The sequence below is a fragment of the Glycomyces amatae genome (assembly GCF_020991375.1).
Lineage (GTDB): Bacteria > Actinomycetota > Actinomycetes > Mycobacteriales > Micromonosporaceae > Glycomyces > Glycomyces amatae.
Genome location: NZ_JAJLQZ010000005.1, coordinates 114556 through 171550 on the forward strand (window position 1 = coordinate 114556; position 56995 = coordinate 171550).

Annotated in this window: 52 protein-coding genes, 1 tRNA gene and 1 other RNA gene (2 of these 54 running past the window's edge); 40 read left to right on the plus strand and 14 right to left on the minus strand. The window is 71.4% G+C overall.

What is annotated here, in order from left to right; all coding sequences use genetic code 11:
- Positions 1–813, plus strand: partial view of a Vgb family protein gene (locus tag LO763_RS09770; protein ID WP_230601787.1) — the 3' portion only. Its footprint begins 75 nt before the window's first position; 813 of the gene's 888 nt are visible here — the last part of the coding sequence; its start codon lies beyond the left edge, outside the window; it ends in the stop codon at positions 811–813.
- Positions 814–864: 51 nt separating this feature from the next.
- Here the strand turns inward: LO763_RS09770 and LO763_RS09775 are convergent, their stop codons facing one another.
- Positions 865–1473, minus strand: coding sequence for a superoxide dismutase (locus tag LO763_RS09775; protein ID WP_230601788.1), 609 nt, complete (start codon positions 1471–1473; stop codon positions 865–867).
- Positions 1474–1636: 163 nt separating this feature from the next.
- The gene (locus LO763_RS09780; protein ID WP_230601789.1) at positions 1637–2752 is read right to left on the minus strand and encodes a cysteine desulfurase family protein; all 1116 of its coding nucleotides are present in this window, start codon (positions 2750–2752) and stop codon (positions 1637–1639) included.
- Between the two features lie 141 nt (positions 2753–2893).
- On the opposite strand from LO763_RS09780, the gene ctaC reads away from it, so the two are divergent.
- The 3 genes from ctaC to LO763_RS09795 all read left to right on the plus strand — a co-directional run bounded on the left by ctaC (position 2894) and on the right by LO763_RS09795 (position 4905).
- Entirely contained in the window at positions 2894–3814 is a 921-nt protein-coding gene (ctaC, locus tag LO763_RS29720; protein ID WP_369431954.1) for an aa3-type cytochrome oxidase subunit II, read from the plus strand.
- Positions 3815–3823: 9 nt separating this feature from the next.
- On the plus strand, positions 3824–4270 hold the full coding sequence (locus LO763_RS09790; protein WP_230601791.1) for a cytochrome c oxidase subunit 4: 447 nt from the start codon (positions 3824–3826) through the stop codon (positions 4268–4270).
- 176 nt (positions 4271–4446) lie between these two features.
- Entirely contained in the window at positions 4447–4905 is a 459-nt protein-coding gene (locus LO763_RS09795; protein ID WP_255672181.1) for an NUDIX hydrolase, read from the plus strand.
- Positions 4906–5058: 153 nt separating this feature from the next.
- Here the strand turns inward: LO763_RS09795 and rnpB are convergent.
- Positions 5059–5489, minus strand: an RNA gene (gene rnpB / locus LO763_RS09800) — RNase P RNA component class A.
- A 31-nt stretch (positions 5490–5520) separates the two neighbouring features.
- On the opposite strand from rnpB, the gene LO763_RS09805 reads away from it, so the two are divergent.
- The 4 genes from LO763_RS09805 to LO763_RS09820 all read left to right on the plus strand — a co-directional run bounded on the left by LO763_RS09805 (position 5521) and on the right by LO763_RS09820 (position 9891).
- The gene (locus tag LO763_RS09805; RefSeq protein ID WP_230601793.1) at positions 5521–6279 is read left to right on the plus strand and encodes a sulfite exporter TauE/SafE family protein; all 759 of its coding nucleotides are present in this window, start codon (positions 5521–5523) and stop codon (positions 6277–6279) included.
- 57 nt (positions 6280–6336) lie between these two features.
- Entirely contained in the window at positions 6337–8085 is a 1749-nt protein-coding gene (locus LO763_RS09810) for an NAD+ synthase (RefSeq protein ID WP_230601794.1), read from the plus strand.
- 180 nt (positions 8086–8265) lie between these two features.
- Complete coding sequence (gene panB, locus LO763_RS09815) at positions 8266–9129, plus strand: 3-methyl-2-oxobutanoate hydroxymethyltransferase (RefSeq protein WP_230601795.1); 864 nt, start codon at positions 8266–8268, stop codon at positions 9127–9129.
- Between the two features lie 75 nt (positions 9130–9204).
- Positions 9205–9891, plus strand: a complete 687-nt coding sequence (locus tag LO763_RS09820; RefSeq protein WP_230601796.1) for an HAD family hydrolase — start codon at positions 9205–9207, stop codon at positions 9889–9891.
- 108 nt (positions 9892–9999) lie between these two features.
- On the opposite strand, the gene LO763_RS29725 is transcribed toward LO763_RS09820, so the two are convergent.
- Positions 10000–10701, minus strand: a complete 702-nt coding sequence (locus tag LO763_RS29725; protein WP_230601797.1) for an MOSC domain-containing protein — start codon at positions 10699–10701, stop codon at positions 10000–10002.
- Between the two features lie 173 nt (positions 10702–10874).
- Between LO763_RS29725 and glnA the strand changes: the two genes are divergently transcribed.
- The 5 genes from glnA (at position 10875) to LO763_RS09850 (ending at position 18336) form a co-directional block, all read left to right on the plus strand.
- Positions 10875–12227, plus strand: a complete 1353-nt coding sequence (gene glnA / locus LO763_RS09830; RefSeq protein WP_230601798.1) for a type I glutamate--ammonia ligase — start codon at positions 10875–10877, stop codon at positions 12225–12227.
- A gap of 17 nt (positions 12228–12244) precedes the next feature.
- Positions 12245–12931: a type 1 glutamine amidotransferase gene (locus LO763_RS09835; RefSeq protein ID WP_230601799.1), complete on the plus strand. Its 687-nt coding sequence runs from the start codon at positions 12245–12247 to the stop codon at positions 12929–12931.
- Positions 12932–12936: 5 nt separating this feature from the next.
- Positions 12937–15561, plus strand: a complete 2625-nt coding sequence (locus LO763_RS09840) for a bifunctional [glutamine synthetase] adenylyltransferase/[glutamine synthetase]-adenylyl-L-tyrosine phosphorylase (RefSeq protein ID WP_230601800.1) — start codon at positions 12937–12939, stop codon at positions 15559–15561.
- 52 nt (positions 15562–15613) lie between these two features.
- Positions 15614–16681, plus strand: coding sequence for a magnesium and cobalt transport protein CorA (locus tag LO763_RS09845; RefSeq protein WP_230601801.1), 1068 nt, complete (start codon positions 15614–15616; stop codon positions 16679–16681).
- Between the two features lie 194 nt (positions 16682–16875).
- Complete coding sequence (locus LO763_RS09850) at positions 16876–18336, plus strand: glycosyl hydrolase family 18 protein (RefSeq protein WP_230601802.1); 1461 nt, start codon at positions 16876–16878, stop codon at positions 18334–18336.
- 28 nt (positions 18337–18364) lie between these two features.
- Here the strand turns inward: LO763_RS09850 and LO763_RS09855 are convergent, their stop codons facing one another.
- Positions 18365–18712, minus strand: a complete 348-nt coding sequence (locus tag LO763_RS09855) for a DoxX family protein (protein WP_230601803.1) — start codon at positions 18710–18712, stop codon at positions 18365–18367.
- A 96-nt stretch (positions 18713–18808) separates the two neighbouring features.
- On the opposite strand from LO763_RS09855, the gene LO763_RS09860 reads away from it, so the two are divergent.
- The 3 genes from LO763_RS09860 to LO763_RS09870 are packed head-to-tail and all read left to right on the plus strand — an operon-like array spanning position 18809 to position 20579.
- A complete protein-coding gene (locus tag LO763_RS09860) occupies positions 18809–19708 on the plus strand; it encodes a LysR family transcriptional regulator (RefSeq protein ID WP_230601804.1) in 900 nt (299 codons plus the stop codon).
- A 41-nt stretch (positions 19709–19749) separates the two neighbouring features.
- Complete coding sequence (locus LO763_RS09865) at positions 19750–20223, plus strand: hypothetical protein (RefSeq protein WP_230601805.1); 474 nt, start codon at positions 19750–19752, stop codon at positions 20221–20223.
- Positions 20220–20579 (plus strand): type II toxin-antitoxin system RelE family toxin, encoded by a 360-nt coding sequence (locus LO763_RS09870; RefSeq protein WP_230601806.1) that lies wholly within the window; start codon positions 20220–20222, stop codon positions 20577–20579. Before LO763_RS09865 ends, LO763_RS09870 begins: the two co-directional genes overlap by 4 nt.
- Before the next feature lie 66 nt (positions 20580–20645).
- On the opposite strand, the gene LO763_RS09875 is transcribed toward LO763_RS09870, so the two are convergent.
- The gene (locus tag LO763_RS09875; protein ID WP_230601807.1) at positions 20646–21065 is read right to left on the minus strand and encodes a VOC family protein; all 420 of its coding nucleotides are present in this window, start codon (positions 21063–21065) and stop codon (positions 20646–20648) included.
- Between the two features lie 222 nt (positions 21066–21287).
- Here LO763_RS09875 and LO763_RS09880 point away from each other — a divergent pair, with 222 nt between their 5' ends.
- The 19 genes from LO763_RS09880 (at position 21288) to LO763_RS09970 (ending at position 43548) form a co-directional block, all read left to right on the plus strand.
- Entirely contained in the window at positions 21288–21767 is a 480-nt protein-coding gene (locus LO763_RS09880) for a pyridoxamine 5'-phosphate oxidase family protein (RefSeq protein WP_230601808.1), read from the plus strand.
- Positions 21768–22092: 325 nt separating this feature from the next.
- Complete coding sequence (locus tag LO763_RS09885) at positions 22093–23784, plus strand: ABC transporter substrate-binding protein (protein WP_230601809.1); 1692 nt, start codon at positions 22093–22095, stop codon at positions 23782–23784.
- Positions 23785–23789: 5 nt separating this feature from the next.
- On the plus strand, positions 23790–24764 hold the full coding sequence (locus tag LO763_RS09890; protein WP_230601810.1) for an ABC transporter permease: 975 nt from the start codon (positions 23790–23792) through the stop codon (positions 24762–24764).
- Positions 24761–25759 carry an ABC transporter permease gene (locus LO763_RS09895; protein WP_230601811.1) on the plus strand — a complete coding sequence of 333 codons (999 nt, stop codon included), beginning with the start codon at positions 24761–24763 and terminating at the stop codon, positions 25757–25759. The genes LO763_RS09890 and LO763_RS09895 overlap by 4 nt, the downstream gene beginning before the upstream one ends.
- A complete protein-coding gene (locus LO763_RS09900; protein ID WP_230601812.1) occupies positions 25756–26610 on the plus strand; it encodes an ABC transporter ATP-binding protein in 855 nt (284 codons plus the stop codon). Before LO763_RS09895 ends, LO763_RS09900 begins: the two co-directional genes overlap by 4 nt.
- A complete protein-coding gene (locus LO763_RS09905; RefSeq protein ID WP_230601813.1) occupies positions 26607–27479 on the plus strand; it encodes an ATP-binding cassette domain-containing protein in 873 nt (290 codons plus the stop codon). Before LO763_RS09900 ends, LO763_RS09905 begins: the two co-directional genes overlap by 4 nt.
- Positions 27476–28759 (plus strand): alpha/beta fold hydrolase, encoded by a 1284-nt coding sequence (locus tag LO763_RS09910; RefSeq protein WP_230601814.1) that lies wholly within the window; start codon positions 27476–27478, stop codon positions 28757–28759. Before LO763_RS09905 ends, LO763_RS09910 begins: the two co-directional genes overlap by 4 nt.
- The gene (locus LO763_RS09915) at positions 28756–30195 is read left to right on the plus strand and encodes an aminopeptidase P family protein (RefSeq protein ID WP_230601815.1); all 1440 of its coding nucleotides are present in this window, start codon (positions 28756–28758) and stop codon (positions 30193–30195) included. The genes LO763_RS09910 and LO763_RS09915 overlap by 4 nt, the downstream gene beginning before the upstream one ends.
- Entirely contained in the window at positions 30192–33122 is a 2931-nt protein-coding gene (locus LO763_RS09920; protein WP_230601816.1) for a beta-L-arabinofuranosidase domain-containing protein, read from the plus strand. Before LO763_RS09915 ends, LO763_RS09920 begins: the two co-directional genes overlap by 4 nt.
- Positions 33123–33228: 106 nt before the next feature.
- Positions 33229–33909, plus strand: coding sequence for a GntR family transcriptional regulator (locus tag LO763_RS09925; RefSeq protein WP_369431955.1), 681 nt, complete (start codon positions 33229–33231; stop codon positions 33907–33909).
- Between the two features lie 78 nt (positions 33910–33987).
- Entirely contained in the window at positions 33988–35181 is a 1194-nt protein-coding gene (locus LO763_RS09930) for an NAD(P)/FAD-dependent oxidoreductase (protein WP_230601818.1), read from the plus strand.
- Positions 35178–35516: a (2Fe-2S)-binding protein gene (locus LO763_RS09935; RefSeq protein ID WP_230601819.1), complete on the plus strand. Its 339-nt coding sequence runs from the start codon at positions 35178–35180 to the stop codon at positions 35514–35516. Before LO763_RS09930 ends, LO763_RS09935 begins: the two co-directional genes overlap by 4 nt.
- A 76-nt stretch (positions 35517–35592) precedes the next feature.
- On the plus strand, positions 35593–37020 hold the full coding sequence (locus tag LO763_RS09940) for an FAD-dependent oxidoreductase (protein ID WP_230601820.1): 1428 nt from the start codon (positions 35593–35595) through the stop codon (positions 37018–37020).
- A 13-nt stretch (positions 37021–37033) separates the two neighbouring features.
- Entirely contained in the window at positions 37034–37981 is a 948-nt protein-coding gene (locus LO763_RS09945; protein ID WP_230601821.1) for a dihydrodipicolinate synthase family protein, read from the plus strand.
- 54 nt (positions 37982–38035) lie between these two features.
- Positions 38036–39037 (plus strand): proline racemase family protein, encoded by a 1002-nt coding sequence (locus tag LO763_RS09950; protein WP_230601822.1) that lies wholly within the window; start codon positions 38036–38038, stop codon positions 39035–39037.
- 160 nt (positions 39038–39197) lie between these two features.
- Complete coding sequence (locus tag LO763_RS09955) at positions 39198–40688, plus strand: aldehyde dehydrogenase (NADP(+)) (protein WP_230601823.1); 1491 nt, start codon at positions 39198–39200, stop codon at positions 40686–40688.
- Positions 40689–40889: 201 nt separating this feature from the next.
- Positions 40890–41519 carry an acyl-CoA-like ligand-binding transcription factor gene (locus tag LO763_RS09960; RefSeq protein WP_230601824.1) on the plus strand — a complete coding sequence of 210 codons (630 nt, stop codon included), beginning with the start codon at positions 40890–40892 and terminating at the stop codon, positions 41517–41519.
- Positions 41516–42703: an FAD-dependent monooxygenase gene (locus LO763_RS09965; protein WP_230601825.1), complete on the plus strand. Its 1188-nt coding sequence runs from the start codon at positions 41516–41518 to the stop codon at positions 42701–42703. Before LO763_RS09960 ends, LO763_RS09965 begins: the two co-directional genes overlap by 4 nt.
- A gap of 89 nt (positions 42704–42792) precedes the next feature.
- Complete coding sequence (locus tag LO763_RS09970; protein ID WP_230601826.1) at positions 42793–43548, plus strand: hypothetical protein; 756 nt, start codon at positions 42793–42795, stop codon at positions 43546–43548.
- A 42-nt stretch (positions 43549–43590) separates the two neighbouring features.
- On the opposite strand, the gene LO763_RS09975 is transcribed toward LO763_RS09970, so the two are convergent.
- On the minus strand, positions 43591–44028 hold the full coding sequence (locus tag LO763_RS09975; protein ID WP_230601827.1) for a MarR family winged helix-turn-helix transcriptional regulator: 438 nt from the start codon (positions 44026–44028) through the stop codon (positions 43591–43593).
- 112 nt (positions 44029–44140) lie between these two features.
- Between LO763_RS09975 and LO763_RS09980 the strand changes: the two genes are divergently transcribed.
- Positions 44141–44851 (plus strand): alpha/beta fold hydrolase, encoded by a 711-nt coding sequence (locus LO763_RS09980; protein ID WP_230601828.1) that lies wholly within the window; start codon positions 44141–44143, stop codon positions 44849–44851.
- Between the two features lie 121 nt (positions 44852–44972).
- Positions 44973–45046: transfer RNA gene (locus LO763_RS09985), tRNA-Pro, on the plus strand.
- Positions 45047–45395: 349 nt separating this feature from the next.
- On the opposite strand, the gene LO763_RS09990 is transcribed toward LO763_RS09985, so the two are convergent.
- The 6 genes from LO763_RS09990 to LO763_RS10015 form a co-directional block, all read right to left on the minus strand.
- Positions 45396–45989 (minus strand): hypothetical protein, encoded by a 594-nt coding sequence (locus tag LO763_RS09990; RefSeq protein WP_230601829.1) that lies wholly within the window; start codon positions 45987–45989, stop codon positions 45396–45398.
- Positions 45990–46019: 30 nt separating this feature from the next.
- Positions 46020–46445 (minus strand): type II CBASS E2 protein, encoded by a 426-nt coding sequence (locus LO763_RS09995; protein WP_230601830.1) that lies wholly within the window; start codon positions 46443–46445, stop codon positions 46020–46022.
- Complete coding sequence (locus LO763_RS10000; RefSeq protein ID WP_230601831.1) at positions 46445–47461, minus strand: hypothetical protein; 1017 nt, start codon at positions 47459–47461, stop codon at positions 46445–46447. The genes LO763_RS09995 and LO763_RS10000 overlap by 1 nt, the downstream gene beginning before the upstream one ends.
- A gap of 86 nt (positions 47462–47547) precedes the next feature.
- Positions 47548–48558, minus strand: a complete 1011-nt coding sequence (locus LO763_RS10005) for an ImmA/IrrE family metallo-endopeptidase (protein ID WP_230601832.1) — start codon at positions 48556–48558, stop codon at positions 47548–47550.
- Between the two features lie 53 nt (positions 48559–48611).
- Positions 48612–49580, minus strand: a complete 969-nt coding sequence (locus tag LO763_RS10010) for a hypothetical protein (RefSeq protein ID WP_230601833.1) — start codon at positions 49578–49580, stop codon at positions 48612–48614.
- Positions 49581–49585: 5 nt separating this feature from the next.
- Positions 49586–50569 (minus strand): hypothetical protein, encoded by a 984-nt coding sequence (locus LO763_RS10015; protein WP_230601834.1) that lies wholly within the window; start codon positions 50567–50569, stop codon positions 49586–49588.
- A gap of 584 nt (positions 50570–51153) precedes the next feature.
- Between LO763_RS10015 and LO763_RS10020 the strand changes: the two genes are divergently transcribed.
- From LO763_RS10020 to LO763_RS10030, 3 genes are all read left to right on the plus strand, one after another.
- The gene (locus LO763_RS10020; RefSeq protein WP_230601835.1) at positions 51154–52569 is read left to right on the plus strand and encodes an ATP-binding protein; all 1416 of its coding nucleotides are present in this window, start codon (positions 51154–51156) and stop codon (positions 52567–52569) included.
- Positions 52570–52580: 11 nt separating this feature from the next.
- Positions 52581–55511: a Z1 domain-containing protein gene (locus LO763_RS29730; RefSeq protein ID WP_230601836.1), complete on the plus strand. Its 2931-nt coding sequence runs from the start codon at positions 52581–52583 to the stop codon at positions 55509–55511.
- Between the two features lie 632 nt (positions 55512–56143).
- Complete coding sequence (locus tag LO763_RS10030) at positions 56144–56482, plus strand: hypothetical protein (RefSeq protein ID WP_230601837.1); 339 nt, start codon at positions 56144–56146, stop codon at positions 56480–56482.
- Between the two features lie 250 nt (positions 56483–56732).
- On the opposite strand, the gene LO763_RS10035 is transcribed toward LO763_RS10030, so the two are convergent.
- Positions 56733–56995, minus strand: the final stretch of a protein-coding gene (locus tag LO763_RS10035; RefSeq protein WP_230601838.1) for a hypothetical protein. It continues 370 nt past the right edge of the window; 263 of the gene's 633 nt are visible here — the last part of the coding sequence; its start codon lies beyond the right edge, outside the window — the gene reads right to left on this strand; its stop codon occupies positions 56733–56735.

The following is a 56995-nucleotide window of genomic DNA, read 5'->3' on the forward strand; positions in this document are numbered from 1 at the left end:
GACGGCGCGCTGTGGTACACCCTCGTCCACTCGGGACGGATCGGGCGCCTCGTCCCCGGCGAGGAGCCCGAGGCGTTCGACCTCGACCCCGACTGCGGGCCCGCGATCATCGTGCCCGGCCCCGACGGCGCGCTCTGGTTCACCGAGCACCGGGGCCACCGCATCGGCCGGATCACCACCGCGGGCGAGATCGCCGAGTTCGACCCGCCGACCCCCGGGTCCGGCACCTACGGCCTCGCCGCCGGACCGGACGGCGCGCTGTGGTTCACCGAGACCACCGCGAACCGGATCGGCCGCATCACCACCGGCGGCGACGTCACCGAGCACCCGCTGCCGGTCGAGGGCGCGTTCCCCTCGGCGATCACCGCCGGGCCCGACGAGGCCCTGTGGTTCACCATGAACGCGGCCAACGCGGTCGGCCGCATCGACCTCGAGGGGGACGTCACCGTCCACGCCCTCCCGACCGAGGCCGCCGGCCCGGTCGGCATCACGGCGGGCCCCGACGGCGCGCTCTGGTTCGTCGAGATCGGCGCCGGGCAGATCGGGCGCATCACCACCGGCGGCGACGTCACCGAGTACCCGCTGCCCGACCGGGAGGCGCGGCCGCACGCGATCGTCACCGGCCCGGACGGGAACCTGTGGTTCACCGAGTGGGGCGTCAGCCGCCTCGCCGCCATCGGCCCCGACGGGACCGTCACCGAGCACGACCTGCCGGAGGGCCACACTGAGCCGCACGGGCTCGTCGTCGGCCCCGACGGCGCGGTCTGGACCGCCATGGAGACCGGCGCGCTCGCCCGCTGCGCCCTGAGCTGACGCACGGAAAAGGACCGGCCGCGAATCCGCGGCCGGTCCTCCGCGCTTTCCTCAGGCGGCCTTCGCCGTGGCCGCGGCGTACCGGGCGGCCACGTCCTGCCAGTTCACGACCTCCCACATCGCCTTCACGAAGTCGGGGCGGACGTTCTTGTACTGGAGGTAGTAGGCGTGCTCCCACGCGTCGAACGCCAGCAGCGGCACCGACGTCTGGGCGACGTTGCCGTGGTGGTCGTAGACCTGCTCGACGATGAGGCGCTTGGAGGTCGGCTCGTAGGAGAGCACGCCCCAGCCGGAGCCCTGGACGAGCGTGGTCGCGGCCGAGAGCTGCCCGTGGAAGCCCTCGAACGAGCCGAAGTACTCGTTGATGGCCTCGGCCAGGTCGCCCTCGGGGCGCCCGCCGCCGTCCGGGCTCATGTTCTGCCAGTACAGCGAGTGCAGGACGTGCCCGGAGACGTTGAACGCGAGGGTCTTCTCCAGGCCCACGATCGAGGAGAAGTCGCCCTTGTCGCGCGCCTCGTCGATGCGCTCGATCGTGTCGTTGGCGCCCTTGACATAGGCCGCGTGGTGCTTGTCGTGGTGCAGTTCGAGGATGTGCCCGTTGATGTGCGGCTCCAGCGAACCGTAGTCGTAGGGCAGGTCGGGAAGGCTGTAGACGGTCATCGTCGCCTCTCTGGTTCCGTGGCAGTACGAATGCTGTCGCCACTCTTGCACAGTTGCAAATGCTGTGCAATAGCAACAGGCCAGCGCCAGGCGTGATTCCCGTCGTCTTAGGACCTCCGGATGAGGAGCCCTCGAATACCCAGGCGCGCAACGCCATCGCGGCTCAGCGCGACAGGCGCCTGATCCCCTCCACGATCCCCGGCAGCGCCTCCAGGAACCGGTCGACCTCCTCCTCGGTGGTCTCCCGGTGCAGCGACACCCGCACGTTCCCGTGGCTGAGGACGCCCATCGCCTGGAGCACGTGCGAGGGCCGCAGCCGCGTCGAGGCGCACGCCGAGCCCGACGACACCGCGAACCCCGCCCGGTTCAGCTCCGTCAGCAGCACCTCGCCGTCCACGCCCAGGCACGAGAACGTCACGATGTGCGGCAGCCGGTCCACCGGGTCGCCCGGCAGCTCCACCTCCGGCACCGTCGCGGCGATGTGCTCCCTGATCCGCTCGGTCAGCGCCCGCGCCCGCTTCGACAGCTCCTCGCGCTCGGCGACCACCGCCCGCAGCGACGCCGCCGCGGCCACCGCCGCCGGCACGTCGACCTCCCCGATCGCCTCCCGGACCGAGGCGTCCTCGCCGGGGAACGGGTTGCGCCACCGCACGCCCTTGCGCACCACGAGCAGGCCCGCGCCGGACAGCCCGCCCCACTTGCGGGCGCTCGCCGCCAGCACCGACCATCCCTCGGGCACCGGCTCCCACGGCAGACTCGCCGCCGCGTCGCACACCAGCGGCACCCCGTCCAGGCCCGCCGCGATCGCCGCGATCGGCTGCCGCGTCCCCACCTCGTGGTTCGCGGACTGGACCGCCAGCACCGAGGCGCCCTCGACCTCCGCCAGCGGGTCGGCGTCCACGCGACCGGACCGGTCCACCGGCACGCTCGCCACGGCGCCCCCGCGCGCCTCGTGCCACTGGGCCGCGTGCAGCACCGAGGAGTGCTCGACCGCGCCGTGCACGAGCGGCCCCGGCTCGCTCCGCCCCGCGATCACGCCCAGTATCCCGGCGTGCACCGCCTGTGTCCCGCTCGATGTGAAAGTGACCTCATCAGGGCTCACATCCAGGGACGCGGCCGCCGACTGCCGGGCGGCCTCCAGGAGCATCCGCGAGCGGCGTCCCAATGTGTACAGTCTCCCCGGGCCGGCCCAGCCCTCCGACAAAGCCGCAGCATAGGCCTCGCGGGCCGCCGGATGGGGCGGCTGCGCGGTCGCGCCGTCGAAGTAGGTCTCGCTCACCCCTCCAATCTAGAAGACGCACGGCACCGAACCCAACCCCTTGCACCCGCGGTCGGGGGCCAAGCAGTAGGCTCTTGCCGTCAAGATCTGCGCCTTGCCGCCCGCCCGGCGGCGGACGCGGAGCCGAGCGCTGAGAAAGGCATGAGACAGGTGGTCGGAAAACCGTCCCGAGAACGTCGCGGCCGAGCCCGCCGCGCGATAGGTCTCACCGGGATCGCCGCGCTGCTCCCCATCGTGCTCGCAGGGTGCAGCCTTGACGACGCCTTTTACCTGGGCTGGCCGCGCACGCGCCCCACGACGCAGTCCGAGCAGATGTTCGACCTGTGGATCGGCTCGACGATCGCGGCCCTCGCGGTCGGCCTCATCGTCTGGGGCCTGACGTTCTGGTGCATCGTCGCCTTCAAGAAGAAGGACACCGACACCGAGCTGCCCCGCCAGACCAAGTACAACCTCCCCGCGGAGCTCACCTTCACGGCGCTGCCGTTCGTGCTCATCGGCGTGCTGTTCTACTACACCGTCGTGGTGCAGGACAACGTCACCGAGATGAGCGACGAGCCGAACGCCTGCACCCAGGTCACCGCGTTCAAGTGGAACTGGCAGTTCACCTACACCGACGAGAACTGCGAGCCGCTCACCGGCGCCGACGGCCAGGCCGTCGTGGAGACCGGCGACTCCGACTACATCCCGATCATCGTCGTCCCCAACGAGGACGACGTGCGCTTCGAGGCCCACGCCGAGGACGTCATCCACTCCTTCTGGGTCCCCGACATGCTGTTCAAGCGCGACGTGTTCCCCGGCGGCGACAACCAGATCACCCGCTGGGAGGTCGACTTCAACTCCGAGGGCGCCTTCGTGGGCCGGTGCGCCGAGCTCTGCGGCGCCTACCACGCCTTCATGAACTTCGAGATGCGCGTGGTCTCGCCGGAGGACTACGAGACCTTCGTGGACGCCCGCGTCGACGGCGCCTCGACCCCCGAGGCGCTCGAGATGATCGGCCAGGAGCCGTACGCGTTCACCACCACCCCGTTCGACACGGACCCGGCCTCGGGCGAAGCGAGCTAGGAGAGCGACATGAAAACCGAGCACCGTCTCTTCGCCATCGTCATGGTCTTCATGTTCATCTTCGCCGCCGGCTACGGGTACTGGACCTCGATCAACGACAACCCGGCCTACGGGCGCCCGGGCCACGTGGAGTGGGTCGGCACGATCGGCCTGATCTTCTCGGGCCTGCTGACCGGCATGATCTGGCTCGTGTTCTGGGTGATCTCGCGCCGCATCGACCTGCGCCCGGAGGACCGCCCCGACGGGGAGATCGCCGACGTCTCGGGCGAGGTCGGCTTCTTCAGCCCCGGCTCGTACTGGCCGCTGGGCCTGGCCCTGACCGCCGTCCTGTCGGGCCTGGGCGTCGTGTTCTGGCTCCCGTGGCTCATGGTGGCGGGCGTCGTGGCGGTCCTGTTCGCCGTCGGCGGCATGACCTTCGAGTACTACACGGGCACCCGCAAGCTCGGCCCGCAGTAACCGCGCGGACGAGGCCCGGAGCGAACGCTCCGGGCCTTTCCCGTGCCCCCCGCGGGCCGTAGGGGGCCCCGCGGGCCCTTGGGTAGGGTGTGGCGGTGACTCCCTCTGTGCAGCGCCGGAAGGCGCCGCTGCTGCGGCGCCTGATCGGTACGGTCTTCTACAACCTGCCGCACCCGATGCGCCGGCGCATCGTCCGGATCGCGACGCCCACGTACACGCTCGGCTCGGTCGTGCTCGTCATGGACGAGGACCGCGGGCACCTGCTCATGCTGCGCCAGCCGCCGGGGCGGCGCTGGACGCTCCCGGCGGGGCTGCTCAACCGCAACGAGACGCCGATCCACGGCGCCCGGCGCGAGCTGAACGAGGAGACGGGCATCGAGGCCGGCCTCGAGGAGCTGGCCCCCGCGGACCCGTGCGCGGTGGTCCACACCCGCGGCAGGTGGGTCGACAACGTCTTCCGCCTGGTCCGCGACCCGGAGACGACGCAGGTCATCGTGGACGGGCACGAGGTGTGGGACGCGGCGTGGCACCCGGTGGACGACCTGCCGGAGATGACCCGGGCGACCGCCAAGCTCCTCGCCCACTACGACCTGGGCCCCCTGGCCGGCGGGGACGGGACCCCGGCCGCCCCCTGAACGCGAACGGCCGCCCGGGAACGCGCGGACGTGACGGCTCCTCGACGAGGCGCGGAGCGCCCTCAGCGCGCCCCGAGACCGAGGATTGATCCGATATGGAGAGTGCTTGCCTGTGTTCTAGCAGGTGGCCGCCCTCTCGTGGTGTCGAGAGTGGGAACGAGATGGCCGATACGCCGGATCCTGTCGTTGAGCGGCCATCCATCTAGGCGCACCGTCGCCGGTGCGCTCGAGCGGTCTACCCGCGAAGGCACCCTCTCGGGTTCGGGCGGGCCGCCCTCGGACCTTCGCGCAGCGCCTCGCGGCGCCTCTTGACCTTGCTCCGGGTGGGGTTTACCGAGCCGCCGCCGTCACCGGCGGCGCTGGTGGTCTCTTACACCACCGTTTCACCCTTACCGGCCGCAGGACGGTAAGGGTGAACCAAAAGGTCCGAAACCCTTACCGGCCGAGACCGGCGGTCTGCTTTCTGTGGCACTGTCCCGCGGGTCGCCCCGGGTTGCCGTTAGCAACCACCCTGCCCTGTGGAGTCCGGACGTTCCTCGGCACTGACGGTCTCCCGTCACTGCCGCGGCCGCCTGGCCATCTCGTTCCAGCGGTCAAGCGTACGCTGGCCCGGCCATGAATCTGCTCCAGGTCTCCCTCCTGCTCGCCGCCGGCCTCCTCGGCGGCGGCCTCAACGCCGTCGCGGGCGGCGGCTCGCTCATCACCTACCCCACGTTGATGGCCGTCGGCGTCCCGCCCCTGTACGCGAACGCCACCAACGGCATCGCCGTCGCCCCCGCGTACGCCGCCGCCGCGTTCGGCTCCCGCGAGAACCTGCGGCCCCAGAAGCGCCGGATGCTCCAGCTCATCCCCACCGCCCTGGTCGCCTCGGTGTGCGGCGCCCTCCTGCTGCTGAACACGCCCCACTCGGTGTTCGAGGCCATCGTGCCGTTCCTGGTGCTCGCCGCGACCGTGCTCATGGCGATCGGTCCGTGGGTCAACCGCAAGGTCACGGCCCTGAACGGCGGCCGGGACCTCCACCCGGCGGCCCTGCACGCGGGCGTGTTCGCCGGGTGCCTCTACGGCTCCTACTTCAACGCCGCGCTCGGACTCATCCTCATGGCCGTGATCGCGATGGGCGTCTCGGAGAAGCTCGCCCGGGTCGGGGCGCTGAAGAACTTCTGCACGATGCTCGTCGGCGTCGTCACCTGCGTCATGTACGGCGTCTGGGCCGAGGTCGACTGGCTCGCGATCGGCGTGCTCGTGCCCGCGACGTTCCTCGGCGGCTACCTCGGCGCCCGCGTCTTCCAGAAGATCCCCGAGCGCCCACTGCGCATCGCGATCGTGGTCTACGGCCTGGTCCTGTCCGCGATCCTCCTGGTCCGGTCCTTCTAGGCGGGACTTCGCGCAAGTCACATGACGCGGAGCGCCCGGACACGGGAGAATGGGCCCATGCCGACGCTCCGTATCGCACTCGCCCAGGACAACCCGGTGGTGGGCGACCTCGACCACAACGCCGACCTCATCAGGCGCGCCGCCACCGCCGCGACCGCCGCCGGGGCCCACCTGCTCGCCACGGGGGAGCAGTCCCTCACCGGCTACCCCGTCGAAGACCTCGCGCTGCGCCACTCCTTCGTGGAGGCCAGCCGCGACCGCCTCGTCCGCCTCGCCGCCGAACTCGCCGAGGACGGCAACGGCGCCCTCCCCGTGGCCGTCGGCTACCTCGACGCCGACGGGCCCAACCCCGCGACCATCGGACCCGTCGGCGGACGCGGTGTCCGAAATGCGCTGGCGCTGATCCAGGACGGCAAGGTCCTGTTCCGCTACTACAAGCGCCACTTCCCTAACTACGGCGTCTTCGACGAGGAGCGCTACTTCGTCCCCGGCCACGAACTGCACCTCGCCCGCATCGGCGGCGTGGACGTGGCCTTCACCATCTGCGAGGACCTCTGGGGCGGCGTCCCGTTCGCCGTCGCCGCCGAGGCCGAGGCCGGCCTCGTGGTCAACATCAACGCCTCCCCCTACGAGCAGGGCAAGCAGGAGCGCCGCCTCGCCCTCGTGCGCGACCGCGCCGCCGAGGTCGGCGCGCCCGTGGCCTACCTCAACATCGTCGGCGGCCAGGACGACCTGGTCTTCGACGGCGGTTCGGTCGTCGTCGGCGCCGACGGCGCGGTCCTCGCCTCGGCCCGCCGCTTCGCCTCCGAGCTCCTCATCGCCGACGTCGAGGCCGCCGCCGCGGCCGACGCGGACATCGCGAACCACTCCACGACCGCGATGAGCACCTCCGTCCACGTCCTCTCCGCGGAGCCCGCGGCGGTCGAGACCCGCATCGAGCCCTCCCACGCCCCCGAACTGGGCCGCCTCGAGGAGATCTGGGAGGCCCTGCGCCTGGGCCTGGGCGACTACGTGGAGAAGAACGGCTTCCAGTCGGTGATCTTCGGGCTCTCCGGCGGCATCGACTCGGCCCTCACCGCCGTCCTCGCCCGCGACGCGATCGGCGCCGACCGCGTCCACGTCGTCTCGATGCCCAGCCAGTACTCGTCCTCGCACTCGCTCGACGACGCCGCCGACCTCGCCCGCCGCTGCGGTCTGCACTACTCGGTCGAGGCGATCCAGCCGATCGTGGACGCCTACCTCGCCGAGGTCGCCATCTCAGGGCTCGCCGTGGAGAACCTCCAGGCCCGCGTGCGCGGCAGCCTGCTCATGGCCCTGTCGAACCAGCACGGGCACCTGGTGCTCGCGCCCGGCAACAAGAGCGAGTACGCCGTGGGCTACTCGACCATCTACGGCGACGCCGTCGGCGGCTTCGCGCCGATCAAGGACGTCCTCAAGACCCTCGTCTACGAGCTCGCGACCTGGCGCAACGAGAAGGCCCGGAGCCTGGGCGAGACCGAGCCGATCCCGGAGAACACCATCCTCAAGCCCCCGAGCGCCGAGCTGCGCCCGGACCAGAAGGACTCCGACTCGCTGCCCGACTACGAGGTCCTGGACGGGATCCTCACCGGCTACGTCGACGGCGACGCCGGCCGCGAGGACCTCGTGGAGCAGGGCTACCCGGCCGACGTGGTCGAGCGCGTCGCCGCGCTGGTGGACCGCGCCGAGTACAAGCGCCGCCAGTCGGCGCCCGGCACGAAGATCACCGTCAAGTCCTTCGGCCGCGACCGCAGGCTCCCGATCACCAACCGCTTCAGGGGAAAGTAGGGGACGCCGGCCCCGGCCCCCGGGCCGGGGGCATTTGTCACACCCGCGTCGCGAACACGTGACATATATATCGACGAGCGTTAGTTTGGAATTCGGCGAAGCTTGCGAGCCGAGAGTCTGAACAGCGCAATTGCCCGGGGACCGGCATGCCGGCCACGAGGAGATACTGGAGCCACGACGATGACGCCTTCATCGAACGCCGCCGACCGCACAGACGAGATCCCGAGCCTGTACGGGCCGGGCAAGAACGTCAAGCGAGTCCGCACCCGCCACCTCGTCGAAGCCAAGGCGCGCGGCGAGAAGTGGGCGATGCTCACCTCATACGACATGTACACCGCCGCCCTCTTCGACGAGGCGGGCATCCCCGCCCTCCTCATCGGCGACTCCGCGGCCAACAACGTCTACGGCTACGAGACCACCCTCCAGGTCTCGGCCGACGAACTCGTACCCCTGGTCGCCGCCGTCGCCCGCTCCACCGAGCGGGCGCTCGTCGTCGCCGACCTCCCCTTCGGGTCCTATGAGGCCGGTCCGGCCCAGGCCCTGGAGACCGCCGTCCGGTTCATGAAGGCCGGCGCGCACGCGGTCAAGCTCGAGGGCGGGCGCCGCATGACCGCCCAGATCCGGGCCCTCACCGACGCGGGCATCCCCGTCATGGGCCACATCGGGTTCACCCCGCAGAGCGAGCACGCCGTCGGCGGCTACCGCGTCCAGGGCCGCGACGCCCATGCCGCCGAAGTCGAGGCCGACGCGCACGCCGTCGCCGAGGCCGGGGCCTTCAGCGTGGTCCTGGAGATGGTGACCGCCTCGGTCGCCGCCGAGATCACCAAGCAGCTCGCCATCCCCACCGTCGGCATCGGCGCCGGACCCGACACCGACGCGCAGGTCCTCGTCTGGCAGGACATGGCCGGCCTGCGCCGCGGCCGCCCCCAGCGGTTCGTCAAGCGCTACGCCGACCTCGCCGGGGTCCTCCAGGACGCCGCGAAGGCCTACGCCGACGAGGTCCGCGCCGGGGAGTTCCCCACCGAGGCCCACTCCTTCGAATAGCCGCGTCGAAATCATCGGTGAGCCTGGTCGCCTTCCCCTATGGGGGAGGCGGCCGTTCGCGTAGCGTCTCACTACGTGAACGACGCCATCCTGCTCTTCGACTACGACGGCACGGTGCGGCTCGGCTCCGAGCACGCCGCCCACTACGCGCGCCAGGTCGCAGCCCATCTCGAACCCGAGGACGAGCGCGCGTTCCTGAGCGCCCACGCCGCCTTCGTCGCCGGCAAGCCCACCACCGCCTCCACCTTCGACGCCTACGACGCCGACAACGCCGTGCGCCGCCTCGCGGGCGAGTTCGGCGTCGCCGAGGCCCACCGCCACGACGCCTACATCGAGACCCGCCGGCTCATGGCCGACGGCAAGTTCGAGATCTGGGCCCCCAAGGGCCTGCGCGAGTTCGTCTGGAGCCTGCCCCGCTCGGTCGAGACCGCGCTCGTCACCAACGCCCCCCACGCGACCCTGGAGCCGGCACTGGAGCGCCTCGAACTCGACGGCCTGTTCGACCACGTGATCGGCGACGCCGGCAAGCCCGAAGGGCTCGACGCGATCATCGACGAGCTCCTCGAGGAGCGCCCGCCCTCGGCCCTGCTGAGCATCGGCGACATCCCCCGCAACGACCTCGTGCCCGCCGCCGACCGCGGCTGCGCCACCGCCTACATCGACCATTACGGGCGGCCCTGGCCGCGCGCCACCGCCTCCGGCGCCACGCTCGAGGAGCTCTACCCGTTCATCCACCGGTGGGTGACCGAACAGACCGCTTGAGCCTGCGCAGCGCGGGGGCCCGCTACGTGGACCCAGAGTGTCGCACCCGGCGCCTATGCTGGGGGAGCGCCCTGAGCCGACCGATCCCCGGCTCAGGGCGTCCTGCGCTCAGCCCGCGACCGGGTCGCCCACCGCGATCCGCGCGGCCCCGCCGGTCCGCACGTAGATCCCGAAGAGGTTGCCCAGCTCCTTGACGATGTGCTTGTGCAGGTCCTTGTCGCGCACGTTCGACCCGTCCGGGGTCCAGCTCGGCAGGACGCACCGCTCGCACGCCATGTCCACGGTGAACCCGTGGCCGCCCAACCGGATCGGGGTACCAGGCGCCAGCGCGGCCTCCGCGTAGGGCTCCAGGTCGGCCTCGACGAGCACGTTTGGGCGGAACCGCTCCACCGCGACCTCGCCGCCCCGCTCCTCGCCCAGGCGGCGCACGCTCGCCGCGAACACCACGAGCATCCGGCCGTGGTCCCGGACCGGGCGCACCGCCGCGCCCCGCTCGGCGTCGATGGTCTCGGCCAGGCGCGCGGGCAGCTCCGGGTCGTCCAGGGCCCACGCGGCCCCGCCCGGCTCGTACAGCACCGGGTCGCCCGAGACGGCGTCGGCGCAGCCGCACTGCGCCGGCCAGGCCGCCTCCCACCCCATCAGCCTCGGGTGGCTGCCGCCCCAGATCGCCTTGTCGGTGCCCGGCTCGACCAGTCCGAACACGCGGTCGCCGGCCATCCCGTCGGCGTCGACCACCGCGGAGCGGAGCGCCTCGCCCCGCATGCCCTTCACCGGGTACCGCCACAACTGCTTGATCTCGCCTGTGAACACGCTGCCAATGTACCGGCCTCACGTTTCGGCGGCGATCCGCCGCCGGGCGCGGAATGGCCGCCCCGCGGCCGGCCGCATAGACCCAGCTCACGTTTCGGGGCAGGTTCGCCCTGGTTAACGTCGGGGACACAAACAGGTGAGACAATTGCCGCCCCAGGACAGAGGAGGACACCATGGAACGGCAGAAGGAGTTCGTGCTCCGCACGCTCGAAGAGCGCGACATCCGGTTCGTCCGGCTCTGGTTCACCGACGTTCTCGGCACGCTCAAGTCCGTGAGCGTGGCCCCCGCCGAGCTCGAGTCCGCGTTCGAGGAGGGCATCGGCTTCGACGGCTCCGCCATCGAGGGCTTCGCGCGCGTCTACGAGTCCGACATGGTCGCCATGCCCGACCCGACCACGTTCCAGGTCTTCCCGTTCGAAGGCCGCGGCATCGGCGAGTCCGCCCGCATGTTCTGCGACATCCTCACCCCCGAGGGCGCCCCCTCCTGGGCCGACCCGCGCCACGTCCTGCGCCGGGCCCTCTCCAAGGCCGCCGACCGCGGCTTCACGTTCTACGTGCACCCCGAGATCGAGTTCTTCCTGCTCGCCGACATCGACCCCGAGGGCCGCACCAAGCCGGTCCCCGTCGACGACGGCGGCTACTTCGACCACACCACGCACTCCACGGCCCGCGACTTCCGCCGCCAGGCGATCCTCGCCCTCGAGCGCGTCGGCATCTCCGTCGAGTACTCCCACCACGAGGTCGCCCCCGGCCAGCAGGAGATCGACCTGCGCTACGCCGACGCCCTCACCACGGCCGACAACATCATGACGTTCCGGCACATCGTCAAGGAGGTCGCGCTGACCAACGGCGTCACCGCCTCCTTCATGCCCAAGCCGTACACCGCGCAGCCCGGCTCGGGCATGCACAGCCACCTCTCCCTCTTCGAAGGCGAGGACAACGCCTTCCACGACCCGGGCGACGAGCAGCGCCTCTCCAAGACCGCCAAGGCCTTCATCGCCGGGCTCCTGCGCCACGCGCCCGAGTTCACCGCCATCACCAACCAGTGGGTCAACTCGTACAAGCGCCTGTTCTCCAGCCCGCAGCCCGGCCAGATCTCCGAGGCGCCCTCCTACGTCTCCTGGGGCAAGGCCAACCGCTCCGCGCTCGTGCGCGTCCCGGTGTACGGCAAGCCGAACTCGGCCCGCGTCGAGATCCGCTCGCTCGACTCGGCCACCAACCCGTACCTCGCCTACGCCGTGCTCCTCGGCGCCGGCCTCAAGGGCATCGAGGAGGGGTACGAGCTGGCCCCCGGCACCGAGGACGACGTCTCGGCGCTCACCAACGCCGAGCGGGTCGCCGCCGGCTACCAGCCGCTCCCGTCCAACCTCGTCGAGGCCCTGGACGCCATGGAGTCCTCCGAGCTCGTGCCCGAGGTCCTCGGCGAGCACGTCTTCGACTACTTCCTGAAGAACAAGCGCCAGGAGTGGGAGGACTACCGCACCCAGGTGACCGCCTTCGAACGCAAGAGGTACATCAATCTGTGACCGTTTAGCATGGGGGAGTGACCACCGCACTCGTCATCGAGAACGACCCCGCGCAAGGACTCGGGCGGGCCGCCGCATGGCTCGCCGAGGCCGGCATGGAACTGGACACCGTGCGACCCCACCTCGGTGAGGCCGTGCCCTACTCCGCCGGGGGGCACGAGGCCCTCATCGCCCTCGGCGGCGGCCGCGGCAAGGACTGGAGCGGCGACCTCGCCGGCCTCATGGAGACCGCCGTCGCCGACGCCACCCCGACCCTCGCGGTCTGCTCCTCCTCGCGGCTCCTCGCCACCGCCTTCGGCGGCGCGGTCGAGGACCGCGACGAGCCCTTCGGCCCCCGGATGCTCGCCAAGCGCGACGCCGCCGGACGCGACCTCGTCTTCGGCCCCGCGCCGATGACCATCGACGTGTTCCGCTGGCGCCGCCAGGAACTCGTCGCGCTCCCCGAGGACGCCACGCTCCTGGCCGCCTCCCCCCAAGGGGCCCTTGAGATCTTCCGCGTCCGCGACAGCGCCTGGGGCGTCCAGTCCCACTTCGAGTTCACGCCCGAGCAGCTCGCGGGCTTCGGCGTGTTCGACGAGGCCGTCCTCGCCAAGGCCGCCGAGGTCGACGAGCACATCGTCGCGACCTGGAAGCCGATCCTCCAGCGGTTCGCGCGCGTCGCCGCGGGCGAGCGGAAGGCCCTGCCCGTCATCGACGCCCGGTAGTGCCGATGCCCGACAGCGACGAGCTGAGACGCTTGGACGAGGCCCGGCTCGCCGTCACCGCGGCCAGCAACGCCCTGGGCGACTTCCTGCGCGCCCGCCCCGAGGCCGCGCCCGCGCTCACCGAGGACGAGGACGCCGGGCTCGCCCGCGTCCGCGAGGCCGCCGCGTTCGAGCTCAACACCGCCTGGAAGGCGAACCTGCTGCGCATCGCCGCGGCCGACCTCACCGGCGCGACCGACCTCAAGGACACCTCGGCGGCGCTGTCGCGCCTGGCCGACGCGGTCCTGGCCCGGGGCCTGGAACTGGCCCGCGCCGAGATCGGCCGCGAGGACGGCGGGACCCGCCTGGCCGTGGTCGCCATGGGCAAGACCGGCGCCGAGGAGCTCAACTACGTCTCCGACGTGGACGTCGTGTTCGTCGCCGAGGGCGACCTCGACCTGGCCACCCGCCAGGCCGCCCGCATGATCCAGATCGTCGGCCCCGCGACCTGGCCGGTCGACGCGGGCCTGCGGCCCGAGGGCCGCCACGGCGCCCTCGTGCGCACCGTCGAGTCCTACCAGGCCTACCTCGAGGACTGGGCCCGCACCTGGGAGTTCCAGGCGCTCCTCAAGGCCCGGCCCGCCGCGGGGGACCTGGCGCTCGGGCTCGACTGGCTCGCCGCGGTGCAGCCGTTCATCTGGGGCGCGGCCGACCGGCCCGGCGTGGTCGCCGACATCCGCGACATGCGCCGCAAGGTCGCCGAGTCGGTCCCGGCCGCCGAGCGCCGGTACGAGATCAAGCTCGGCCCCGGCGGCCTGCGGGACATCGAGTTCGCGGTCCAGCTGCTCCAGCTCGTGCACGGCCGCGGCGACGCCGCGCTGCGGGTCCGCTCGACCCTGGAGGCGCTCGACGTCCTGGTCGCGGGCGGGTACCTGGCCCGGCGCGACGGCGAGGACCTCGCCGACACGTACGTCTTCCTGCGCACCGTGGAGCACCGGCTCCAGTTGCAGCGGCTGCTGCGCACCCACCGCGTCCCCGCCGAGGGCGAGGCGCTCCACCACCTCGCGCGGACCCTCGGGTACCGGACCGACGAGGGCTTCCTCGCGGCCTGGCGCGCGCACGCCACGACTGCGCGCCGCCTGCACGAGAAGCTGCTGTACAAGCCGCTGCTGGACGCGGTCACGCGCGTGCCCACGCACGAGCTGCGGCTGACCGAGTCGGCGGCGGCCTCGCGCTTGGCGGTGCTCGGCTTCGCCGACCCCGCGAGCGCCCTGACGCACATGAAGAAGCTCACCGAGGGCGTCTCGCGGACCGCGACGGTGCAGCGGGCGCTCCTGCCGGTCGTCCTCCACGAACTCGCCGACTCGCCCGAGCCCGACCGCGGGCTGCTCGCGTACCGGCAGGTCTCGGACAAGCTCGGCTCGACGCCGTGGTACCTGCGGCTGCTGCGCGACGGCGGGCCCGCCGCGGTGCGGCTGGCCCGGCTGCTGGGCACCTCCCGGTACTTCACGAGCCTGCTCCTGCACGTGCCGCAGTCGCTGCGGTACCTCTCCGACAACGCCGACCTGAGCCCGCGCCCGCGCGAGGAGCTCGCGACCGGGATGCGCCAGGCGGGCGCCCGGCACGCCGAGGCGGCCGCGGCGATCGGCGCGGTGCGCGCGATCCGCCGCCGCGAGCTCATCCGGATCGCCGCCGCCGACCTGCTCGGGCTGCTCGACGACCAGGCCGTGGGGCTGGCGCTGTCGGACCTCACCGACGCGGTGCTGGAGGCGGCGCTGGAGATCGCCGCGCGGGACGTCGCCGGCGCGCCGCCGATCGCGGTGATCGGCATGGGCCGCCTGGGAGGGCGCGAGACCGGGTTCGGCTCGGACGCCGACGTCGTGTTCGTCCACTCCGGTGAGACCGACGAGGAGCGCACGGCGGCGAGGAAGATCGTCGAGGCCGTGCGGACCCTGCTCGGCGCCCCGACCGCCGATCCGCCGCTGGTGGTCGACCTCGACCTGCGGCCCGAGGGCAAGGGCGGGGCGCTCGCCCCGAGCTTCGCGGCGTACCGGCGCTACTACGCGGACCGGGCGCGGCTGTGGGAGCGGCAGGCGCTGCTGCGGGCGCGCCCCGTCGCGGGGGACGCGGCGCTGCGCGAGGCGTGGACGGCGTTCGCCGACGGGGTGCGGTACCGGCCGGGCGGGCTCAGCGAGGCCGAGCGGCTGGAGTTCCGGCGGGTGAAGGCCCGGGTGGACTCCGAGCGGCTGCCGCGGGGCGCGGACCCGAACGGGCACACCAAGCTCGGGCGCGGCGGCCTGGTCGACATCGAGTGGGCGGCGCAGCTGCTCCAGCTCGAGCACGGCGGGGACGCGTCGCTGCGCACGACGCGGACGGTGCCGGCGCTGGAGGCCGCGGCCGCGGCGGGGTACCTGGACCCGGTGGACGCCGCGGCCCTGCGGGAGGCGTGGGAGTTCGTGTCGCGGGTGCGCAACGACATGACGCTGGCGCGGGGGGTGCCGCGCGACGACCTGCCGCGCTCGGGCCCGGAGCTGGCCGCGCTGGCGCAGACCCTGGGGTTCGGGGAGGACACCGAGCGGTTCCTGAACCACTACCGGCGCCTGACGCGGCTGGCGCACGAGGCGGCCCACCGGATCGTCTACGGCGCCTGACGCGGCCGGTCCGTCGCGCTTAGACTCGGTCGTGCGCTGACGGGAGGCCCGGATGATCGACTACATGGTCGTCGGCCCCGCGGGGGTCGAGCACCGCCGGGGCGAGCCGGGCGACCTGCCCGCCGCGGCGGGCCAGGACGCCTTCGTGTGGGCCGCGTTCGACGCGCCCGACGTCCCCGGCGTCGCCGCCGCCCTCGAAGCCCTGGGCCTGCACCGCCTCGGCGCCCACCCCGGCCTCGCCCCCCACCGGCGCCCCAAGGTGGAGCTCACCGGCCGCGGCGTCATGCTCCTGGTCAAGACCGTCTGGTACATCGAGGCCACCCGCCAGGTCGAGACCGGCGACCTCGCCCTCTACACCGACGGGCGCGCCCTCGTGACCGTCAGGCGCGGCGTCGTGGACCCCGCCGAGGCCGTCCGCGGGCGCCTCGACGACGCCGACTTCCGGTCCGGAGGCGTCGCCGGGGTCGTCCAGGCGCTGTTCGACGCCGTGGTCGAGGAGTACGACGGTGCCGTCGAGGACCTCACCGACGACGTCGGCGACCTGGAGCAGGCCGTCTTCTCCGGGCAGCGCGTGGACCGCAACCAGGACATCTACTTCCTCATCCGGGAGACCCTCGAGTTCCAGAACGCGGTGCGGCCGCTGATCCCCTTGGCGCACATGATCAAAGAGCACCGGACCGGCCACAGCGCCCTGGAGGGCGGCCGGATGCGCGAGGTCGCCGGGCGCCTCATCCGGGTCGACGGCGCGATCGAGACCTGCATGAGCCTGCTGACGACGGTGCTCACCGCGCACCAGGGGCAGATCGGGACCTGGCAGAACGACGACATGAAGAAGATCTCGGCGTGGGCCGCGATCGCGGTGGTGCCCACGGCGATCGCGGGGGTATACGGCATGAACTTCGAGTACATGCCCGAGCTCCGTTGGCGGTTCGGCTATCCGGCCGTCATGGTCCTCATGGCGCTCGTCTGCTTTCTGCTCTACCGCGGTTTCAAGCGCAACGGATGGCTGTTATGCATCGACGGCCATGAGTCCCAATGGGATACGGCGGATATGAGCGAGGGCCGGGACCGCGGTGCGGTTCCGGCCCTCCGGCCCTGCCTGCCTTCCCCAACACCATAGCGTTGCCGCGCAAAGCGAAAGTGTCGAGGCCGCGCTTTCGCTCCGTGCGCCCGCGGGGCGCGCTCCCATACCGGTTCATCATGCCGTAATCCAGGAGCATTGAAATTTTTCGATGCGAATGCTTGACTTCCCAGGATGCGGCAGTAAAAATAAAGACACCTATCAGTTAAGTCTCTTTACTTTTGGGAGGAACATTGAGACGACTGAAAACAAGACGGCTGATCGCCACGCTCACCGCGACTTTGGCCGTGGTCGCGAGCGGCGTCGTCTACACCGTCGCCAACCCCTTCAGCGCCTCGGCCCAGACGGTCTGCTCAGACGCCTGGACCGCCTCCGCCGTGTACGTCGGCGGCGACAAGGCCAGCCACGAGGGCGTGGAGTACCGCGCCAAGTGGTGGACCACCAACGAGGAGCCCGGCACCACCGGCGAGTGGGGCGTCTGGGAGTCCCTCGGCGAGTGCGGCGGCGGCGACCCCGACCCCACCAGCGAGGACCCGACCGAGGAGCCCACCGAGGACCCGACCGGCGAGCCCGGCCAGGGCGGCGACATCAACGCGGCCTACTTCACCGAGTGGGGCGTGTACGGGCGCAACTACCACGTCAAGAACATCGTCTCCTCCGGTTCGGCCGAGGACCTCACCCACATCAACTACGCCTTCGGCAACGTCCGCAACGGCCAGTGCACACTGGACGACTCGTACGCGGCCATCGACAAGGCCTACACCGCCGACCAGGCGGTCGACGGCGTCGCCGACACATGGGACCAGCCCCTGCGCGGCAACTTCAACCAGCTCCTGAAGCTCAAGGAGATGTACCCGCACATCCAGATCGTGTGGTCCTTCGGCGGCTGGACCTACTCCGGCGGCTTCGGCCAGGCCGCGCAGAACCCCGCGGCCTTCGCGGAGTCGTGCTACAACCTGCTGCACGACCCCCGCTGGGACGGCCTGTTCGACGGCATCGACATCGACTGGGAGTACCCGAACGCCTGCGGCCTCACCTGCGACACCAGCGGCCCGAACGCCTTCCCGTCGCTCATGAGCGCCCTGCGCGACCGCTTCGGCGACGACGAGCTCGTCACCGCCGCGATCACCGCCGACGGCACCTCCGGCGGCAAGATCGACGCCGGCGGCTACGGCGAGGCGGCCCAGTACGTCGACTACTACCAGGTCATGACCTACGACTACTTCGGCGCCTGGGACACCGACGGACCGACCGCACCGCACTCGCCGCTCAACGGCTTCAACGGCCAGCCCATCGCCGGCTTCGACGCCGAGACCGCCATCGACAAGCTCAAGTCGCTCGGCATCCCGTCCGAGAAGCTCCTGCTCGGCTTCGGCTTCTACGGCCGCGGCTGGACGGGCGTGACCCAGTCGGCCCCCGGCGGCTCCGCCACCGGCGCCGCCCCGGGCACGTACGAGGCGGGCATCGAGGACTACAAGGTCCTCAAGGGCGAATGCCCCGCGACCGGGACCGTCGCCGGCACCGCCTACGCCTACTGCAACGGCGAATGGTGGAGCTACGACACCCCGGCCACGATCGCGACGAAGACGGACTGGCTCGACAGCGAGGGACTGGGAGGCGCGTTCTCCTGGGAGCTCTCGGGCGACACGAGCAACGGTGAGCTCGTGAACGCCATCGCAGCCGGACTCGGCTAGACCGGAGAGGCTGACCCGCCGGCCTCCGCTATGCGGCGATCATGAGCCACAGCGTGGCGACGCTCAGCCCCAGGAACAGCAGCGGTCCGGCGAAGTTGTGGAACACGCGGGCCTTCACGTGGAGGGCCGTCGCGAGCACGAAGAACACCACCAGGCCGACCGCGGCCGCGATCCCCAGGGGCCGCCAGAACAGGCCGACCGCCAGTCCGACGGCGGCCGCGCCCTTGACGAGGCCCAGGAACGGCAGCCACGAGTCGGACAGCCCGACCGCCCGCGAGTTCCGCTTGACCCACTCGGCCCGCATGAAGTTCGCGACCGACTCGATCGCGTTGAGCGCGATGGTGATCGCGGTGACGATGACGAACGCGGCGAACAAGGCTCCTCCGTCCTTCCGGCGGACTCTCCGCCGTGCCCCTCCAGTCTCGGCGCGCCTCCGCGCAACGTCCAATACCAGTATCGATAACCTCTGGTTATGGATGTGGACACGCGGCTCCTGCGCTCGTTCAAGGCCGTCGCCGAGGACGGGAGCCTCACGCGCGCCGCCGAGCGCCTCTTCATCTCCCAGCCCGCGCTCACCAAGCAGATCAGGCAGCTGGAGCGCTGCGTCGGGGCGCGCCTGTTCGACCGCTCCAAGGCGGGCATGGCCCTGACCGGGGCCGGGCGGGCGCTGGCCGGGACCGCCACCGCCGTTATCGAGGCCTGGGACGCCGCCGAGCGCGCCGTCAGGGCGGCCGAGGCCGAGGCCTCCAAGGTGCTCCGCATCGGCTTCCTCGCCAGCGCCGCCAACGAGAAGACCCAGGCGATCCTCGCCGCCTTCCGCGAACGCCGCCCCGACTGGAGGGTCGAGCTGCGCCAGGCGGGCTGGGGCGATCCGACCGCGGCCCTCGCCTCCGGGGAGGTCGAGGCCGCGTTCATGCGCCTGCCCTTCCCGGACCAGGACGACTACCGGCTGCTGCCCCTGCTGACCGAGCCGCGCTGCGTCGCGATGGCGGCGGGCCACCGGCTCGCGGCCCGCGAGTCGCTGCGCTTCGAGGACCTGCTCGACGAGCCGTTCGTGGCGGCCCCCGCACCCACGGGCGCCTTCCGGGACCACTGGGTCGGGGCGGCGGCCCGGGAGGGCCGGGAGGTGCGGATCGGCGCGGTGACCGAGCACCCCGACGACTGGTTGAGCGCCATAGCGAACGGCGACGGCATCGCCCTCGCGCCCCAGAGCGCGGCCCGCTACTACGCGCGGCCCGACGTGGTCTACCGCGAGGTCTCCGGGGTCGCCCCCAGCACCGTGGCCCTGGCCTGGCCGAAGCCCCCGCCCCGGGACGGCGCCCTGGCCGACTTCATCGCCGCCGCGGTCGAGTGCGCCGACGATTCGGCGTGAAGCGACTGGTCATTGCACAACCTCCACGGTAGTGTGGAAGTATGTCAGCCCTTTTCGAGGAGATGCCGTTCTCGGAGTTCCTCCACCAACCGGCGGCCACCGCGGCCCGCCTCGAGGAAGTGCGGTCCATCAGGCTGCGCCGACGCGGGGCGGACGACCTCGCACTGGTCCGGGCGGACCAGACCGACCGGGACGCGACGGTCATCGACTTCACCGCCCGGCTCCTCGCCGGGCTCGCGAAGGCCGGAGAGGCCGAGGCGATCCGACGGGTGCTCGCAGAGGCGCTGCCCTGGTCGACGTTCCTACCGGAGACCGACCGTGATCAGCTGCTGTCCGAACTGATCGAGGTCGCGCAAGGGGCGGCTTCGCTGCGCAACCTCGGCCCCGTCTCCGTGCTGCTCGAGCAGTGGCGGCATTCCGCCGAGATCTACGCCGATCCTGACACGCACCGGCAGGTGACGGCCGAGCCCGGCGGCGACCTCGGGCGCGTCCACCTGCCGGGGGCGACGGCTTGAGTCCGAAACGAGGAGACAGGATCGCGCCGCCTCCGACCGAGAGCGAGTACGACCTCCGCTTCGCCGACGCCGCCGCCGTCAAAGGCTGGGCCGAACTGGAGCGGCAGGCGAGCGCCAATCTGCGTCGGGCCTGGGAGGAACTCCGCGCCGATCCTCGTTCCAGGGCCAATCCGGCAAGACAGCACCGGCTCAAAGGCGAACTCGGACAGGGAATCTGGAAGGGCGCCGCCTGCGAACGATGGCAGTACGAGGTCACCGGCGCCGGACGGCTCTGGTACCTCATCGACGACGACAGCCGGACGGTCTGGCTCGTCCACGCCGGAACCGGTCACCCGAAGCTCACAGACTTACGATGAGGTCGCGGCCCGCCGACATCGCTCCGGTCGGTCTCACCGCCGCCGCGAGGGGAGCCTCCGATCGACTCAACCTTCAGGGACGATGCGGGCGGGGGCGACCAGTTCGACTTCGAACCCGTCCTCGTTCTCCAGGTAGGCCGCGTAATGCCCCTCGCCCCCGGCGTAGGGGTGCCGGTCGGCGAACATCAGGGCCCATCCGCGGGTCGCGGCCGCTGCCACCAGGCGCTCGACCTCCGCCTCGTCCCTCACATGGAACGCCAGGTGGTTCAAGCCGGGCGCGGTGCGCTCGTGGCGGCCGCCGGCCATCGCCGGGGACTGCTCCACCACGAGGTACGTCGGCCCCAGCCGCCAGCTGCGCCCCGCGCTCCACTCCTGGAAGCGCTCGTACCCCAACTCCTCGAGCAGCCACCCGAACGCGGCGACGGCCCGGCCGAGGTCGGGCACCCACAGCTCGACGTGGTGGAGGCGTCCGTGGGCGTCGGTCATGGCCGCAACGCTACCGCGCCCGCCGGGGCCCGATCGATCCACTCTGAGCTGCGAAGACGCCGCCCGCGAAAAGAATCCCGGGCCGCCGCGATGAATCCGCGGAGCCGGGCTCGTCGGTATTGCGGGGCGGCGTTCCGCCGCGCCCTCCGCCATGCGACCGACGGGAGCGCCCATGGGCAGCCGCACACCGCGATCCTCGACACCGACCGCCGGGGCGGCGCGATGAGCGGGCAGGAGCGCCTCGCGGCGCTGGCCCGCGAGATCATCGACGCCAACAAGTACATGACCCTGGCGACCGCCGGCGCCGACGGCTCGCCCTGGGCCTCGCCGGTGTTCTTCACGCCCGACGGCTACCGCCGCCTCTACTGGGTCTCCTCGCCGACGGCCCGGCACTCGCGCAACATCTTCGACCACGCGGCGGTCGCGATCGTCGTCTTCGACTCCCAGGCCCCGATCGGCGAGGCGGGCGCGGTCTACATGCGCGCCACGGCCGGGGAGGTCCCCGAAGCCGAGGTCGAGGCGGCCGCCGAGCGCTACGCGTCCCGCTTCCCGGAACTGAAGTACTTCGCGCCCGAGGAGCTGCGGGCCCCGGCGCCGTACCGGCTCTTCCGCGCCGAGGTCGCCGAGCACTCGGTGCTCGTCCGGGGGAGCGACCCCGAGTTCGGCACCGGCGTCGACTCCCGCCGGACGGTGGTCCTCTGACGCTCCGGCGCCGGAGCGTCATTTTTTCTTGGCCCCGCCGCCTTGACGAGTTCCCTCAGAATCAGTAATGTGTGATATGTTACTGCGCCTCCTAGGCGTGTGAACACCCTGTTGAACTGGGGATTCGCTCGTGTCCGACCCCGAGGGCACCGGCCGGTCCCGGCCTCCTGCGGCACTCGCGGCGGAGGCGCATGAACGATTCAGTGATATATCACATGTCACATACCACAGCGCCGGAGGCGCGGATGGACGACGAACGAGGCGGGACCACCGGCCTCCCCATCACGCCGTCGAACCGCGCGAAGCACCGATAAGGAACTCCCTCATGGCAACACGAACCACCCGCGCGGCGGTCGCCGTCGCGGCGGCGGCGCTCCTGCTCACCGCCTGTACGAACGGCGGGTCCGACGAGGCCGCAGGCGGCAGCTCGACCGACACCCCCGCCGTCGGCGGCACCGTCCACATGCTCCAGAACGCCGACTTCTCCTACCTCGACCCCGCGCGGGGCTTCGACGGCGGCGTCAACGCGTTCTACCGGCTCGTCTACCGCGGCCTCACCATGCAGGCCGCCGGGGACGCCGAGGACCCGAACGCCATCGTCCCCGACATGGCCGAAAGCCTCGGCACGGCCTCCGAGGACGGTCTCACCTGGACCTACACCCTCAAGGACGGCCTGAAGTTCGACAACGGCGACCCCATCACCTCCGCTGAGGTCGCCTTCGGCATCTCCCGCGCCTGGGACCCCGAGATCGGCATCGGCTCCCCGTGGCTCAAGAACACGGTCGAGGCCCCCGAGGACTACCTCGGCCCGTACCAGTCGGGCGAGCACCCCGGCATCGAGACCCCCGACGAGGGCACCCTCGTCTTCCACCTCAAGACGCCGTTCCCCGAGTTCGACAACGTCCTCGCCCAGCCCAACGCCGTGCCCTTCCCGGTCGGCAGCGGCGCCGGCGACGAGTTCATCAACGACATCGTCGCCTCCGGGCCCTACACCCTCGACACGTACACGCCCGGCAGCCTCATCAAGCTCGTCCGCAACGAGCACTGGGACGCCGAGACCGACGAGGTCCGCAAGGCCTACCCCGACGCGTGGGAGTTCGAGATCGGCCTCGACGGGGCCACGATCGACGAGCGGCTCATGGCCGGCCAGGGCAGCGACGTCAACGCCATCTCCGGGAGGATCCAGGCCGCGACGCTCGCCCGCGTCCAGACCCCCGAGCTCCAGGACCGGCTGGTGACCTCGCCCGCCTACTGCACCACCTACATGGGCATGAACACCACCAAGGCGCCCTTCGACCAGGTCGAGGTCCGCCAGGCCATGAACTGGGCGATCGACCGGACCTCCCTCCAGACCGCCTCGGGCGGCAACCAGCTCGCCGACCCGGCGACCACGATCATCCCCGAGGCCGTCAGCGGCCACAAGGACTTCGACCTCTACCCGAGCGACGACTACTCGGGCGACCCCGAGAAGGCCCTCGAACTCCTCGCCGAGGTCGGCCTGGAGGACGGGTTCTCGTTCACGCTCGACATCCGCTCGCAGCCGATCATGCAGGCCCAGGCCGAGTCGATCCAGCAGTCGCTCGCGGCCGTCAACGTCGACGTGAAGCTCAACGTCATCGACACCTCGACGTACTACGAGACGATCGGCACGCCCTCGCAGCAGTCCGACGCGGCCATCACCGGCTGGTGCCCCGACTGGGCCTCCAGCGCCAGCACCATGGTCCCGCCGCTGGTCGACGGGCGCCTCATCACCGACAAGGGCAACACCAACCTCGCGCAGATCGACGACGAGGCCGTCAACGCCCGCATCGACGAGATCAAGGCCATGACCGACATCGCGGCGGCCAACACCGCCTGGGGCGAGTTCGACGAGGAGGTCATGGCCCTCGCGCCGATGGCCCCGCTCCTGTGGGAGAAGGGCGTCTTCCTGCCCGGCGAGAACATCGCCGGCTACCACCCCAGCTCCAACATGACCGACCTCGCGATCATCGGTCTCAGGGACCCGTCCCAGGGCTGACGCTGATGACCTTCACTCCGACCGAACTCGAAGTCGAAGGCGCGGCGGGCGGCGAGACGGCGGGCGAACCCGCGCCGTCCTCGCCGCCCGCGTCGGGGCGACGCCTCGTCCGCGCCTTCCTCCGCGACCGCGCCGCGGTCGCCTGCAGCGCCTACATCCTCCTCGTCGTCCTCATGGCCGTCTTCGCCCCGCTCCTGGTCAAGCTCAGCGGCTACGGCCCGCTGGAGTTCGACCAGGGCGCCGTCGACCCGAACCTGGGCGGGCTCCCGCTCGGGTGGGGCGGCGGGATCGGCGCCGACCACTGGTTCGGCGTCGAACCCGGGAACGGGCGCGACATCTTCGCCCGGATCGTCTACGGCGCCAGGGTGTCCATGACGATCGCGCTCCTCGCGACCGCCCTCACCAGCGTCCTCGGCGTCGTCTTCGGCCTCGTCGCCGGGTACTTCGGCGGGCGCGTCGACATGGTGATCTCCCGCGTCATGGAGTTCCTGATGGCCTTCCCGGCCCTCATCTTCATGATCGCCGTGCTCTCGGCCCTGCCCGCGGACAACCGGCAGGTCCTGCTGGTCGTCGTGATCTCCTTCTTCGGGTGGCCGTACCTGGCCCGGATCGTGCGGGGCCAGACCATGTCGCTCAAGCAGCGCGAGTTCGTCGAGTCCGCGAGGGCCTCGGGCGCCTCCAGCGCCCAGATCATCTTCAAGGAGATCCTCCCGAACCTCTCCTCCACCATCATCGTCATGACCACGCTCGCGGTGCCCGGCTACGTCGGCACCGAGGCGGGCCTGTCGTTCCTCGGCGTCGGCGTCGTCCCGCCGACCCCCTCCTGGGGCCAGATGATCGCCAGCTCGGTCCCCTGGTACGCGGTCGACCCCGCCTACTTCCTGTTCCCGGGCGCGTTCCTGTTCCTGCTCGTGCTCTCGTTCACCGTCCTGGGGGACCGCATCAAGAAGATCGTCGAGTCCGGGGAGGGCCGGGCATGATCCGCGTCCTCGTCAACCGCCTGCTGGGCATGGCCGTCGTGCTGTTCCTGGTGTGCGCGTTCACCTACGTGATCTTCTTCGTCCTCTCGCCGGACCCGGCGGTGCAGATCTGCGGCAAGAACTGCACCCCCGAGGCCATCGACCAGATCCGCGCGAACCTCGGCCTCGACCAGCCGTTCTGGACCCAGTTCTGGACGTTCCTCGGCGGCCTGTTCGCCGGGCGCACCTACGGGACGGGCGCCAACGCCATCGAGTGCGTCGCGCCGTGCCTCGGCTACTCGTTCCAGTCGAGTCAGCCGGTCACCGACATGATCCTCCAGCGCCTGCCCGTCTCGGTCACCGTCGCCGTCGGCGCCGCCGTGCTGTGGCTCCTCGCGGGCGTCTCCGCCGGCCTGGTCAGCGCCGTGCGCGAGGGGAGGTTCGCCGACCGGTTCATTGCCGGCCTCACCCTCACCGGCATGTCCGTCCCGAACTACGTGCTCGCGCTCTCGCTCCAGTTCCTGCTGGTGGTCACCCTCGGGTGGCTCCCGTTCCCGCAGGCGGTCGCGTTCGGCGACGACCCCGGCCAGTGGTTCGCGAACTTCCTCATGCCCTGGATCGTGCTCTCCATCGGCGCCGCGGCCGTCTACACCAGGCTCACCCGCGCGAACGTCATCGAGACGCTCCAGGAGAACTACGTCCGCACCGCGCGGGCGAAGGGCCTCAGCCCCGGCCTGGTCTGGCGGCGGCACGCCCTGCGCCCGGCCCTGACACCGATCGTCACGATCTTCGGGATGGACTTCGCCGGGCTCCTCGGCGGCGCCCTCATCACCGAGACCGTGTTCGGCCTCAACGGCGTCGGCAAGCTCGCCGCCGACTCCATCACCAAGAACGACCAGCCCGTGATCATGGGCGTCACGCTCCTGGCGGCGTTCCTCGTCGTCGTCGGCAACATGGTCGTCGACCTGCTCTACACGGCCATCGATCCGCGCGTGCGGGTGGGGAGCTCGGCATGACAGCGTCTCATGAGGACGAACGGCCGCTGCTGCGCGTCCGCGGCCTCACCGTCGCCTTCCCCACCGCGGCGGGCGCCACCGAGGTCGTCAAGTCCCTCGACTTCGACCTGGCCCGCGGCGGCGCGCTCGGCATCGTCGGCGAGTCCGGCTCCGGCAAGTCCATGACGAGCCTCGCCATCATGGGCCTGCTCCCCAAGGGCGCCGAGAGGACCGGGTCCATCGAGTTCGACGGCGCCGAGCTGACCGCCCTGAAGGAGCGTGAGATGCAGGCCGTCCGCGGCGACCGCATCGCGATGGTCTTCCAGGACCCGCTCTCCTCGCTCAACCCGTACTACACCGTGGGCACCCAGATCGCCGAGGCCTACCGCTCGCACCGCACCGGCGTGACCCGCCGCCAGGCGAGGCGGGTCGCGATCGAGGCGATGGAACGCGTCCACATCCGCGACGCCGCCCGCCGCGTCGACCACTACCCGCACCAGTTCTCCGGCGGGATGCGCCAGCGCGTCATGATCGCGATGACCCTCAGCATGGAGCCCGACCTCATCATCGCCGACGAGCCGACCACCGCGCTCGACGTCACCGTGCAGGCCCAGATCCTCGACCTGCTGGCCGAGATCCGCCGCGACACCGGCGCGGGGCTCATCCTCATCACCCACGACCTCGCCGTCGTCAGCGAAGTGGCCGACCACCTCGTCGTCATGCGCGAGGGCGACCTCGTCGAGCAGGGCACCGCCGAGCGCGTCTTCTGCGACCCGCGCGAGCCCTACACCCGGATGCTCCTCGACGCCGTGCCGCGCATCGACGACGAGATCGGCCTGCTGAAGACCACCACCGCCGAGGAGGACCGATGAGCGACGCCGCCGAGCCCCTGCTGCGGGCGACCCGCCTCGTCAAGGAGTTCAACGTGCACGGCGGGGGGCTGCTCGGCCGGACCGCGAAGCTGCGCGCCGTGGACGACGTCTCCCTCGAGGTCCGCGCCGGCGAGACCCTCGCGCTCGTCGGCGAGTCCGGCTCGGGCAAGTCGACCACCGCCCGCCTCGTCGCCCGGCTCGTCGACCTCACCTCCGGGGACATCGAGTTCGCCGGCCGCCCGGTCCACGCCCTCACCGGGAAGGCCCTGCACGCCTACCGGAGCGAGGTCCAGATGGTCTTCCAGGACCCGTACTCCTCGCTCAACCCCAAGCACAGCGTCGAGCGGATCGTCACCGCGCCGCTGGTCTACCAGAAGCGCCCGGTGCCCGGCGGCGCCCGCGCCTTCACCAAGGCCCTCATGGAGCGCGTCGGCCTCAACCCCGACCACTCGGCCCGGTTCCCCGCCCAGTTCTCGGGCGGGCAGGCCCAGCGCATCGGCATCGCCCGGGCCCTGGCCGTCGCCCCGAAGCTCATCATCGCCGACGAGGCGGTGTCCGCCCTGGACGTCTCGGTGCAGGCGCAGGTGATCAACCTGCTGCGGCGCCTCCAGGACGAGGAGGGCTTCAGCTACCTGTTCATCGCCCACGACCTGGCCGTCGTGCGGCAGATCGCGACCCGGGTCGCGGTCATGAGCGAGGGCCGCATCGTCGAGACCGGCGACCGCGACCAGGTCTTCGAGGAGCCCCGCGACCCGTACACGAGGAAGCTCCTGGCCGCGGTCCCGCGCATCAGGCCAGAATGGGACGCCGCGCGGCGCCGCAACGAGGCGGCCCGCCTGGAGCGCGAACGGCAGGAGGCCGACCGATGAGCGAATCGCAGTATTCGATGCCGGGCATGTGGGTGCGCGAGCGCACCGTGAGCGTCCCGCTGGACTGGGACGACCCCGGCCGCGGCGACATCGAGGTGTTCGTCCGCGAGCTCGTGGACCCCGACAAGCGCGGCGACGACCTCCCGCTGCTCACCTACCTGCAAGGCGGCCCCGGCGGCGCCAACCCGCGCCCGCTGGAGCCGGGCGGGTGGATCGAGGAGGCCCTGGAGCGCTACCGGGTCGTGCTGGTCGACCAGCGCGGCACCGGCCGCAGCACCCCGGTCGACGCGCAGGTCGTCGCCGAGCTCGGCGACGCGGGGGCGGACTACCTGTCCTGCTTCCGCGCCGACTCGATCGTCCGCGACCTCGAGCACGTCCGCGACCGCGTCTACGGCGGACGGAAGTGGGCGACGCTCGCGCAGAGCTACGGCGGGTGGCTCACCCTCGCCTACCTCTCGCACGCCCCCGAGGCCCTGGCCGCCTGCTACGTGTGCGGCGGCATCCCCGGCAACCCCATGAGCGCCGACGAGGTCTACCGGCGCACCTTCGACCGCGTCGCGGCCAAGACCGCCGAGTACTACCGCCGCTACCCCCAGGACGCCGAGCGGGTCGCGGCCATCGCCGACCGGCTCGCGGCCGAGCCCGTGCTGCTGCCGGACGGCGACGTGCTCACCGTGCGGCGCTTCCAGTCCCTCGGCATCGACTTCGGCATGAAGCCGGGCTACGAGCGGATGCACTGGCTGGTCGAGGACGCGTTCATCCGCGAAGGCCGCCTCTCGGAGGGCTTCCTCGCCGGCGTGCTCGCCCGCACCTCCTCGGCCGCCAACCCCCTGTTCTGGACCCTCCAGGAGTCGATCTACGGCGACGGCCCGAACGGCCCGACCGCCTGGGCCGCCCAGCGCGAGCGCGACCGGCGCCCCGAGTTCGGCGAGGACCGGCGCCCGCTGCCGTTCACCGGCGAGATGGCCTTCCCGTGGATGTTCGAGGAGGTCCGGCTGCTGCGCGGCTTCGCGCCCGCCGTGCGCGCCCTCGCCGAGCGCCGCGAATGGAGCCCGGTCCTGGACCCCGACCGCCTGGCCGCCAACGAGGTCCCCGTGGCCGCGGCGGTCTACTTCGACGACATGTACGTCGACTCAGGCCTGCAACTGGACACCCTCAAGGGCCTCGGCAACGCCCAGGCGTGGGTGACCAACGAGTTCGAGCACGACGGGATCGGGTCGGGCCGGGTGCTCACGCGCCTGCGCGAACTGGTCCGCGACCGAGGAGGAGAACGGCGATGACCGACACCGGACGACCCCCCTACGCCGGCACCCGCTACCCGCGGCTGGCCGAAGTCCCCGCGTTCACCGAGTTCATCGCGCGCGACTGGGGCGCCGCCGCCGTGGAGGCGACCGCCGTGGAGGGCGCCGCCGCCGCGGCGGCCGACCACCGCCGCCGCCTGAGCGAGCGCCTGCCCGGCCAGGCGATCGTGGCCGCCGCCGGGACCGCGCGCGTCCGCAACGACGACTGCGACCACCTCTTCCGTGCCGACAGCGACTTCACGTGGCTCACCGGCTGCCAGACCGAGGCCGCCGTCCTCGTCATGACCCCCGTGCCCGGCGGGCACGACGCCCGGCTCTACCTGCCGCCGCCGCTGCGCCCCGGCGACACCGGGTTCTTCGCGAACGCCGCCCACGGCGAACTGTGGGTCGGCGCCTCGCCCGGCCTGAAGGAGTGGGCCGAGGCGCTCCAGATCGACGTCGAACCCCTTGCCGCCCTTGACGGCCGCAAGGACCTCGCGGGCGCGCTCGCGACCCCGGCGGTGGGCGCGGCGCTCCTCGAGCGGCACGGCCTCGAGCCTTCACCGCTCCTGGGCCGCCACCTGTCGCGGCTGCGGATGGTCAAGGACGCCTGGGAGGTCGACCAGCTGCGCCTCGCCGTGGACGCCACCGTGGACGGCTTCGCCGCCGTCGCCGAGGAGGTGCCGCGGGCGATCCGCGACGGCCTCGGCGAGCGCTGGCTCCAGGGCACCTTCGACCGGCACGCCCGCACCTTCGGCAACGGCCCCGGGTACGCCACCATCGTCGGCTCCGGCCCGCACGCCCCGGTGCTGCACTGGGTCCGGTGCGACGGCCCGGTCCTGCCCGACGAGGTGCTCCTGCTCGACATGGGCGTGGAGACCCACAGCCTCTACACCGCCGACGTGACCCGCACGATCCCCGCGGGCGGCACGTTCAGCCCGCGGCAGCGCGAGGTCCACGACCTCGTCGAGCAGGCCCACCGCGCCGGGCTCGCGCGCATCCGGCCCGGCACGCAGTACCTCGACTTCCACTTCGCCGCCATGGAGGTCATCGCGAACGGCCTGCACGACTGGGGCCTCCTGCCGGTCTCGGTCGACGAGGCGCTCTCCCCGGAGGGCCAGCACCACCGCCGCTACCTCGCCTGCGGCATCGGCCACCACCTCGGACTCGACGTCCACGACTGCTCCAAGGCCGAGTACGAGGACTACATGGGCGCCGACCTCGAGGCGGGCGTGGTGATGACCGTCGAACCGGGCCTCTACTTCCACGCCAACGACCTCACGGTCCCACCGGAGCTGCGCGGCATCGGCGTCCGGCTCGAGGACGACGTGCTCGTCACCGAGACCGGCTCCGAAGTGCTCTCCGCGGGACTGCCGATCGACGCCGCCGGCGTCGAGCAGTGGACCGCCGAGGCCCGGGCGAAGGCGCTGCCATGACCACCGTGAAGCCCCTGGCGCGGCCGTTCCCGCTCGGCGCGGTCCGCGTGGACGGCGCGAGCGCCTTCGCCCGCGCCCGCGACGAGCTCCTGCACCTCGCCCGCGTGTACCCCGTCGACCGCCTGCTCGCGGTCTTCCGCCGCAACGCCGGGCTCGCCACCGGCGCCGAGCCGCCCGGGAACTGGGAGGGCTTCGGCCACCCCAACGAGGAGGCCTGGGGCGAGCGCGACTACCCCGGGCGCGAGCGCGCCCAGACGGCCAACCTGCTGCGCGGCCACTACGCCGGGCACTTCCTGTCGATGCTCGCCATGGCCGCCGCGGGCGAGGACGACCCGGCCCTGGAGTCGAAGGTGGACGAGTTCGTGGCGGGGCTGGGCGAGGTCCAGGCCGCCCTCGCGGCGACCGGCCGCTACTCCCATCCGGGCTTCCTCGCCGCCTACGGCGAGTGGCAGTTCTCCCGGCTCGAGCACTTCGCGCCCTACGGCGAGATCTGGGCGCCCTACTACACCTGCCACAAGATCATGGCCGGGCTCCTGGACGCCCGCGAGCTGACCGGCAGCGCCCAGGCCCTCGACATCGCCACCGCGATGGGCCACTGGGTCCACGGCCGCCTCTCGCGGCTCGAACCCGAACGGCGCCAGCAGATGTGGTCGCTCTACATCGCGGGCGAGTTCGGCGGCATGAACGAGACCCTGGCCCGCCTCGCCACCGCCGCGGGCGAACCGCTGTTCCTGGAGACGGCGTCCTTCTTCGACCAGGAGCGCCTGCTCGACGCCGGCGCGGCCCGCACCGACGTGCTCACCGACATGCACGCCAACCAGCACCTGCCGCAGCTGATCGGGTACGTCGAGCAGTACGAGCGCACCGGCGCGCGCCGCTACCTCGACGCCGCCGCGGGCCTGTGGGACCAGATCGTGCCCGGCCGCACCTACGCGCACGGCGGCACCGGCGAGAGCGAGCTGTGGGGACCGCCCGCCACGGTGGCCGGCGACATCGGCCACCGCAACGCCGAGACGTGCGCCAGCTACAACCTGCTGAAACTCGCCCGCAAGCTCTTCGCGCACACGCTCGAGGCGCGCTACATGGACTACTACGAGCGCACCGTCCTCAACCACGTCCTCGGCTCGCGCCGCGCCGTCCGCTCGGACACGAGCCCCGAGGTCACCTACATGTTCCCGGTGCACCCGGGGGCGCTGCGCGAGTACGACAACGTCGGCACCTGCTGCGGCGGCACCGGCCTGGAGAACCACCTGAAGTACCAGGACACGGTGTTCTTCGAGAGCGCGGACGGCCTCTGGGCGAACCTGCCCGTCGACGCCGAACTCCACTGGGCGGCAGCGGGACTGCGCGTCACGCAGCGGTCCGGCTTCCCGCTCGGCGAGGCGGTCTCGCTCCGCTTCGCCGAGCTCGGCGACGACGCGCACGGCGGCGCCGCGCCCGCGGGCCGGGAACGAACCGTCCGGTTGCGCGTCCCCGCCTGGGCCGCAGGCGACCTCGAACTGCGCTTGAACGGCGGGCCGACCGGCATCGACCCGGTCCCCGGCGAGTACGTGTCCCTCACGCGCGCCTGGCGTGCGGGGGACGAGCTGCTCCTCACCGCCCCGGTGTCGCTCCGGGCCGAACCCGCGGTCGACGATCCTCGCCTGTGCGCGCTCTTCCTCGGCCCGACCCTGCTGCTGGCGCGGTCGGAGGCCACCACCGGGCTCGCCTTCGGGCTCAACGGCCGCCGCGGCTTCGACGGCGGCCTCATCACCGGCCGGACCGGCACGGAACTCCTGGCCGAGCTCGCCCGGGAGGGCACGGTCGAACTCGACGGCGTCCGGTTCGAACCGTGCTGGTCGGGCGCCGACACCAGGTACCACATGTACGTGCGGTCCCACGACGCCGAGATCGCCTTCGGCGGCGTCGGCACCGGCGTGCCGAACCGGGTGCGCTCGGACGGCGGCACGTTCCTCGACGAGCTGTGGGAACCGGGCGCGTTCGGCGACCGGGAGGCCTTCCTCGACCGAGTGGCGGCCGTGGCCGCCCGGGTGCGGGCGGAAGGGCTCCTCGGCCGCGACGAACTCGCCGCAGTGCTCGCGGGGGCCGCGGCCTTCGACGGCGCCGCCGCGGCGGGACCGGTGCCCGAGCGGGCCGAGCGCGCCGACCGGCGCGTGCTGGTCGTCGAGCCGGGCGCGCCGCTCGCGCCGCTGCTCACCGCCCACGGGCTCACCGCCCACGGGCTCGCCGCCGACGCGGCCCCCGAGGCCGCCCCGGCGCACGGGCGACTCGAGTTCGCCGCCGCCTCCGACGCGGGCGCCGTCGCGGTGACCGCGTGGGCCCTGCCCGCCGACGACGGGCGCGTGCCGCCCGCCGTCGCCATCGAGATCCTCGAAGCCCCCGCTCCCTCCGGCTGGTTCACCACCGCGCCCACGGTGCGCCTGCGCGGCTTCGACGTCGACGGGACCGGCATCGAGGAGAGCGGCCCTGTCGGGACCGGTGCCGTCGAGACCGGTGCCGTCCAGACCGACGACGGGCTCCGCCTCGAACTGCGCGTCTCCGGCGGCGAATGGGCCCCCTACACGGCACCGGTGGTGATCGAAGCCCAAGGCGTGCAGCGCATCGAGGCGCGCGTCCACGACGCCGACGGCCGCACCGGCGCCACCGGCCGCGAGATCGCCGTGGACACGGCGCCCCCCGTGTCGCGCGCGACGGTGAAGGACCTCGGGTCGAGTGTGGAGATCACCCTCCACGCCGACGACGGCGTGTCCGGAGTGGAGCGCATCCAGTGGGAGGGCCCGGGCACGTTCTGGGGCACCTTCCAGGAGGCGTTCGTGCGGGCGATCGACGAGGGTCCGCAGGTGATCGAGTACGCCGCGACCGACCGGGCGGGCAACGAGGAGCCGCGGCGGCGGCTCGTCATACCCGGAAGGGACGGTTCACGGTGACGCCCCGAACGCGAAGCCGCGCGGACGGTGCGGTGTACGCTGCGATGCGACGGCGTCGGTCTCGGCCTTGCCCTCACAGCTGCGTTACCGAAGGGCGGACGGGAGAGTGACGTTGCCATCCATTCAGCGACTGGAACCTGGTCAGAGCCTGCGGGCGCGGGTCGAGCGGACCCTCGCGACCGCGATCATCTCGGGTGAGCTCGCCCCCGGCACGCTGCTGACCGTGCCGACCCTGGCCGAGCGGTTCGCCGTCTCGGCGACGCCCGTCCGCGAGGCGATGCTCGACCTCGAGAAGCGCGGCTTCGTCGAACCGGTGCGCAACAAGGGCTTCCGCGTCACGGCGGTGAGCGACGACCTCCTCAACGACATCGTCGAGATCCGGCTGCTGCTCGAACCCGACGCCATGGCGCGCCTCGCGCCGGTCTTCCCGGCCGACCGCCTGGAGGAGTTCCGGGCCCAGGCCGACGCGATCGTCAAGGGCGCCCGCGCGGGCGACCTCACCGCCTACCTGCTCGCGGACCAGCGCTTCCACCTCGATCTGACCTCGCTGCTGGGCAACGCGGTCCTGGTCGAGACGATCGCCGAGCTGCGCGCCCGCACCCGGTTGGTCGGGCTCGTCTCGCTGCTGGAGACCAGCATGCTCGACGTCTCGGCGGCCGAGCACCACCGGCTCCTGGACTACCTGGCGGCGGGCGACGCGGCCGCCGCGGAGGACCTGATGCGCCAGCACATCCGGCACGCCGTCGGCTGGTGGGCGGGCAAACCCGAAGCGGCCGAGGGGGAGTAGCCGGCCCGAGGCGGGGGCGGCGCCCTCGTCGCCACTATTAATATGTGACATATTACTGTTCGAGAAGGGAGTGGCCACATGCGAGCGGACGTCGTCGTCATCGGCGCGGGCATCATCGGAGCCGCCTGCGCGCGCGCCCTCGCGCGGGAGGGCAGGCGCGTCGTCGTGGTCGACCGCGGGGCCCCCGCGAGCGCGACCACCGCGCGCGGCGAAGGCAACCTCCTGGTCTCCGACAAGGCCCCCGGGCCCGAACTCGACCTCGCGCTCGAGGCCGCCGCGCAGTGGCCGCTCCTCGCCGCCGAACTCGCCGCGGAGCTCGGCGACGCGTTCCCCCCGATCGAGTACGAGCGCAAGGGCGGCATCGTCGTCGCCCTCACCGAGGCCGGCGCCGGACCGCTCCGCGCCTTCGCCCGGAGCCAGGCCGCCGCCGGCGTCGAGGCCCGCGACCTCACCGCCGCCGAGGCGCTGGCGCTGGAGCCCGACCTCAACCCCGCACTCACCGCGGCCGTCCACTACCCGCAGGACGCCCAGGTCCAGCCCGTCATCGCCGCCGAGGCCCTGCTCGCCTCCGCCCGGCGCGCGGGCGCCCGCGTGCTCACCGACGCGGCGGTCGTCGGCGCGTTCCGCGACGCGACCGGGCGTGTCACCGGCGTCCGCACCGACTCGACCCGGATCGACGCGGACGCCGTGGTCGTCGCGGCCGGGCCCTGGTCGGGCGCGGTCGCCGCGGCCCTCGGCGCCGACGTCCCCGTGCGACCGCGCCGCGGCACGGTCCTGGTCACCGCGCGGATGCGCCAGCGCGTGTTCCACAAGGTCTACGACGGCGACTACTTCGGCGCGACCCAGTCCGCCGACGCCGCGCTCCAGACCTCCAGCGTCGTCGAGTCCACCCCCGGCGGCACCGTCCTCATCGGATCGAGCCGCCAGCAGATCGGCTTCGACGACCGCCTCGACGTCGCGGTCCTCGCCCAGGTCGCCCAGAAGGCCCTGCGGCTCTTCCCGTTCCTGGAGACCGTGCCCGTGATCCGCTCCTACGGCGGCTTCCGGCCCTACATGCCCGACCACCTCCCCGTCGTCGGCGAGGACCACCGCCACCCCGGGCTCTGGTACGCGACCGGGCACGAGGGCGCGGGGATCGGCCTGGCGGGCGTGACGGGCGCGCTCCTGTCCGCGCAGCTCACCGGCGCCGAACCGGCGCTCGGCTCGGTGATCGACCCCGGGCCGTTCCAGCTCTCCCGCCCGAGCCTCGCCCCCCACCTGGAGGTCCCATGAGCGGCATCGTCCCCTGGCGGACCGACCCGATCCGGCCCGACGAGCCGGAACCGCTGCACCTCACCGTCGACGGCGAGCCCGTCGAAGGCGTGCGCGGGCAGTCGATCGCGGGCGTCCTCCTCGCGCAGGGCAGGACCGCCTGGCGCACCACCACCGCGGGCCGCCCCCGGGGCGTCTTCTGCGGCATCGGCGTCTGCTTCGACTGCATCGCCACCGTCAACGGCGAGAGCGACGTGCGCCTGTGCCTCAGAAGGGCCTGCGACGGCGACGCCGTCGAGACCCAGGACGACACGGTGCCCGCCCGGGACGACGCGCCGAAGGGGGACCGGCCATGACCAGCGCCCATCTGCGCCGGATCGCCGGCGGCGACGCCGTCGAGACCCGGGACGACGCCCCGGAAGGAGAACGGCCATGAGCAGCGTCCTCGTCATCGGCGCCGGCCCGGCCGGGCTCGCCGCCGCCGTCGCCGCCCGCGACGCGGGCGCGCGCGTCACCCTCCTGGACTCCGGCGACGGGCTCGGCGGCCAGTACTGGCGCCACCTCCCGCCGCAGCGCCCGAGCCGCCGCGAGGCCCGGCTCCACCACGGCTGGAGCGCCTTCGAACGCCTCCAGGGCCGCGTCCGCGGCGACGACGGCATCGAGGTCCTCACCGAAGCGCAGGTCTGGGCGATCGAGACCGCGGCGGCCGCGCGATCGGCCGGCGGACCCGCCATCGCCGCCCGCGTCCTCATCGGACCGAGCGACGCCGCGGGCCGCGAGTCCCGCCGCCTCACCGCCGACGCGGTCGTCCTCGCCCCCGGCGCCCACGACCGCACCCTGCCCTTCCCCGGCTGGCACCTGCCCGGCGTGTTCTCCGCCGGAGCCGCCCAGGCCCTCGCCAAGGGCGAGCGGATCGCCGTGGGCCGCAAGGCCGTCGTCGCCGGCGCCGGGCCGTTCCTGCTGCCGGTGGCCCAGTCGCTCACCAGCGCGGGCACCGACGTCATCGGCGTGTACGAGGCCTCCCGGCTCCCCACCCTCGCCCGAGGCTGGCTGCCGCACCCGCAGCGGCTCCTCCGCACCGCCCACAAGGGACTCGAACTCGCCGGTTACGCGGCCCACCACCTCGCCCGGCGCGTGCCCTACCGCCTCGGCCGCGCCGTGGTCGAGGCGCGCGGCGACGGCCGCGTCGAGGAGGTCGTCACCGCCCGCCTCGACGCCGACTGGGCCCCGATCCCGGGCACCGAGCGCACGGTCGCCGTCGACGCGGTCTGCGTCAGCCACGGCTTCACGCCCCGTCTGGAGCTGCCCATCGCCGCCGGGTGCGCCATCGGCCCCGACCGGTTCGTCCTCGTCGACGCCGACCAGCGCACCAGCGTCGGCGGCGTGTACGCCGCGGGCGAGATCACCGGCATCGGCGGCGTCGACGCGGCCCTCGTCGAAGGCCGCATCGCCGGGCGCCGCGCCGCCGGAGGCGAAGCCCCCCGGGCCGACCTGCGCCTGAGGCGGGCCACCACCGACCTCGCCCGGCGCATCGAGACCGCCCACGGCATCCGCTCCGGCTGGACCTCCTGGCTGCGCGGCGACACCGTCGTCTGCCGCTGCGAGGAGGTCCCCTACGGGCGGCTGCGCGCCGCGGCCGCCGCGACCGAGCAGACCGCGCTGCGCTCCCTGAAGCTCACGACCCGCGCCGGGCTCGGCATCTGCCAGGCGCGCATGTGCGGGCGCACCGTCGAGGAGCTCACCGGAGCCGACCCCTCGCGGAGCGCCACCGACACCTCCGACCGGCGGCCCCTGGCCGCGCCCATCCGACTCGGCGACCTCGCCGAGCTCGCCACCCCGCCGAACGGCGACAGTGCGTAGAAAGGCACCACCCATGAGTGACAACAAGTTCGACCAGAGTCGTTTCGACCAGAGCCGTTTCGACCTCGGCGGCGTCGTCGTCGCGACCACCCTGGCGTTCAAGGAGGACCCGAAGGCGCCGGGCGGGCTCGCGGTCGACTACGACAGGTTCGCCGAGCACTGCGACTTCCTCATCGCCAACGGCTGCCGCGGCGTCGGCCCCAACGGCTCGCTCGGCGAGTACTCCTCCCTCACCGACGAGGAGCGCCGCAAGGTCATCCAGGTCGCCGTCGAGACCGTCGGCGACCGCGGCCTCGTCGTCGCCGGCATCCACGGCGTCGGCTGGCACCAGGCCGTCAAGTGGGCCGAGTACGCCAAGGAGGACGGCGCCGACGGCGTCCTGCTGCTGCCGCCCACGATCTACCGCGCCAACCGCGGCGAGGTGCTCGAGCACTACGCCAAGGTCAACGAGGTCGGCCTGCCGATCATGATGTACAACAACCCGATCGACACCAAGGTCGACCTCGACCCCGACCTCGTCGCCGAGCTCTACGAGCTCGAGAACGTGGTCGCGATCAAGGAGTTCTCCACCGACGTCCGCCGCGTCCTGGAGATCAAGGAGCGGTGCGGCATCGACGTCATCGCCGGGGCCGACGACCTCCTGTTCGAGTCGCTCGTCATGGGCGCCACCGGCTGGTTCGCCGGGTACCCGAACGCCTTCCCGCGCGAGGCCGTCGAGATCTACGACCTGGTGCAGGCCGGGAAGATCGAGCAGGCCCGCGAGCTGTACGCCGGCCTGGTCCCGGTCTTCCGCTGGGACACCAAGACCGAGTTCGTGCAGGCCATCAAACTCTCCATGGACGTCGCCGGCAACAGCTACGGTGGACCGACCCGCCCGCCGCGCGGGCCGCTCTCGCCCGAGCACCACGAGCAGGTCGTCCGCGACACCCGCCGCGCGCTCGACTTCGCCGCCGCCCGCTGAAGCACCGGTCGGGGGCGCCGACCGGCGCCCCCGACCGCCTCCGATAGGACGAACATGAGAACGACACGGCTCATCAGCGCGGTGGACTCGCACACCGAGGGCATGCCCACCCGGGTGGTCACCGGCGGCGTCGGCACCATCCCCGGCGCGACCATGAACGAGCGGCGCCTCCACGTCATCGAGCACATGGACGACCTGCGGCGGTTCCTGATGAACGAACCGCGCGGCCACGCCGCGATGAGCGGCGCCCTCCTCCAGCCGCCCACGCGCCCCGACTGCGACTGGGGCGTGGTCTACATCGAGGTGTCCGGCTGCCTGCCGATGTGCGGGCACGGCACCATCGGGGTCGCCACGGTCCTGGTCGAGACCGGCATGGTCCCCGTGACCGAGCCGGTCACCGAGATCCGGCTCGACACGCCCGCCGGGCCCGTCACCGCCCGCGTCGCGGTCGAGGACGGGCGCGCCGCCTCGGTCACCATCGAGAACGTCCCCAGCTACGTCCACGCCCTCGACACCGGCGTCGAGGTGCCCGGCCTCGGCACCGTCCCGTACTCGATGGCCTTCGGCGGCAACTTCTACGCCATGGTCGACCTCGACGACGTCGGCCTCCCGTTCGACCGCTCGCACCAGCAGGAGATCGTCGCCGCGGGACTGGCGATCATGGACGCGATCAACGCGACCGCGCCGCCCGTCCACCCCGAGATCGCCGGACTCGACCACTGCCACCACGTCGAGTTCATCGCGCCCGGCTCGGACGCGCGGCACTCGCGACACGCCATGGCCATCCACCCCGGCTGGTTCGACCGCTCGCCCTGCGGCACCGGCACCTCCGCCCGCATGGCCGAGCTGTGGGCCCGCGGCGAACTGCCCCTCGGCGTCGACTTCGTCAACGAGTCGTTCATCGGCACCCGCTTCATCGGGCGCCTCACCGCCGAGACCACCGTCGCGGGCCGCCCCGCGGTGGTCCCCCAGATCACCGGCCGCGCCTGGATCACCGGCACGGCCCAGTACACGCTCGACCCCACCGACCCGTTCCCGGCGGGATTCCAGTTCTAGGAGGCCCCCGCCGGCCGGTGCCCGGCCCGCCGGCCCACTCGCCGCGTCGCCGGGCCCGCGAATACGACACCGGTATTTACAGGCCCTTCCGCCTTGCGACCGAACCAGCCGACTCGGACACCGCCTCGCCGGGAATCCGTGAACACCTAGGAGCAGAGCCATGACCGATCAGACGCCGACCGACCGACTCGACGCGATCGCGCGCGCCGCCCGCGACGCGGCGCACGCGATCGCGGCAGGCACCCCGGCCTCGCGCGCCGCCGCGCTCAACGCCGCCGCCGACGCGCTCACCGCGAACGCCGACGAACTGGTGGCGCTCGCGGCGGACGAGACCGGCCTCCAGGACGCGCGGCTGCGCGGCGAACTGCGCCGCACCGTCGTCCAGCTGCGGCTCTTCGCCGACACCGTCGTCGACGGGGCCTACCTCGACGCCAGGATCGACCGCCCCGACCCCGAGTTCGCGCTCGGCCCGCGGCCCGACCTGCGCCGCGTCAACGAACCGGTCGGGCCGGTCCTGAACTTCGCCGCGGGCAACTTCCCGTTCGCGTTCTCCGTCGCGGGCGGCGACACCGCGGCCGCCCTCGCCGCGGGCAACCCCGTCATCGTGAAGGCCCACCCGGGCCACCCGCGCCTGTCCGAGCGCACGGCGGCCGTCGTCGCCGCCGCCCTCGAAGGCGCCGGGATGCCTCCGGGCACCTTGCAGCTCGTCACCGGCCAGGAGGCCGGGACGGCGATGCTCCGGCACCCGCTCGTCAAGGCCGCGGCGTTCACCGGCTCGACCCGGGCCGGGCGGCTGCTCGCCGACATCGCCGCCGCGCGCCCGGCGCCGATCCCGTTCTACGGCGAACTCGGCAGCGTCAACCCCGTCTTCGTCACCGCCGCCGCGGTCGCCGAGCGCGGCTCCGAGATCGCGGCCGGGCTCGTCATGAGCGTCGGCGGCTCCGCCGGGCAGCTGTGCACGAAACCCGGGCTCGTGTTCCTCCCCGAAGGCCACGGCCTGGGCGACGCCGTCGCCGCCGCGTCCGCGGCGGTCGCCGAGCACCGGATGCTCGACCCGCGCATCGCCGACGGCTACCTGGAGCGGCGCGCGGCGGTCCTGGGCGCCAAGGGCGTCGACGTCGTCGCCGCCGGGGCGACGCGCACCGGCGAGGACGGGCAGACCTGGGTCACGCCCACGATCGCCGCCGTCGCGCTCGACGACCTCCGCGCCGCCGACGGGCTCCTCGAGGAGTGCTTCGGCCCGCTCGCGATCCTCGTGGAGGTCCCCGAGGGCACCGACTACGCCGACCTGCTGGGGGAGCTGTTCGAAGGCAACCTCACCGTCACCGTGCACCGCGCCGGGGGCGACGACGTCGCCCGCCTGGTGCGGGCGGCGGCGCGGCAGGCGGGCCGGGTCCTGTTCGACGGCTGGCCCACCGGTGTCGCGGTGACGCCCGCGATGCAGCACGGCGGGCCGTGGCCCGCGACGACCTCGGGCGGCACGAGCGTGGGCACGGCGGCCATCGGGCGCTTCGTGCAGGCGGTCGCCTACCAGAACGCGCCCGCGGAGCTCCTGCCGCCGCCGCTGCGCGACGACAACCCGTGGGGCGTCCCGCAGCGCATCGCCCCGGCGGGCGAGTCCGCCGGCTGGGGCACGGCGCACCGGGACTGAGCCGCGGGCTCCGGCACCACCGCGCCGAGCGGTTCCCGCCGGTGAGCCCTGACACCGACTTACGAGCGGCCATCGCCACGCGATGGCCGCTCGTGCCGTCCCCGCGACCGGCCCGAACAGGCGCTCCGCGCATCCCCCGGAGCCCTCGTCCCAATAAGGCAGCCACTGTCAAAAGGCAGTAGCTGCCTGTATGCTGTCCCCATGGACTCCACCGACGACGCGCCCGCGAGCGCAGCGCCCGGCCTCCAGGCCCGCAAGAAGCTCGCCGCGATGCACCGCATCCAGGAGGCCGCCCTCGACCTGTTCGAGGAGCGCGGCTTCGACGACGTCGCCATCGAGGAGGTCGCGGCCGCCGCCGAGGTCTCCCCGCGGACCGTCTACCGCTACTTCGGCTCCAAGGAGACGCTCGTCATCTGGGACGAGGAGGACGAGCCCGCGGTGAGCCCCCTCGCCCCGCAGTTCGCCGCCGAGGACCCCGTCGGGGCGCTCCGCGAGGCCATGCGCGCGGGCTTCGCGGCCCTGGGGCCCGCCGACCTCCGGCTCATGCGGCGGCGCGTCGCCCTCGTCTACCGCCACCCGGGGATCGAGGCCGCGCTCATCCTCCACGCGTACGAGAAGTCCCGCCGGATCGCGGCCGCCGTCGCGCCCGACGCCGACCGCGCCCTCGAGGTCCAGGTCTTCGCCCACGCCTGCGTGGGCGCCGTCCTGGGCGCCATGCGGCACTGGTGCCTCTCCGAGTTCGCCAGGCCCCCTTACGAGTTCGTGGACCGGGCCCTGACCCTCCTCGAACACGGCTTCACCGCACCCGACCGAAAGCGAGCGCACCCGTGACCGCCGTACGGAACGTCCTCATCTCCGGGGCGGGCATCGCCGGGCCCGCCCTGGCCCACTGGCTCCAGCGCCACGGCATCCGCGCCACCCTCGTCGAGAAGGCCCCCGAGGCGCGGACCGGCGGCTACGCCGTCGACCTGCGCGGCGCGGCCGTCGACGTGGCCGAGCGGATGGGCCTCCTCGACCGCGTCCGCGCCGCCGCGACCGGCATCACCCGCGCCTCGGTCGTCGACGCCCGCGGCAGGACCCGCGCGGGCTTCCCCACCGGCCTCGCCGCGGGCGAGGGCCGGTCCCTCGAGATCCTCCGCGGCGACCTCGTGGGCCTGCTCCACGACGCCGCCGACGCGGCCGAGTACCGCTACGGCGACGCCGTCGCCGCGCTCGACCAGTCCTCCGGTGACGCCGTGCTCGCCTCCTTCCAAGGCGCCGAAGCGGAGCCGTACGACCTCGTCGTCGGCGCCGACGGCCTGCACTCGAACGTCCGGGCGCTGGCGTTCGGCCCCGAGCGCCCCTACCGGCGCTTCCTCGGCGGCTACGTCAGCATCGCCACCGTCGGCGACCACCTCGGCCTCAGCGGCGAGGTGCGGCTGTTCAACACCCCCGGCCGGCTCGTGGGCCTGTACCGGACCCCTCGCGCCGAAGGCGCCAAGGCGCTGCTCCTGCACCGCACACCGCACGAGACCGACGTCGACCGCCGCACCCCCGCCGAGCAGCGCGAGCACCTGCGCGCGGTGTTCGCGGGCGCGGGCTGGGAGACCGACCGAATCCTGTCCATGATGGAGGATTCGCCGGACTTCTACTTCGACTCGGTCACCCAGATCGCCATGGACGGCTGGTCGCGGGGGCGCGTCGTGCTCCTCGGGGACGCGGCGCACTGCCCGTCCCCGATGTCCGGGCAGGGCACGAGCCTGGCCCTCGTCGGCGCGTACGTGCTCGCCCAGGAGCTCGCGCGCCGCACCGACGCCGCGACCGCGCTCGCCGCCTACGAGCGGCGCATGCGACCCTATGCGGCCGCCAACCAGGCGATCGCCGACGACGGTCTGGCATTCCTCGCGCCGCGCACCGGGTTCGGCATCGGGGCCCGCAACGCGCTGCTCCGTTCCGCGCCGCTGCTGAAGCTCCTCGGGCGACTCGACAGGAAGGTCCCCCGGGCCGTCGAGGCGATCGAGCTCGACACGCCCTGACGGGGGCTGGACCTCGCCGCACCGCCCTGCTAAATTAGGTCAGCCTAAGTTCGATGAGCAGAGGCTAAGACGGCGATCGGAGAACTGCCATGCGCCCATCCGCGGCCGAGGTCGCCCGCACACTGGCCCGCGGCCGCCTGGGAGGGGTCCTGCGGTTCGCCGACGGCGCCCCCGTGACCGGGTTCCACCACGCCACCGACCGCATCGGGCGGCCGCTCCTGCTCGCCGCCCCCGGCGACGGGCTCGCCGCGCGCCTGCGCGCGAGCGGGCCCGCCGAGGTCCGCCTGACCGTGGACGACGTGCCGCCGCACCGCGGCGCCCCGAGCCTGGGCCGCGTCCGGCTCTCCGGCATCCTGCTGCCGGTGCCCCGGTCCGCGACCCGACCGGCCGTGCTCGAGTACGCGCGGTCCCGGCCGATCCCCGAACTCTTCGACGTCGGCGATCGGATCACGATGCACCGCATCGAGATCGACCGCGTCTCCTTCAGCCGCTCCGGTGCGGCCGAGGCGATCGACCCCGCCGAGTACGCGGCCGCGGAGCCCGACCCGCTCCACGAGTGCGAGCGCGACCTGCTCGACGACCTGGCCCGCCACCACATGGCGCAGCTCGGGCACCACCTCCGGCACCTCCTGGACGCCAAGGGGACCGCCTACGACGGGACGCCGCGCGTGCGGCGGCTGGACCGGTACGGACTCGTGGTCGACCTGGGCGACGCCCCCGCCGGCCCGGGCCGACGGTGGCTGCGGCTGGAGTTCGCGCGCCCCGTGAGCGGCCGGCACGACCTCGCGCATTTGATGCACCCCATCCTGTTCCACTGCCACCACTCGTCCGACGGCTGCGCTTGACGGCGTTCAAACCGATCGGCGCCGCCGAGGGCACCGGCAGCCTCAGCCGGCGTCGCGGAGCGCCTCGGCGAGCAGTTCCAGATCGCGTCGGGTCGCCCCCCAATCGGCCCCGCCGGTCGACGCGGCGACGCGCCCGACCCATTCGGCGTGGGCCCGCTCGATCTCGCGCAGGCGGCGCAGTCCGGACGGGGTGGCCTTGAGCAGCTTCGCGCGCTTGTGGAGCGGGTTCTCCTCGTAGCGGGCCAGGCCGTCGCGGACGAGGTCGTCGGCGATCCGCTGGACGCCTTGGCGCTGCATGCCCAGCCGCCGGGCCGTCTCGGCGACGCTCATGCCGTCGCCGAGGGTCTGCAACACCATGCGGCGCGAGTGCGTCTGGCCCGCGCTCGAAGCGAGGCCCTCGCCCGCCTGCCGCAGCAGCCTGTTCACCTTCGCGATCGCGTGGATCACCTCGTCGAGCTCGCCTGGATCATTTGACATCATGTTGTCATTCTTCTAGCCTGGCAGATATGACAACATGTTACCAATTTTCGGCGCCCGAAGGGCTCGCCGCCGACCTGTCCGATCTCATCGAACGCGTGCAAGGAGACCACTGATGACCGGCACCCCCGTGATCCTCGTCGGCGGCGGCGGGCTCGGCCCCTGGGCGTGGGAGCGGGTCGCACCGCTCCTGCGCGAACGCGGGTTCGCGGTCCACACCCCGACCCTCAGTGCGACCGGCGACGACCCGACGCCCGCGACCGAGGTGACCCTGCGGACGTGGATCGACGACCTCGCCGGCTACATCGCACGCCACCGGCTCACCGGGGCGGCGCTGGTCGCCCACTCGTTCGCCGGATACCCCGCCGCCGGCCTGCTCGCCCGCGACGCCCCCGGAGCGGCTACGGCGATCTTCGTCGACGCACCTCTCCCGGCCCCGGGACGAAGCTGGTTCGACGCCGCCGGACCCCAGACGCAGGCGTTCATGGAAGGCCTCGCCATCGACGGCGCGATCCCGTGGTTCACCAGGGAGCAGCTGGACCAGGCCTACCCAGGGCACGGCATCGGCGACGACGACGAGGCGTGGATGCGCCCGCGCCTGACCGCCCAGCCGATCGGCACCTGCACCGAACCCGCGATCCGGCACCCGCTCGCACTCGACGCGTTCCGCCCGGTGTACGTGCGCTGTACCCGGTCGCCCGTCCCACCCGCGGACATCGACGCGGACACGCCCGGCTGGACCTGGCGCGAACTCGACGCCGGGCACTGGCCCATGGTCACCGCCCCGAGCGCCCTCGCCCGCCTCATCGCCGACGTCCTCGACTAAATTTGCGCTGGTCAGGCCAGTGCCCAGCTCCTATGAGAGACGCGGGGCGGCGCGAATACCTGGCGGCGTTTTGAGGCGGTAGTGCTGTACCCTGGCTAAGGCCGCTTTCGGGCGGCCGACTCGGGACGTGGCGCAGCTTGGTAGCGCACTCGCTTTGGGAGCGAGGGGTCGCAGGTTCAAATCCTGTCGTCCCGACGCAGAACCGGTGGTCAGGGGAGCTTTCTTCAACCGGAGAGCTTCCCCGACCAGCTCCCGCTGGTCTCTCGCTGGTCTAGATGAACCAGGATCCCCCGGCACGCTTGCTGACGGAAGCCTTGACAGCGGTGACCTCTGACACGTTGATGCCCTCCGCTCCGCAATGGTCGGGGTTGGTGCGGGGCCAGGCGGTCCCGCAACGCTGCGGCACGGGCTGTCGGCAGAGCGATGATGCGCAGGAATCCGCCGCGGTTTCATGCGCGGAAGCAGCATGCTCCACACGGGCCGCTCCGTTCGCTGCTCGGCCGGACCGCGACCGCCTTGCACCCGCAGGGAGCGCTGGGCGATGTCATCGCGGTCCAAGGCATTCCGAGTCTGCCGGACCGCGGTCCGCTTCTGCTCCGGCTGCGAGTCCCCGGCGTCGGCGAAGAACTTCGGCCAGCCGCACGGGCCACGGATTGAACTTCCGCAGATGCGCGTGCGCGGCAACGGAAAAGGCGGCCTCGTACTCAGCGAGGTCAGCTAGGTCCACGGTCGCGGCGGGGATGTTCATCTCGCTGTCCTCGGAGATCGGCCGGGCCGTCCACGCTTCCCTCATAGCGGAGCCCGCCGTCCTCCGCGCCGCAGAGACCAGGTCGCCGTAAGCTTCGCCGACCGACAGGGACTCGAACCGGGTCCAGACCAGGTAGTAGTTCAGCCGCTGCTGCGTCTCCCGGACCTTCTCGGAGATGCGGACGCGCTCCTCACCGGGGCTCTCCGCGTTCCGGCGCCGGATCGCATAGGGGTACTCCCGGTACTCGGCGTAGGCCGCGAACGCCTCAGCGAAGACGGTGCGCACCCGGTCGCGCTCGTCGGTGCGGCTCTTCCGCCAGGCGAGACCGATGTTGACCGTGCCGGTGAGGAACGCGACTATCACCGCACTGGTGAGGATTCCAGCGATCATTCTTGCTGCCCGGGTGAGGAGTAGGAGCCGTCAGTGCAGCGCTTCTGCCCCGGGCCACTCGCCGGTTCTGCGGTGGTGCTCCTCCTTGATGAGGTGGGCGGCGACGTGCCCTAGGAGGGCAGTCGGGCCGTCGGGGCGGTGCCAGCGCGCTTCAGGTGGATCATAAGGGAACCAGATGCACAGGCTCCCGTCCCGGTACCGGTGCGGGGAGTCGGCGGGGCCGTCGACGAACACCTTCGGCTCCTCGGGCTGCCAGCGGGGAAAGACGATGTCCACGGTCCGCTGGCCGACGCCGACCGGTTCGATCCTGGTCTGGACCGCGAACCCGCCGCGAAACTCGCGGCGGGGCGCGGCGATCCGAGCTCCCGGCCAGTCCAGTCTGAGGACCTGAAGGAACCGGATGCGGTTCGCGGGCCTCTTGAACCAGTGCGGGTGGCGCCAAGCGGGCCTCCCCACTAGCAGGTGCCCCCGAAGGACCTGGTCGGGGGCACCAGGACCGCCGGTCCGGCGACTCCGAGCGCCGAAGCGGGGACCGCCGAGCGGCCTGCCAGGAGCTGGACCGCAGCGGCGAGCTGTTTCGACTTCGGGTCGTCCACGTACTTCGGGAAGGCGCGCGCGAGCGCGGCGGCGACCTCCTGCTCATCGCCCTCGGCGAGGAGCGCCTCGCCGAGGGCGTCGGCGGCCTTCTGGAGGCGCCGCTGGACCCGGTCGGCGGGCAGGAGGAGCCTGAGGTTGGCCGAGACGCCGGCGGGGTCCGGTGTGGCCTGGTGCGCCTTGAGTCGCTGGGCGGACTTGGCGAACAGGGCGCGCAGGCCCTCGGGGACCCCCATGCCGGGCTCGACGAACTCGTAGGCCCAGACCGAGAGCATGAACGAGGACACGCCGGGCTCCGAGAACTGCTTGTTCCAGGTCTTGGCGAGCCTGATGGCCTTCCGGCGGATCGACCGGTGCGAGGGCGACCCGGAGTTCAGCAGGTCCACGTGCTTCTCTGGGTCGGAGGGCTCCCAGGTGTTCTTCGCGAGGTTGGGGATCCAGAGCCCGCTGCCTTCGCGGCGGGTCAGCGCGAGGACCATGTCGACGGTGGGGTCCTGGCCGTTGACCGGGCATCCGAAGTGGATCTTGGGTCCCCGCTTGGAGGTCCCGACCCGAGCCTCGGGGTACACCTCGCGAACGAGCGGTCCGAGGTGCTTGCACAGGTCGCGGACGGTCTCCTGAGGGTGCTCGCCCCCGCCTTCGGGACCGAGCTGCAGAAAGCGCCTGCGGTCGAGGACCACTCCGCCGTCGCCGTCGGTCACGGGGTGGTTCATCGTGTGCGCGGCAAGGGAGCCGCTAGCGTACGTGCGCCGGGCGCCGTCGAATCCGAGCGCGGTCCCGCGCACCAGAGCCAGGCGCGTCCTCACCTCCGTCAGGGGCTCGTCTTCCGCGTCGATCTGCTTGCGGACCGCCGCGAGCACGTCAGCTGTCATTCCCATCAGGTTCTCCTCCTCCGGGGCTGCGCCGGGACCTTCCCGCCGTCATAGGAGCTAACGGGACAGACTGCAGACCGTCCGCAGCAGCCTCACGAGCAGCAGTCGTCGCACACCTCCGGGTCGGACTTGAACTGCGCCGGGTGCTTCAGCAGGAAGCACGCTGAGCAGAGCCGCTCGGTTGCGCGGGTGCACTCGCAGTGCCCTTCGGGGCAGCGCGGCTCCAGGCAGCGAGGGCACCGGTCTGCGGCCGCGAAGCCGGTCTCGCAGACGCCGCAGTCGGCCCACCGCTCTCCGGCGGATCCCCGGGCCCGGCCTTCCCGCGGCGGGGCGAAGGCGCGCCAGTGCGCGTCGTACTCGACCATCACGACGAGAAGCAGGCCGCCGCACCAGGCCGCCTGCCCGTAGAGCTCGGCCGAAGTGCGGCCCGTCGAGTACTCGATCAGCGCGTCGTCCCGCCGGATCACCCCTCGGGCTCCCGGCTGCGCCAGCGCCGCTCCGATGAGCGGGTTCGACCGCTGGTCGGAGCCCCTCCTCGGCGGATAGAGATTCCCGTGGGCGGCGGCGAAGCTGACGGTTCCCGACGCCTCGATGACGGCAGCGACGCCGGGCGCTTTGAGTTCGGCGGCCAGCCGCACGCAGATCGCCGCCCGGGAAGCCGAGGTGCGGTGGAAGAGCTCCAGCGCCGCTTCGACTGTCGGTCCGTGCGCGGCGACCAAGTCCGACACCAGCGGGGCGGGGAGGAGGATCTCCGCAGCGAAAGCGTCGCAAGCGGCGTCCTCGAACTCCTTGCTCCGCTCATGGCTGAGCGCGGCCTCGCCTAGTTCGGGGTCGCTCTGCTGGAGGTGGTGCCCCAGTTCGTGCAGGAGCGTGAAGTGCTGGCGCCGAGACGACAGAGATTCGGCGACGACTGCCGTCGCCGGTCTGGTCTTGCCGTCGTAGGAGCCGCTGACCGAGCAGTCGCCCCGGGCCGCTCCTCCGGCGTCAATGAGTTCCGGCATGCGGACGACCCGGATATCGGTCCTGTTCGCGAGTTCCGCGAACGGCTCCTTGGCCAGCCGGGCCGCGGCACCCGGAGACGCCTGCTCCAGATGCCTGAGCATTGCCTGAGCCTGAGCCGGGACACCGTCGAAGACCACCGGCACCCTTCGACCACCTACCGTCCCAGAGGCTCATCGCCGAGCCTGGCGTGGGCGATCGCCCTGAGCCTGAGGCGCCAGACGGACGAGCTGCTCCCCTTCTGCCGAGCTGCCAGCACGTACGCGTCCTGGCCGAGGCGCTGCCGGGCGGCGCTCTCGTCGACCCCCGCGGAGGCGGACTCGGCTTCGACGAGTCGGCGCCACCGAGGCTGCTCCAGTTCGGTGAGCAGCGCCCGGGGCAGTCCTGGCACAGACGGCTGGAGGCCGTCCTCCGGGATTCCGGTGCCTTCTGCAAGCTGCTTGAGCTGCACCGAGGTGAGAGGACGCTCGCGCCGGACGATCTCCATAGCGCCCGGCTGGGCGATGCCCAATATCGCCATCACGTCCGCGAGTCGCACAGGCAGCCTCGAATCCACCCGCTCTGCCGGCTCCGCTGGACCGGGGCCGATCGGTTCCAAACTCGACGCCCACTGCTCGAAGAGGTCTTCAAGCTCAGCCTTCACCATGGCGTTCGGGGAGCGCGGGTCGTGATCAGGCTCGCCGGGCCTGACGCCCAGTCCGGAGTGGATCTTAGGCATCTGCTGAGGAGTCTGTGCGAGGAGGTCGGCGATCGGCTCCGGGAGACGCCCGAGCGGCTGGTCGAGGACGCGCACCGGAACCGACTGCGCGAGGCCTGTCCAGACCACGGTCGCCAATCCCAAAGGAGACGAGTCGGGAGTCAGGACCACGGTTTCCACGGCTTCCACACCAGGCTCGACCGTGAGCGGTGCCGCCATCGCGGTGCGGCTGTCGGCGCCCACGCCGAGGACCACCAGCAGTGCACTGGCTTCCTCCTGCCGTCCGACCCATATCTGCCCTGACGCGACGTCGAACTCCGGTGAGTCGATGTCCTCCAGTGCCGGAGCAGCCCTTCGTACCGCTGCGGGTGCCGTTGTGCGCCGGGCTAGTTCGGCCAGCCGCTGCCGTGCGTTCGGGAAATCAGTCATCGGACCTACCTCTCAACCGAAGTTGACGGGACAGACGCCGGTCCATCCGCTCTGCTTGCGGACACGTCGGCCCCCTCCAGGCACCTTTGCACGACGATCTCGAGAATCTCATGAGCCGCAGGTTCGCTCCCCGCCAGCTCCTTGAGTTTGACGATGAGCCGATCGAGGCGGTTGTAGGTCGCGGAGCGCTTCTTGCCGAGGATCTTCGACGCGGCGGTCCAGTCGTCGATCACCGGCACGAGCGCGCGCTCGACTTCTGTCAGCGCGGCGAGGACCCGGTCGGCGGCCCCTCGGGCCTCTGCGGTGTCGACAGCGGCAATGACCTGGGTTTCAGGAGCGGGTGCTGCCGACGCCTGCGGCGCGAGCTCGTCCAGCGACGACAGCACCGGGGCGGTCTGGTAGGGGAGGCGGACTGCGACGATCGTCGCCAGCGCCTCCTCGGACAGGCTGCCGGCCGCTGCCTTGAACACAGCGGAGAGCAGGTTCTCGAGCTCGCCCTGCCTGCCGAGCCGCACCTGCTGGGCGTCGGCCTTGCGCGGGGCGGCGAAGGAGACGTGGCACTGCCAGGCTGCGTCGATCAGGTCGGCCGGATCGGCGCCCGAGGCTTCCGAAGGACCTTCGGCCAGTCGCCAGAACGACGTGCCGCGGACCTTCTCAAACCGCTGGTCGCGGTCGAGGCGCTTCCGGAGCACTTCTCGGAGCCGACCTCTGGCCCCCTGCCTGGCCTTGTCGATCATCCAGCGGCGCAACCAGGTGCGGAACATCCTTCCGACCGCGTCGTCGTCCTGCGCCTGGAGGATCGCAGCGGCGAGCAGGGCTTCGCCGGACTTGGCGAAGAAGTCGAGGGCGTAGTCCTCATGCGTTTTCGAGTGGTCGTGCCGAAGCTCAGGGATGCGGCGGAGTTCGCTTTCCGCCAGTCTGCACAGCAGCTCGAGCGCCAAAGGGCCGAACTGCTCCAGCTCGCGGAGTTCCTTGAGGACCTCATTCATATGCTCGCCTGCTTCTGGACGGGAATCGGAGTGGCAACGAGAGATGGACGGGGACGGCTTGCATAGGAAAGGGCGCAAGGCGCGCTTAAAGGACTGGGCAATACTCGCAGGCCGCCCGTGAAATGCAAGTGCTCATGGGAAAAAGCGCCCGATCGAGCGATATCGAAACGGGAACAAGACCGCAAAGCGACCGCGAACGCGGCCGACCGAAAGCCGCACCGATCGCTACTCCGGCCTCGCCGATTGAGAGATGCTCCTTTATGCTTGTGAATCGCTCTCGGCTATTGCCGACACCGGACGCAGCAGTTCAGCCGGAACCCCCCGGCGTGCGTGCGGCGAGAGGCGGCGCCTCGACGGACACGGTCGAGTCCGTGGGCGCGCCCGCCGCTCATGTACTCTCTGGACAGCCGCTCCAGTAGCGACCCGATCTCATAATCCGATGCAATCCAGACATCTCTACCTCTGGGGGCGTTCCGCTCGTGACCCGTTCGTCAATCTGGCAAGATGAAGTCCCTGTGCGCCTCCGAAAGCAGATCCCGCCGGCGCCGGGCTACGGTGAAGCGCTTGCCAGTCAAGGATACGGATTGTACGAGGCAGTCGCAGACCTGATCGACAATTCCATCGACGCAGGTGCGGACAGGATCGAGGTTCGCTTCCTCGCCGATGATGAACGCGTGCGGAACCTGCTTTTGGTCGACAACGGCAACGGTATGGACGAATCGGCGCTCGACGCGGCTATGACAGTAGGGTTGCGCCGCGCCTACCGCTCTGGATCGCTCGGTAAGTTCGGCGCAGGGCTCAAAGCCGCCTCCCTCTCCAACGCCTCCTCCCTGACCGTCTTGAGCCGGACGGCCGAAACAGGCGGCGCGGGGCGGCGCATGGAGGCCCGCGAGTACGCTGCCGACTTCAGCTGCGGAACGGTCGACACCAGTTTTGCTGCGGCTCTACTAGACCGGTACGGGCACATCACCTCCCCGCACGGCACGGTCATACGCTGGGACCGGGTTCGAGCGTTCGAGACCGTTGCGAACGACGGCGCGGCCCGGTACCTGTCAGAGGTGATCGACGCGCTGGACACCCATCTTGAGCTCCGCTTCCACCGCTTCATCACCGAGGGGCTACGGATCGACATCGTGTTGGAGCACGCTGACACTGGTGAGGTGATCGAGGTCGAGAACTGCGAGCCGCTCGACCCCTTCGGGTACCGGCTGACCGGCAAGCGCGGATACCCGACCGTGTTCCGGGCCGATGTCGAGGGAATCGGCACCGTCGAGCTGACCGCCCACATCTGGCCGGCGAGGTCCAGGGATCCCGGCTTCCGGCGGGTCGGGCCCCTGCTTGGTCGGCAGGGCTTCTACTTCTTCCGGCACCGGCGCCTGGTGCAGGCAGGTGGCTGGAACGGCTACCGCGTTGCGGAGAACCACCTCAGTCTCGCCCGAGTCTCAATCAACTTGCCGGAAGACGCCGACGAGGTGTTCCGCCTGAATGTGAAGAAGGACGGCATCGTCGCAAGCCCGGCGTTCGCCCGCGGGCTCGAGGCCGCAAGGGATGATCTCGGCAGGACCTTCCGGCAGTACCTGGAGGACGCTGAGAAGGCCTACCGCGAAGGCGGCTCCCGAACGGTGCAGCGTCCCGCCAGGGTTTACCCGGGGAAGGGCCTCGAGCCGAAAGTGCGTAAGACCGTCAAGAACGAGTTCGAGGAGCTGAAGGGGCAGGAACCCATCTCGTTCATCTGGGTGCCCCTACCAGACGACCGGTTCTTCGAGCTGGACCGCGAGGACCACGTCGTCAAGCTGAACCGCAGGTATCGCGACGCCTTCAACGGGGAGCGCAGGGGAGGCCTCAACGACGCGCCTGTCATGAAGAGCTTGCTGTACCTGCAGCTTGAGGAGTTCTTCCGCATGAACCGGTGGGAGCAGAAGCGCGTGGACCAGCTCGAGTACACGAACACGGTCCTGCTCGCGGCAGTGCGCAGCCAGCTCGACTGGATGACTCGGTAGAGGGGGCCGACGTGGAAGACGAACTTCTCAAGGCCTACGGTGCTGCGCTGCGGGAGATGTCGGTACCGAGAAGCCTGCGGCGGATGGTCGGAACCGTGCTCGACGCTGACGAACTGCCCCCCGGACTCAACGAGTGCTCAGTCGCCGACCGCGTCTCCGCGGGCGACCGCGAGCTCCTCGAGCAATGGGAGGGGAACCTCGGTGGATGGGACCTCGAACCCGCACCTGAATGGGCGGAGGGAACCAAGGCCCAGACCCGTGAGCGGCGCGACGTCGTATATGACCGCCTCAGGATAGGAAGCGGGCTCAAGGCAGCCCTCGACGCCGCCTTCCCCGTCTACGTTGACCCCAGCTACACCATGATCGCTGAACCCGGTTTCACGCCCTGGTACGGCGATGAGCAGGCAGTCGGCCGGTTCTACTGGCCCCGCTATCAGGACTACCTGCGGTCCAAGGGCTTCGGCAACCGCACGATCTCGCGCTTGCGCGCGGCCACCCGCGAGGTCGTCGAACGGTTGGCTGATCCCGAGCAGGAGCCCCCCCGCCAGACCAAAGGGCTGGTTGTCGGGCATGTGCAGTCCGGCAAGACAACAAACTTCACCGGCGTCATCGCCAGGGCGATCGACGCGGGGTACCGCCTGGTGATCGTCCTGAGCGGTACCTTCGACCTCCTGCGCGAGCAAACCCAGCGCCGCCTGGACAAGGAGCTGATCGGGCAGGAGAACATACTCCTTGACAGGGACCCCGAGGACCCTGAGGCGCTCATCGGCGTCGATTACAGCGACGACCACGAATGGGACCAGTTCGCCAAGTTCGGAGGGCGTCCATCGCACCTCGGTGGATGCGACATCGTGCGGCTCACGACGCAGGCGAGGGACTACCACAGCCTGCAAGGGGGTATCCAGACACTTCGGCTTGAAAAGCGCAACCCCCGGTTGCCGCTGTACTCTCCGGAGAACCTTCACCACGCAGCAGCCAGGGTTGCGATAGTGAAGAAGAACTCCCGGGTACTTGAGAAGCTCGTCGCAGACCTGAAACAGGTTAAATCCGTTCTCGCCGAGCTACCGGTGCTGATCATCGACGACGAGTCCGACCAAGCGTCCATCGACACCACTTCCCCTAAGAAGCAACGGGTCGAAGGCCGACGGAAGCGGACAGCCATCAACGGGCACATCACAGCGTTGCTGGCGATGATGCCGCGCGCGCAGTACATCGGATACACCGCTACGCCGTTCGCCAATGTCTTCATCAACCCCGACGACAGCCAAGACCTCTTTCCCAGCGATTTCGTGCTCTCATTGAGGACCCCGGACGGGTACGTCGGCGCAGGGGACCTCTTCGACCTGCAGACTGCAGAGGCCGGGCGGGAGAGCACCCTTTCCGCTTCGAACGAGAAGGCCTTCATCCGGGGGGTGTGGGACGACCGCGGCGGCCAGTTGCAGGAGGCCATCGACGCCTTCCTGCTCTCAGGTGCGCTCAAGCTCTACAGGGGCCGACACGGTGCCGACGAGGGCCCGTTCAGGCACCACACAATGCTCGTACACGAATCCGTCCGGACTGCGGACCACCGCGAGCTCGCAGACAGGGTCAAGCGGATGTGGGACGAGTCGGCGCCGCTTACGCGATCAGGCCTCCAGCGGCTCAGGACGCTGTATGAGCAGGACTTCGTCCCGGTCAGTTCTGCCCGCGCTGGCGACTCGCCGATGCCTGCCTCGTTCGAGGAGCTGCGGGGAGACATCGCCCGGGCGCGCCAGATGATCAAGGAAGACGGGCCGGTCCGTGTCGTCAACGGCGACAAGAACAAAGACTACGAGGACGTCGACTTCGACCGAACCGACCGAGTCTGGAAGATCATCGTCGGCGGCACGAAGCTGTCTCGCGGGTTTACTGTCGAAGGGCTCACAGTCTCTTATTACCGCAGGCCTACGAAGCAGGCCGACACGCTCATGCAGATGGCCCGCTGGTTCGGCTACCGACCCGGGTACGCGGACCTCGTCCGGCTCTACCTGGGGCGCGACGAGTCCAGCGGACAGACTTCGGTTGATATCCTCGAGGCTTTCAGGGCAGCATGCCTCGACGAGGAGGACTTCCGCGGCCAGCTGCGCCGATACGCCACTATGGAGAACGGTCGCCCGCAAGTCACGCCTTCGAACGTCCTTCCGATGGTCCGCCAGACGCTACCGTGGTTGAAGCCGACAGCGGTTAACAAGATGTGGAACACCGAACTGGTCGGGATGACGGCGCCAGGAGACGCGTACGAGCCGAAGATGTACCCGCTCGGTCCCGATGCAAGGGCGAATCTCGAGGTCTGGGCGCCGGTACTCGCAGAGGCGGGGGAGGAATCGACCGGAGCAAGGATGCCGTCGGGGCGTGCAGTCCTAGTGAAGGCGACGACAATCGGGCACGACGAATGCGTAAGCCTTCTCAAGCGGCTGAAGTGGCAGGACAGGGGTGCACAGCTCGAGCCCTACCTTCGAGGCTTGGAAGAAGCGGGCACCGGTTCCAACGCCATTACTGACTGGCTCGTGCTGTTCCCCCAGCTCAAGTCGAGTAACGCGGTCAGGGCCAGACTGCTCGGTTTCGGTCCGTTCACCCTGAGCACCAGGTCCCATCTCGGCAAGAAAGGTGCACTGGGCCGAATCGCACCTGGAAACGACCGCACTGACATCGAGGATTTGATGCGTCGCGCCCTCGACGGCGCGACCCTCGGCCCTACCCTCGACGTCGGTCCGCATCGCGGGGTGATCCTGGCGTACCCGATGGTTCAAGACAAGCTTTCGTCCCAGCTCAGTCTCCGGGACCACGATGAGATCGACCCTGAGCAGGTAGCCATCGGAACAGCCTTGATGGCGCCTCGCAGTTCCAGCGGCGGCAGATATGAAGTCCGATTCAGGGCCAAGGGCGCCGGAGACGCCGCGATCGTTGAGAGGCCAACGGCCTGAATTCGCTGGATTAAGCTTTCCCTGCAAGTGGCCCGTACTGCTGCACGCGCCGGTCGAACGGGAGGTCGTTACCCGGTCCGCCACCCGGCCCCAGGCCGTCCGGGGCAGGCGTCGCACCTGCGATGGCAATACAGCCTGTGACCGGCCCCGAGATTAAGGACAAGCATCGAGCGCGCTCGGGGCCCGGCATATTGCTGAACCGGAAACGGCGTCGTAACAGGTCGGGGTTCTGCGGTTCCGCACTGAGAGGTACCGGGTTTGGATCGGTGACGGTGGTGCCGGTACCAGTGGTGATGAAACACTGGTGTACAGGTATAGCCGACGCCTCCAGCCCGGGCAGCAGGCCAGCGGGGACGCCATCCAGGAGTATGAGGAGGCGCGGGAACGCGGGTGCTCGCTCCGATCAGTCGTTGCTGGAGGGACACACGTTCGTGACCGGGCATCGTCGGCGGTGCTGAATCCACTGCTCCTGCTCCAACCGCGTGGATGATCTCATTGACCGGAACGAGGCCGATCGGAAGTATTTTCGCGGGTCAGCCCGAATGCACCGGGTTCGCGCGGCTCGGAAATCAAGTCAGCCTCGAGAGCGCGGCGGAGGGCGGGATAATCGGTGCCGAGCCGAGGAGGGAACGATGATCATCAATGTGGACCGTTCGAGCGTCGCGATGGGCGACGACATCCGGCCGCACGCCGAGACGGTCGATCTGCCGGAGTCGAGCACGATCGCCGAGGCCGTGGCCTATCTGCGGCAGCGGAAGTACCTCGCGCCGATCGCGGGAGGGCGGGCGACGTGGGTCCTGGAGGTGAACGGCAGGCCCGCGGCCGTGATCGCGCAGCAGTGGGCCGAGCCGAAGTTCGCCGTCGACCCGTCCGACACGCTCGGCTCCTTCGGCGGCGAGGTCTCCCTCATGTTCAGGTACCGGGCGCAGATCGACCCCGACGACCTCTACGACACGCTCTCGGGGGACTGACGGCGAACCTGCGGTAAGGAGCTGTCAGGTCGGTGAGTTCGAGCAGCGAATCACCCCGAACAGTCGGGCCGCCGTAGAGCCCGGCGCGGAACGCTGTCAGTGATTCCGCGCCACCGGCAAGATCGACCCCGGGAAGGGACGGCAACCAAAACCCTTACAGTCGGTGACTTCTTGCGTCGCAATAAGGATCGCCGAGTAAGGACTTCGTTTCGCGGGATCCTTCCACCCGTACGCAGGTTAAAAAATCAAGTTAGCTGAGGAGGTCATTCAGCTTTGCGAGCAGTGCCCTGCAGTCGTCGACGCGTCGTTGGTTGAATCCAGGGTCTCGGGAGTCGACGGGCGCGTCGGTTGCATTGTGGTCGTGGATGTCGAGCGCGACCATCTGGCGAAGCAGGTCCGCTTCGTACTTGGTGATCGCCAGCGTAAGCATCGTTTCCCCCGCCGCCGCAGCCCCTGCAGGCTCGGCCCGGGTTCGGATGACCTCTCCTTCGCGCACGAAGACCTTGTCCTCGA

Excerpts from the sequence above, each read along its gene's own strand:
- LO763_RS09795 (WP_255672181.1), top strand. The coding sequence starts at position 4,447 with ATGCGCCGGCGCATCGTCCGGATCGCGACGCCCACGTACACGCTCGGC.
- panB (WP_230601795.1), top strand. The coding sequence starts at position 8,266 with ATGACGCCTTCATCGAACGCCGCCGACCGCACAGACGAGATCCCGAGC.
- LO763_RS09940 (WP_230601820.1), top strand. The coding sequence starts at position 35,593 with ATGAGCAGCGTCCTCGTCATCGGCGCCGGCCCGGCCGGGCTCGCCGCC.
- LO763_RS09960 (WP_230601824.1), top strand. The coding sequence starts at position 40,890 with ATGGACTCCACCGACGACGCGCCCGCGAGCGCAGCGCCCGGCCTCCAG.
- LO763_RS09920 (WP_230601816.1), top strand. The coding sequence starts at position 30,192 with ATGACCACCGTGAAGCCCCTGGCGCGGCCGTTCCCGCTCGGCGCGGTC.
- LO763_RS09975 (WP_230601827.1), bottom strand. The coding sequence starts at position 44,028 with ATGATGTCAAATGATCCAGGCGAGCTCGACGAGGTGATCCACGCGATC.
- LO763_RS09990 (WP_230601829.1), bottom strand. The coding sequence starts at position 45,989 with ATGATCGCTGGAATCCTCACCAGTGCGGTGATAGTCGCGTTCCTCACC.
- LO763_RS09860 (WP_230601804.1), top strand. The coding sequence starts at position 18,809 with ATGGATGTGGACACGCGGCTCCTGCGCTCGTTCAAGGCCGTCGCCGAG.
- LO763_RS09910 (WP_230601814.1), top strand. The coding sequence starts at position 27,476 with ATGAGCGAATCGCAGTATTCGATGCCGGGCATGTGGGTGCGCGAGCGC.
- LO763_RS09775 (WP_230601788.1), bottom strand. The coding sequence starts at position 1,473 with ATGACCGTCTACAGCCTTCCCGACCTGCCCTACGACTACGGTTCGCTG.
- LO763_RS09980 (WP_230601828.1), top strand. The coding sequence starts at position 44,141 with ATGACCGGCACCCCCGTGATCCTCGTCGGCGGCGGCGGGCTCGGCCCC.
- LO763_RS09840 (WP_230601800.1), top strand. The coding sequence starts at position 12,937 with ATGCCCGACAGCGACGAGCTGAGACGCTTGGACGAGGCCCGGCTCGCC.
- LO763_RS09845 (WP_230601801.1), top strand. The coding sequence starts at position 15,614 with ATGATCGACTACATGGTCGTCGGCCCCGCGGGGGTCGAGCACCGCCGG.
- LO763_RS09810 (WP_230601794.1), top strand. The coding sequence starts at position 6,337 with ATGCCGACGCTCCGTATCGCACTCGCCCAGGACAACCCGGTGGTGGGC.
- LO763_RS09915 (WP_230601815.1), top strand. The coding sequence starts at position 28,756 with ATGACCGACACCGGACGACCCCCCTACGCCGGCACCCGCTACCCGCGG.
- LO763_RS09890 (WP_230601810.1), top strand. The coding sequence starts at position 23,790 with ATGACCTTCACTCCGACCGAACTCGAAGTCGAAGGCGCGGCGGGCGGC.
- LO763_RS09955 (WP_230601823.1), top strand. The coding sequence starts at position 39,198 with ATGACCGATCAGACGCCGACCGACCGACTCGACGCGATCGCGCGCGCC.
- LO763_RS09885 (WP_230601809.1), top strand. The coding sequence starts at position 22,093 with ATGGCAACACGAACCACCCGCGCGGCGGTCGCCGTCGCGGCGGCGGCG.
- LO763_RS09950 (WP_230601822.1), top strand. The coding sequence starts at position 38,036 with ATGAGAACGACACGGCTCATCAGCGCGGTGGACTCGCACACCGAGGGC.
- LO763_RS10015 (WP_230601834.1), bottom strand. The coding sequence starts at position 50,569 with ATGAATGAGGTCCTCAAGGAACTCCGCGAGCTGGAGCAGTTCGGCCCT.
- LO763_RS09930 (WP_230601818.1), top strand. The coding sequence starts at position 33,988 with ATGCGAGCGGACGTCGTCGTCATCGGCGCGGGCATCATCGGAGCCGCC.
- LO763_RS09970 (WP_230601826.1), top strand. The coding sequence starts at position 42,793 with ATGCGCCCATCCGCGGCCGAGGTCGCCCGCACACTGGCCCGCGGCCGC.
- LO763_RS09935 (WP_230601819.1), top strand. The coding sequence starts at position 35,178 with ATGAGCGGCATCGTCCCCTGGCGGACCGACCCGATCCGGCCCGACGAG.
- LO763_RS10000 (WP_230601831.1), bottom strand. The coding sequence starts at position 47,461 with ATGGGAATGACAGCTGACGTGCTCGCGGCGGTCCGCAAGCAGATCGAC.
- LO763_RS09880 (WP_230601808.1), top strand. The coding sequence starts at position 21,288 with ATGAGCGGGCAGGAGCGCCTCGCGGCGCTGGCCCGCGAGATCATCGAC.
- glnA (WP_230601798.1), top strand. The coding sequence starts at position 10,875 with ATGGAACGGCAGAAGGAGTTCGTGCTCCGCACGCTCGAAGAGCGCGAC.
- LO763_RS09900 (WP_230601812.1), top strand. The coding sequence starts at position 25,756 with ATGACAGCGTCTCATGAGGACGAACGGCCGCTGCTGCGCGTCCGCGGC.
- ctaC (WP_369431954.1), top strand. The coding sequence starts at position 2,894 with ATGAGACAGGTGGTCGGAAAACCGTCCCGAGAACGTCGCGGCCGAGCC.
- LO763_RS10030 (WP_230601837.1), top strand. The coding sequence starts at position 56,144 with ATGATCATCAATGTGGACCGTTCGAGCGTCGCGATGGGCGACGACATC.
- LO763_RS10010 (WP_230601833.1), bottom strand. The coding sequence starts at position 49,580 with ATGACTGATTTCCCGAACGCACGGCAGCGGCTGGCCGAACTAGCCCGG.
- LO763_RS09945 (WP_230601821.1), top strand. The coding sequence starts at position 37,034 with ATGAGTGACAACAAGTTCGACCAGAGTCGTTTCGACCAGAGCCGTTTC.
- LO763_RS09790 (WP_230601791.1), top strand. The coding sequence starts at position 3,824 with ATGAAAACCGAGCACCGTCTCTTCGCCATCGTCATGGTCTTCATGTTC.
- LO763_RS09905 (WP_230601813.1), top strand. The coding sequence starts at position 26,607 with ATGAGCGACGCCGCCGAGCCCCTGCTGCGGGCGACCCGCCTCGTCAAG.
- LO763_RS09805 (WP_230601793.1), top strand. The coding sequence starts at position 5,521 with ATGAATCTGCTCCAGGTCTCCCTCCTGCTCGCCGCCGGCCTCCTCGGC.
- LO763_RS10005 (WP_230601832.1), bottom strand. The coding sequence starts at position 48,558 with ATGCTCAGGCATCTGGAGCAGGCGTCTCCGGGTGCCGCGGCCCGGCTG.
- LO763_RS09875 (WP_230601807.1), bottom strand. The coding sequence starts at position 21,065 with ATGACCGACGCCCACGGACGCCTCCACCACGTCGAGCTGTGGGTGCCC.
- LO763_RS09865 (WP_230601805.1), top strand. The coding sequence starts at position 19,750 with ATGTCAGCCCTTTTCGAGGAGATGCCGTTCTCGGAGTTCCTCCACCAA.
- LO763_RS09895 (WP_230601811.1), top strand. The coding sequence starts at position 24,761 with ATGATCCGCGTCCTCGTCAACCGCCTGCTGGGCATGGCCGTCGTGCTG.